A 43,794-nucleotide genomic window follows, 5' to 3' on the forward strand; every position below is an offset into this window, starting at 1 on the left:
GGCATCATCCGGTGCAGCCCGAAACCGACGTGCTCCGGGTCGCAGACGACGCTGCCCGGCAGCCGCCGCTGGATCTCGTGCGCGGTCTGTGTCTTGCCGCCGCCGAAGGGGCCGTTGATCCACAGAAGCATGCGCAGACCCTATGGGGCCGGGGTCATCCGTGTCCCCCGGCCCGGACAAGCCCGGTCTCGTACGCGAGGACGACGACCTGCACCCGGTCGCGCAGGCCCAGCTTGGTCAGGATGCGGCCCACGTGCGTCTTCACGGTGGCCTCGGACAGCACCAGACGCGCCGCGATCTCGCCGTTCGACAGTCCCTGGGCGATGAGCACCATCACCTCGCGCTCCCGCTCCGTCAGCCGCTCCAGCTCCTTGTGCTGGGGCTCCCTGCCGGTGGTGGGCAGCATCGGCGCGAAGCGGTCCAGCAGCCGCCGCGTCGTGGACGGCGCGACCACCGCGTCACCACTGTGCACGGACCGGATGGCGGTCAGCAGCTCACCGGGCGGCACGTCCTTGAGCATGAAGCCGGAGGCGCCCGCCTTCAGCCCCGAGAAGGCGTACTCGTCCAGGTCGAACGTGGTGAGGATCAGCACCTTCGGCGGGTTCGGGTCCGAACAGATGCGCCGGGTGGTCTCGACGCCGTCCAGCTTCGGCATGCGTACGTCCATCAGCACCACGTCGACGGCGGTCGCGCGCAGTGCCTGGAGCGCCTCCACGCCGTCGCCCGCCTCCGCCACGACCTCCATGTCCGGCTGCGCGGCGAGCACCATCCGGAAGCCGGTGCGCAGCAGCACCTGGTCGTCGACGAGCATCACACGGATCGGCGCCATGCGGGGGTTCCCTTCCGGGGTTCGGGGGTCGGGGTTCGGGGTTCGGGGTTCGGGGCCGAGTGCGGAACTCGGCGGCTTCGGGGGAGGGGCGGAGACGGTCGGGCGGGGTGGTGCAGGCGGTCGGGGGATCGGGGGTGGTCCGGGTCAGTGTGCTGGCTTCAGGGGCAGCAGCGCACTGATACGGAAGCCTCCGCCGGGCCGCGGCCCGGCGTCCAGGGTCCCGCCGACCATGCCGATGCGCTCGCGCATGCCGATCAGACCGTGCCCCTTCCCGTCGGCGCCGCCCTCCTCGTACAGCTCGTGCGGGGCGCCCTTGCCGTCGTCCTCGACCAGCAGGCCGAGCCCGTCGTCGAAGTAGACGAGCCGCACGCTCGCACCGGCGTTCGGCCCGCCGTGCTTGCGCGTGTTGGTGAGCGCCTCCTGCACGATGCGGTACGCCGTCAGCTCGACGCCGCTGGGCAGCGGGCGCGGTGTGCCCTCGACCTTGTAGTCGACGGTCAGCCCGGCGGTGCGGACCTGCTCGATGAGCTCGTCCAGCTGCTCGACGTCGGGCTGCGGCACGTACTCGCCGCCCTCCTCGGGCTCCCCGGTGCGCAGCACCCCGAGCAGCCGGCGCATCTCGGCGAGCGCCTGGCGGCCGGTGCCGGAGATGGTCTCCAGGGCCTTCTTCGCCTGGTCGGGGGCCGCGTCGAGGACGTAGGCGGCGCCGTCGGCCTGCACCACCATCACGGAGACGTTGTGCGCGACGACGTCGTGCAGCTCCCGGGCGATACGGGCCCGCTCGGCCGCCACGGCGACCTTGGCCTGTGCCTCGCGCTCCTTCTCCAGGCGGGCGGCTCGCTCCTCCAGCTGGGCGAAGTAGGCGCGCCGGGTCCGGATGGAGTCGCCGAGCACCCAGGCCAGCGCGAACGGCACGATCTGGAAGACGGTGACGAGCACCTTGCCGAAGCCGGTGATGTTCTCGGCGGGCCAGCGCAGCTCCGACAGGGGCGCCGCACACAGGCCGCCGACCAGCGCGAACCGCGACGCCCAGCGTGCCCCCTCGGCCGCGGCCGTGTAGACGATCACCAGCATCGCGAAGTCGGCCGGCATGACGCCGATGTCGAGGACCATCTGGGCCACGCCCATGACGGCGGCCAGGACGAGCATTTTCTCCGGCATACGGCGGCGCAGCGCGATGGTCAGGCACAGCACCGTCGCTATCGGGAAGGCGGCGACGAGCGGCCCGTACTGCTGCGGCGCGCCGTTGATGCTGGCCATGCTCACGCCGACGATCCCGAACAGGGCGACGGCCCAGAAGCTGTCGACCCACGTCGGGTGCCTGCGGAGGAAGTCATAGAGGCGCTGCACGTAACCCAGCGTAGGGAAGCGTGCAGGGTGCAGGGGTCAACCGGAGGTGCGATCCGGCGCGCCGCCTTGTACTCCCCAAGGTGGATGGCCCTCTCCCCTGTGCGTTTAGCCTGGCGCAGTGACGGACGACACGATTCAACGGCTGCCCGCACGTGGCTGGCGCGCGGCGGCCGAGCAGGCCCTGTACGGCCCGGGTGGCTTCTACCGCAGGCCGGAGGGGCCCGCGGGGCATTTCCGTACGTCCGTGCACGCATCACCGCTGTTCGCCTCGGCGGTGGCCCGGCTGCTGTGCCGGGTCGACGAGGCCCTGGGGCACCCCGCCGAGCTGGCGTTCGTCGACGTGGGCGCGGGTCGGGGCGAACTGGTGACCGCCGTCCTGGCGGCCCTCCCGCCGGAGGTGGCCTCCCGCGCGCGGGGGTACGCGGTGGAGCTCGCGGACCGGCCCGACGGCCTGGACCGCCGGATCGAGTGGCTCGACCGCCCCCCGGCGGGCGTGACGGGACTCGTCTTCGCCAACGAATGGCTCGACAACGTCCCCGTGGACGTCGTCGAGACGGATCCCGAGGGGGTTCCGCGCCTGGTGCTGGTGCGCGACGACGGTACGGAGGTCCTCGGCGAGCCGGCCGCCGGGCCCGACGCGCGGTGGCTGGAGCGCTGGTGGCCGCTGCCGCCGGAGCCCGGGCTGCGCGCGGAGATCGGGCACCCCAGGGACACCGCCTGGGCGTCCGCCGTGGGCACCCTCGCACGCGGCCTCGCCGTCGCCGTGGACTACGCGCACACGGCGGACGCACGGCCGCCCTTCGGGACGCTGACCGGGTTCCGGGAAGGCCGCGAGACGGCGCCCGTGCCGGACGGTTCCTGCGACATCACCGCACATGTGGCACTGGACGCATGCGCGCTGCCCGGCGGGCGGCTGCTCGCCCAGCGCACCGCCCTGCAGGCGCTGGGGGTGACCGGGGGGCGGCCCCCGCTGTCCCTCGCCTCGGAGGATCCGGCCGCCTACGTACGGGCCCTGACAGGGGCCGGCGAGGCCGCCGAGCTGACCGCGCGGGGCGGGCTCGGCGACTTCGGATGGCTGCTGCAGCCGGTCGGCATCGAGAACCCTCTGACGCAGGAGCCGATCTAGCGGCGGTGTTTCCCGGCGCCTCGGACGGCGACGGCGGACGCCCCGCCTGCCGGTGCCCTACTTGTCGATGTCGCCGACCACGAAGAACATCGACCCCAGGATCGCCACCATGTCGGCGACGAGCGTGCCGGGCAGCAGCTCGGTGAGCGCCTGGATGTTGTTGTACGACGCCGAGCGCAGCTTGAGCCGGTACGGGGTCTTCTCGCCCTTGGAGACCAGGTAGTAGCCGTTGATGCCGAGGGGGTTCTCGGTCCAGGCGTACGTGTGTCCCTCGGGGGCCTTGAGGACCTTCGGGAGGCGCTGGTTGATCGGGCCGGGCGGCAGCTCCGCGATGCGGTCCAGGCAGGCGTCGGCGAGCTCCAGTGCGTTGTGCGTCTGCTCCAGCAGGCACTCGAAACGCGCCAGGCAGTCGCCCTCCTGCCGGGTGACCACGTTCAGGACGTCACCGAGCTCGCCGTAGGCGAGGTACGGCTCGTCGCGGCGCAGGTCGAAGTCGACGCCGGAGGCGCGGGCGAGCGGGCCGCTCACGCCGTACGCGTGCACCGTCTCCGGGGTGAGCACGCCCACGCCGCGGGTACGCCCGCGGAAGATCTCGTTGCCGAGCACCAGGCGGTCGTAGACGTCCATCCGCGAGCGGACGTCGGCCACCGCCTGTCGCGCACGGCCCAGCCAGCCCGCGGGGAGGTCCTCCTTGAGGCCGCCCACGCGGTTGAACATGTAGTGCATACGACCGCCGGAGATCTCCTCCATGACGGTCTGGAGTTCCTCGCGCTCCCGGAAGGCGTAGAAGACCGGGGTGATACCGCCCAGTTCGAGGGGGTACGACCCGAGGAACATGAGGTGGTTCAGGACGCGGTTCAGCTCGGCGAGGAGCGTGCGCATCCATACCGCGCGCTCCGGCACCTCCATGCCGAGCATCCGCTCGACGGCGAGCACCACACCGAGCTCGTTGGAGAACGCGGAGAGCCAGTCGTGGCGGTTGGCCAGCATGACGATCTGCCGGTAGTCGCGCGCCTCGAACAGCTTCTCTGCACCGCGGTGCATATAGCCGATCACCGGCTCGGCGTGCTGGATCCGCTCGCCGTCGAGGACGAGCCGCAGGCGCAGCACGCCGTGCGTGGACGGGTGCTGAGGACCGATGTTCAGCACCATGTCGGTGCTCTCGGCAGCACCGCCGATGCCGACCGTGGTCTCCGTCGTGGGACTCATGGGAACAGTCTCTCGTACGTAGGCTTGCGCCACGGCACGGGGAGTGGGGAGTCCGGCGGGCGATGGGGAGCACGGGGATGACGAAGGAAGCGGGTGGCTCGGAACCGGCGTGGACCGGGCTGCCACCGGGGCTGTTGCGTATGAGGCGGCTGTTGCTGGTGGTGTGGCTGGTGCCGGCCGCCGTGGCCGTCGGCGTGCTACTCGGGGCACTGGCGGGACCGGCGTGGGCGGGCTTCGCGGCCCTTCCGCTGGCGCTGCTGGGCTGGGGCTGGCGGATGGTTGGCCGCAACTGGCGGTCCTGGCGGTACGCGGAACGGGCCGACGACCTGCTGATCAGCCGGGGCGTGCTGTGGCGCGAGGAGACGGTCGTGCCCTACGGCCGCATGCAGCTGGTCGAGGTGACCTCCGGACCGGTCGAGCGCCGCTTCGGGCTCGCGAGCGTGCAGCTGCACACCGCTGCCGCCGCGACGGACGCGGTCATCCCGGGCCTGCTCCCCGAGGAGGCCGAACGCCTCCGCGACCGGCTCACCGAGCTGGGCGAGGCCCGATCGGCGGGCCTGTGACGACGCCGGGGCCGGACGGGGAGCCGCGCGGCCGCGGGGCCGGCGCCGCCGAGGACGCCGGCGCGAGCGTTCCCGCGCAGGGCACCGGGAGGGACATGGCCGCCGGAGGCACCGGCGGCGTACCGGCACAGGGCACCGGGAAGGACATCGCCCCCGAAGGCACCGGCGGCGATGCACACCCACCGGGAGACGCCGGGGATGTGGCCGCGCGGGGCGTACCCGCGCAGAGCACCGGGAGGGACGCCGACACCGGCACAGGCGTGTCCGACCGGCACGGGGCGACGGACGGGTCCACGTCCGTCGCGGGCACCGCCGGAAGCACCGGCACCGTGGTGGAGCGGCGGCTGCACCCCTTCACGCCGTTCCGGCGGGCGTGGGCACCGGTCGCGGCACTGGCCGGCTGGGCGATGCACGACCCGAACCAGGCACAGCGGCAGCTGACCGAGCTCACCGCGACGACACTGACGATCGCGCTCGCGGTGATCGTGCCCGCCGCCGCACTCTACGGCTTTCTCAGCTGGTGGTTCACGCACTTCGCGGTGACCGACACCGAGCTGCGGATCCGCACCGGGCTGCTGTTCCGGCGCACCGCGCACATCCGGCTCGAACGGCTCCAGGCGGTCGACGTGACCCAGCCGCTGCTGGCGCGGATCGCCGGGGTCGCCAAGCTCAAGCTCGACGTCATCGGCACGGACGACAAGGACGAACTGGCCTATCTAGGCGAGGCGGAGGCCCGGGCGCTGCGTGCGGAGCTGCTGGCCCGCGCCGCCGGATTCGCGCCCGACACCGTGCACGAGGTCGGTGAGGCGCCGGTGCGGCAGCTGCTGCGGGTGCCCCCGCGGATGCTCGCGCTGTCGGTAGCGCTGAGCGGCGCGGCCTGGGGCTCGCTGGCCGCGGCACTGGCCCTGCCGCCGGTGGTCCTGTTCCTCACGCACAGCCTGTGGACGGCGATCGCGGTGGGGATCCCGCTCCTGGGGACGGCGGGGGCGAGGAGCTTCGGCCGGTTCGTCGCCGAGTACGACTGGACGGTGGGCGAATCACCCGACGGGCTCCGGATCGACCGCGGCCTCCTCGACCGCGCACACGAGACGGTGCCGCCGGGGCGGGTGCAGACCGTGCATCTGATCGAGCCGCTGCTGTGGCGGCACCGCGGCTGGGTACGGGTCGAGCTGGACGTCGCCGGGTCCTCCAACTCCGTACTGGTGCCCGTCGCGCCGCGCGAGATCGCGGAGGACGTGATCGCGCGGGTGCTGCCCGGGGTCGTGATGCCCCGGGAGTTCACGGGGGTGCCGCGGACGGCGCGGTGGTGTGCGCCGGTGTGGTGGCGCGGCTACGGACTGGCGGTCACGGACACCGTGTTCGCTGCACGGCGGGGGCTGCTGCGACGCCGCGTCGCGCTCGTGCCGCACGCGAAGGTGCAGAGCGTGCGCCTGGAACAGGGGCCGTGGGAACGCTTCTGCGGCGTTGCCGACCTCAGCGTGGACACGGGGGCGGACAAGACGGTCACCGCGAGGCTGCGCGGTGCCGCGGAGGCCGCCGGGCTGCTGGCGGCCCAGGCGGAGCGCTCCCGCACCGGCCGCCTGGCGGCGCGGCCCGACCGCTGGATGACATGACCTGACCGGCCGGCGAGCCCGGATCCGGGGACGGGCCCCGCGCCCGGGCCCCGGGCCGCCGGTCCCTGGCCCGGAAGCCCGGGCCGGCCGTCAGGCCTGGAGGGCCGTGCGGAGGTCGGCCACGTTGATCTGCTCCGTCTCGTCGTGCTCCGTGAGGTCGATGACCCGGCCGGCGGGCGGCTTGAACTCGGACTCGGACTCGGCCTTGTGCAGGGCGAGGACCTCCTCGCCGACCACATCGGCCAGGTCCTCGTTCTGAACGGCCTCCAGCGCGGCGGCACGCTTCGTCCCGAAGAAGTCGAACCCTCCCTGGACCGACGGGCGCCGCACCGGTGCGGGCGGCACCACGGCCGAGGCGGTGGGCACCGTGAAGTACCCGGAGCGCTTCGTGGCGGCCGCGCGCTCATGCCCGTCGGCCGCCGGGGACTTCCCCGCCGCGGGGTCCTCCCCGCCGGGCGTGGAGGCGTCGCCTTCCGGGGCCGCAGCGCGCTTCACCGCCGCATCGCCGTTCACCGCCGCGTCGCTCTTCACCGCCGCATCGCCCTTGGCCGCCAGGTCGCCCTTCGAGGCCACGTCGCCCTCGGGCGTACCTCCGGCCGCCGCGCGCGCCGCCAGCCGGTTCAGCGCCGCGCCGGCCTGTGCGTACAGCCCGGGCGTGGCCACGGAACCCGTACCGCCCTCCGGCGCCGCCGTGGCCGTCCCGGGTGCCGGATCCGGCGGCGGCAGTGCCCTCGTCGGGACCGCCGCCTCTATGGCGAGCAGCCGCCGCCCTTCGAGCGCGGAGGCCCGCTCGGTCTCGGCCGTCGCATACCGGCGCAGCAGCGCGGCGTGCTCGTTGCGCAGCGCCGCGAGCTCGGCACGCTTCGCCCGCAGCTTGCCCTCCATGCGGGCGCGCAGCTCGCGCGACTCCTCGAGGTCGCTCTCCAGCTCGGCCACTCGCTCCTCGTGGCGCCACTCGGCGCCCTTCAGCGAACGGCCAAGATCCGCGACCCGCTTGCCGGCCACCCGGTCCCAACGGCGCATGACGACCGCGCCCACGACGGCGGCCGCCGCGGCTCCCGCGGAGAGGCCGCGCAACAGCATGGGTTCCGTGAACAGCCACGCCCCTGCGGCACAGGCGACGGCGGCGCCTGCGACGGCCGAGGGGGGAAGCAGCCGGTGCAGCGGGGGGGAATGGCGGTGACGTCCACGTGGCATGGCCAGAAACTTACCGCGCGTAGGCGAATCATGGTGCCCCGCAGGGCAAAATCCCGCCGTCGGAGACGCGTTTGCCCAGTGCCCCCGCCGCCGGCACTCGGAAGGCGTTACTTCTTGATCAAACCCTTCGCCTCCAGATACGCCTTGGCGACATCCGCCTCCTTCTGCCGCTCGGCATCCACCTTGCGGTTGAGTTCCACAAGATCATCCGTCGTCAGCGTGTCGGTCAGCTTGCCGAGAGCGCCGGCTATCTCCTTGCTTCCGGCGCCCTTCGCGTTGACCACGGGAAGGATGTTGTCGGCGTTCTGGAGCTTCTTGTCGTCCTTGAGGAGGACGAGGCCGAAGCTCTTGAGCGTCGCGTCGGTGGTCGTGGTCAGCACCAGCTGGTCCGTGCCGTTCTTGACCGCCTGCTTGGCCTGGGTGGTGCCGACCCCCTTGGGGTCGATTCCGGAGACCCGGATTCCGTAACTCCGCTTGAGCCCCGGCGCGCAGAACGGCCGGGTCTCGCATTCGTCACCCGCCGCGATCCTGACCTTCCGGCCCGACTTCCCCAGATCGGAAAGGGTCGTCAGGTGGTGCTGCTTCGCGAATTCGGCGCTCACCGCGAACGCGTTCTGGTCGACCGCGCCCCCCGCCGGAAGCACCTTCAGACCCTGCGGTTCGGCGAGCTTCTTCAGGGCGGCGACGGTCGCGTCGACATCAGGGGACGCGACGGGCTTCGCGTGGGGGCCGTTCTTCTGGAGATTCAGGAATTCCGCGAGCGTCGCCGCGTATTCGGGGACGACGTCGATCGTGCCCTTCTTCAGCTCGGGCTCGTAGACCTCGCGGTTCTGCACGGTCTTCACCGTCGTGTCGTACCCGGCGTTGCGCAGCACCTGCGCGTACAGCTCGGCGAGCACCTTGGCCTCGGTGAACCGGGCTGCGCCGATCACCAGCGAGCCCTTCTTGCCGCCGGACGAGCCCCCGCCCTGGCCCTTGCTCTCCAGGCTGTCCCCGCCGCACGCGGTGAGTCCCGCCGTGAGCGCGCCGACCGCCACCGCCGCGACCGTCATCCGACGCGTTCTGCTGTTCATCGCCAACCACCCCATCATGAATTCGAACGTCCGCGGGCCGGGTCGAGGACCCGTCCCGCCACCACGAGCACCGCCTCGACGAGCAGGGCGAGCAGCGCCACCAGGACGGCGCCCGCGACCACCTGCGGCGTGTTCTGCAGGTTGAACCCGGCCGTGATGATCCGGCCGAGCCCGCCTTCGCCGGCCATGGCGGCGAGCGTCGCCGTGGCGACCACCTGCACCGCCGCCGACCTGATTCCGGTCATGATCATCGGGTAGGCGAGGGGCAGTTCGACCCGGGCGAACAGCTGCCGCCCGCTCATGCCCATCCCCCGTGCCGCCTCCACGACCGAGCGGTCCACCTCGCGCATCCCGATGTACGCGTTCGTCAGCAGCGGCGGCACCGCGAACAGCACCAGCGCGATGAGGGTCGGCAGATCCCCGTACCGTCCGAGCGGTGTGAGGGTCAGCAGCACCAGCACCGCGAGCGTCGGCACCGCGCGCCCCACGTTCGAGACGTTGACCGCGACGGCGCCGCCCCTTCCGATGTGGCCGAGCCACAGGGCGAGCGGCAGCGCAATGGCACAGGCGACGCCGAGGCAGACACCGCTGAAGTAGAGGTGCTCGGCGAGCCGGTGCCACACCCCCTTCTCGCCCTGCCAGTTGGCGTCCGTCGTCAGCCAGTCGTACGCCCCGGACATCGCGTTCATACCGCCTCCGCCCCCTTCGGCGCGCCGGCGCCGGCGCGCCCGCGTATGCGCGAGCCGCGCGGGGCGCGGGACGTCCGGGTCCAGGGGGTCAGCAGACGCTGGAGGCCGAGCAGCAACAGGTCGGCGACGAGCGCGAGGAGCACGCAGAGCACCGATGCGGTGAGCACCTGCGCCTTGAAGGTGGTGTCCAGGCCGTCGAGTATCAGCGTGCCCAGACCGCCGTAGTCGACGATCGCCCCCACGGTCGTCAGGGCCACCGTGGACACCGTGGCGATCCGCACGCCCGCCAGCAGGGCCGGCAGGGCCAGGGGCAGTTCGACCTCCCACAACAGCCGCAGCGGACCGTATCCCAGGCCGCGCGCCGCTTCCCGGGCCTCCTCCGGCACGGCCTGGAGGCCCGCCAGGATGTTCCGCACCAGGATCGTCAGCGAGTACAGCACGAGCCCCGTGACGACGAGCGACGCCGACAGGCCGAACAGCGGCAGCAGCAGCGAGAACATGGCGAGCGACGGGACCGTGTAGAGCACGGTCGTCAGGCCGAGGACCGGCCCGGCGAAGGCGCGCCGGCGCCGGGCGAGCAGCGCCAGCGGAAAGGCCACGGCCACGCCGATGACGACCGAGGCGGCCGTGATGCCGATGTGCTGGAGCGTCGCGTCGGTCAACTCCTGGCTGCGGGAGCGGAGGTACGCGGGGCAGATCCAGTCATTGGTCACCAGGCAGTTCCGAGCATTCACCCCGCTCCGCCTCCCCCGATCGTCGAACTCATGTCTGTGGTCCGGCCACATGGCCGAGACTGTCTGGTGACCCTAACCCCCGCCACCGACAATCGCCGAAGGCCGTCGTCCGGGCGCAACACGGCCTTCACAGAACCACCAGCACAATGGGCACCGCGCCGCCCGGCCACGCATCCGCCGGGCACCGCCCGCACAATGGGGAGCCATGATCCGGTTCGAGCACGTCACCAAGCGGTACGCCGACGGCACCACGGCCGTGGACGACCTGTCCTTCGAGGTCGCGGAGGGCGAGCTGGTCACGCTCGTGGGCCCGTCCGGCTGCGGCAAGACCACGACGATGAAGATGGTGAACCGGCTCATCGAGCCGTCGGCCGGACGGATCCTCCTCGACGGGGAGGACATCGCGGGCGTCGACCCCGTGCAGCTGCGCCGCCGCATCGGCTACGTCATCCAGCAGGTCGGGCTGTTCCCGCACCGGACGGTCCTCGACAACACGGCGACCGTGCCGCACCTGTTGGGCTGGAAGCGGACGAAGGCCCGCGAACGGGCCGCCGAACTCCTCGACCTGGTCGGCCTGGACCCGGCCGTCCACGGCGACCGCTACCCCGACCAGCTGTCCGGCGGCCAGCGCCAGCGCGTCGGGGTGGCCCGCGCGCTCGCCGCCGACCCGCCGGTGCTGCTGATGGACGAACCGTTCGGCGCGGTCGACCCGGTGGTGCGCGAACGCCTCCAGACGGAGTTCCTGCGGCTTCAGCAGGCGGTGCGCAAGACGGTCCTGTTCGTCACCCACGACATCGAGGAGGCCGTCCGGCTCGGCGACCGCATCGCCGTCTACGGACAGGGCCGCATCGAGCAGTTCGACACCCCGTCCACCGTGCTCGGCGCCCCCGCCACCGACTACGTGGCCGACTTCGTCGGCGCCGACCGCGGCCTGAAGCGGCTGTCGGTGACGCCCATAGAGAAGGGCGACCTCGAACAGCCGCCGGTCCTGCGCCTCGACGATCCGCTGCCGAGCGATCTGGCCGGCCGCTGGGCCGTGGTGCTCGACGCCGACGGCACTCTGCACGGCTGGATATCCGCGGAACACGCGCGCGGGAAGGGCACCGTGCGCGAGCACGCCCGCCGCATGGAGGCCCGGCTGCCCGTCGGGGCTTCCCTGAAGCAGGCGTTCGCCACGATGCTCCAGCACGACGCCGGGTGGATCGCCGTCACCGACGGGAACGACGGGGAGGGTGCAGGCCGCTTCCTCGGGGTGCTCACCCCTGCCCGGCTGCACGAGGCGCTGCGCCGCTCGACGGCGGCCGACGCCCACGACGTCCCACGCGCGGACGTGACCCTGGAGACGGTCAGCGGTCGCTGAGCCGCGCGCCGAGCCACGACAGCGCCGCCGGGATCTCCCGTCGCCAGGTGTTGAAGTTGTGCCCTCCGCTGTCGAGGACGATCGACGCGATCTGCGTCGTCCGCCTCGCCCGCACCTCGGCGATGAAGCGGAGCGTCTCCTTGTAGTTCGCCTCGCCGTGCCGGCTACTGCTCACCAGCAGCGCCGTCTTCGGGGCCTCCGGCATGTTGCGCATGTACCAGTGGAGGTCAGCCTTCTGCTGCAACAGGAGGTTCCCGTGGAACAGGTCGCCGGTCGTGGGGTCGTGCGGCGCCTTGTAGTACGGCGAGAGTCCCACCGCGGCGGCGTACGCCCCGGGGTGGTGCACGGCGAGCTTCAGCGCGCAGTAGCCGCCCGTGGAGTCGCCGATGACGCCCCAGCCGCCCGGCCGCTTCGCCGTCCTGTAGTGCGCGGACACGCTCTCCTGGAGGTCCTGCGCGAAGAAGGTCTCGGTCTTCGGGCCGCCCGGGACGTCCACGCACTCCGTGTCCCGGGGCGGCGCCACGGTGGGGCGCAGCATCACCAGGATCATCGGCTGCATCCTGCCGGCCTTGGCCTGCTCGTGCGCGGTCTGCGGATAGCGCAGGCCCTTGATGAGCGCCTCCGCCGTCCCCGGGTAGCCGGTGAGGACCGCGGCGGCCGGGAAGGTGCGCTTCTTGTACTGCGGCTGGAAGTACTCGGGCGGCAGATAGACGTACGCCTGGGTTGCGATGTGGGACCTGCGGCCGACGACGTCGACCTTCTGGATCTGTCCGCCGAGGGTCGGCCGGGCCCCGTCGGGCACGTTCACGGTCTGGGTGTCGACGACCTTCAGGGGCCCGCCCGCGCCACCGGCGACGCTGTGGTCCACGACCACGCCCTGTCCCTGCTCCAGTCCGAAGAGGTCCGCCCAGGAGGCGTAGAAACCGAAGGCCTGGTTGGCGGAGAGGCCGATCGAAGAGAAGATCGCGAGCTGGGTCGCGAACAGCAGTCCCACGCGCCCCGCGACGGCCCGCCAGTTGCGGTTCGCCAGTCGCGGCCAGAGCCAGACCGTGCCGAAGAACAGCAGCACGGCCAGCAGCACTGCCAGCGCCAGCACCTTGTTCGCCGTGAGACCCATGCCGTGTTTTCTCCGCCTGTACTCTGCGTCCGCCGCCTGATCGCACGACCAGGTCGTGACCGTTGCTTACCTTGTGCTTGCCGTACCTTTTCCGCCGGTTTTCCGAAGGGGAGTAAACCGGTCCCCCCGAAGCGCCGTCCTAGAGGGCGCAATGTCGCCGGATGCCCTTTTGGCAACGGCTCAACGTCTCTCGCAGAACTACGGAATGCGATGTCTGTCAGGATAGATGGGGAAATGTCCGCCGGGGTTCCGCGCGTCGCGAGGCGGACCGGGCACCTGCTGCACGGGCCCCGCCCGGAGGCGGTTCCTGCATTCGTCGCAGGTGCCTGCTCCCTCATAGGGCTGGTCGACGTCGCGGCTGGTGTGTTCCCGCGCTTCCGCCACAGCCGTATGCACGCGCTCGCCGAAGTGCTGCCCGGCTCGCTCGGCCCCTTCGCGGCGGCCCTGTCGTTGAGCGCCGGCGTTCTGCTGCTGCTCCTCGCGCACGGCCTGCGCCGCAACAAGCGGCGGGCGTGGCGTGCCGCCGTCGTGCTCCTTCCGGCGGGCGCCGTGGCCCAGTTCACCTACCGCCACTCGATCGTCGGCGCCGTGATCTCGCTCCTCCTGCTGGGGCTGCTGCTGCGCCACCGGGGCGAATTCGCCGCGCTGCCCGACCCGCGCAGCCGCTGGCGCGCACTGGCGAACTTCGTGCTGATGGGCGCCGGTTCGATCCTTCTGGGTCTGATCATCGTGAGCGCCCACCCGCACACGCTCGTGGGCGACCCGAGCCTCGCGGACCGGCTCACGCACGTGCTGTACGGGCTGTTCGGTCTGGAAGGACCCGTCGACTACACGGGAACCACCGGCTGGACGGTCGGCTTCTCGCTCGGCGCGCTCGGCATGCTCACCGCCGTCACCACCATCTACCTCGCCCTGCGCCCCGAGCACCCCGCCGCGCGGCTCACCGAGGACGACGAGCGGCAGCTGCGCGACCTGCTCACCAAGCACGGGGGCCGCGACTCGCTCGGCCACTTCGCGCTGCGCCGCGACAAGGGCGTCGTCTTCTCGCCGAGCGGCAAGGCCGCCGTCTGCTACCGCGTCGTCTCCGGCGTGATGCTCGCCAGCGGCGACCCCATCGGCGACGTCGAGGCCTGGCCCGGTGCCATAGAACGCTTCATGGACGAGGCCAAGGCACACTCGTGGACACCCGCCGTCGTGGGCTGCTCCGAGACGGGTGGCCAGGTGTGGACCCGTGAAACCGGCCTGGACGCCCTCGAACTGGGCGACGAGGCGGTGGTGGACGTCGCGGATTTCTCCCTGTCCGGGCGCGCGATGCGAAATGTGCGCCAGATGGTCAAGCGGATCGAACGCGCCGGTTACGAGACCCGGGTGCGGCGCGTGCGTGACCTCGCCCCGGCGGAGCTGGAGCGGATCCGGCTCGCCGCCGACAACTGGCGCGGCACCGACACCGAGCGCGGCTTCTCCATGGCGCTCGGCCGGGTCGGCGACGCCGACTGCCTGATCGCCACCGCCCACAAGCCGGACGCCCCCGGCACCTACGGCGATCTGAAGGCCGTGCTCCACTTCGTTCCCTGGGGCAGCGACGGCGCTTCGCTCGACCTGATGCGCCGTGACCGTTCCGCCGACCCCGGCATGAACGAGCTCCTCATCGTCGCCGCTCTCAAGGCGGCCCCCGGGCTCGGCATCAACCGGGTCTCCCTGAACTTCGCGATGTTCCGCGCGGCCCTCGCGCGCGGCGAGAAGATCGGCGCGGGTCCGGTGCTGCGCGCCTGGCGCGGTCTGCTGGTGTTCCTCTCGCGCTGGTTCCAGATCGAGTCGCTCTACAAGTTCAACGCGAAGTTCGGCCCGCGCTGGGAGCCGAGGTTCATGGTGTACCGCTCCACGAAGGACCTCCCCCGCATCGGCTTCGCCGTGATGCGCGCCGAGGGCTTCGTGAGCGTGGGGCTGCCGCGCGCGCTGCGCGGGCGGGGGCCGCGGCCGTGCGGCCACCAGGTGCCCGGCCAGGAGGCGGAGGCCCTGTAGACCGCGAGGGACCCGGGCTCCCGCCGGAGGCGGGGGGAGCGGTGTCTCCCCCCGGGCCTACGCTTGAGCCATGAGTACGTTGCGCCGCGGCCGGGTCACAGGGCTTCCGCAGTGGGACCGCTGCGCGGTCATGGGGGTCGTCAATGTGACGCCCGATTCCTTCTCCGACGGCGGCCGCTGGTTCGACACCACGGCCGCGGTCAAGCACGGCCTCGACCTGGTCGCGCAGGGTGCCGACCTGGTCGACGTCGGCGGCGAGTCGACCCGGCCGGGAGCCACCCGCGTCGACGAGGACGAGGAACTGAAGCGGGTCGTCCCGGTGGTGCGCGGCCTCGCGTCCGAGGGCGTCGTGGTCTCCGTCGACACCATGCGCGCCTCCGTCGCCGAGCGGGCGGTCGCGGCGGGCGCCTCCCTGGTCAACGACGTCAGCGGCGGCCTCGCCGACCCCGCCATGGTGCGGGTGGTCGCCGAGGCCGGCGCGCCGTTCGTGGTCATGCACTGGCGCGGCTTCCTGGAGGGCGGCAACATACGCGGCGCGTACGAGGACGTGGTCGCCGAGGTCGTCTCCGAGCTCCACGCGCGTGTGGAGGCCGTCATCGAGGGCGGCGTCGCCCCGGACCGCATCGTCGTCGACCCGGGCCTCGGCTTCTCCAAGGAGGCCGACCAGGACCTCACGCTGCTGGCCCGCCTGGACCGGCTGCGCGACCTCGGGCACCCCGTGCTCGTGGCCGCCTCCCGCAAGCGGTTCCTCGGCCGTGTCCTGGCCGGCCCCGACGGCGCCCCGCCGCCGGCACGGGAGCGTGACGCCGCCACCGCGGCGGTCTCCGCGATCGCCGCCCACCAGGGCGCCTGGGCCGTCCGTGTCCACGAGGTGCGGGCCACCGCCGACGCGGTCCGGGTGGCCCGGGCCGTGGAAGGCGCCCGGTGACCGCCTCGCGCACCGAGATCGAGCAGGTCGAACGGGCCAACACCGCCTTCTACGAGGCACTCGAACGCGGCGACTTCGAGGAGCTGTCCACGCTCTGGCTGGACGGCGACGTCCCGCCGGTCTCCTGCGTCCACCCGGGCTGGCCGGTGCTCACCGGACGGGGCGAGGTACTCCGCTCGTACGCCCTGATCATGGCGAACACGGACTACATCCAGTTCTTCCTCACCGATGTGCAGGTCTCCCTCAGCGGGCAGACGGCCCTGGTGACCTGCACCGAGAACATCCTCAGCGGGGGCCCCGCCCCCGAGGAGGGCGAGGAGCTGGGGCCGCTCGTGGGCCAGCTGGTCGTCGCGACGAATGTGTTCCGCCGCACACCCGACGGCTGGAAACTGTGGTCGCACCACGCGTCACCCGTGCTTGCCGAGAACGGGAACGACACGGACACCGATTCATCCCCCTGAGCGACGCGACACCCTCCCGAACAGCAGGAACACTCTTCCGAGCGAGCGGGCCACCCGGCCGGCGGCCTCCTGCCGGGTGGGGGAACGCCGAAGAGTGGTTGGAATCACTGACCCGTGGGTAGGGGCGGCTACCGACCCGTGTACCAGCGTGTTCCCCGGAGGAGACTCCGGCCGAATTCGTGGGATCCCGGGCCCCCATGGGCGAACGGTGTCAGTGCCCGCAGGTAGATTCGATGGTGGCTGGCGTGCCGACCGCACTCGGTGCGAGCCTGCCGATACCGACGATTGCAGGAGTGATTCGCGTGGATCGTGTCGCGCTGCGCGGCCTGAAGGCCCGCGGGCACCACGGTGTCTACCCGCGGGAGCGCGAAGAGGGCCAGACCTTCATCGTGGACCTGGTGCTGGGGCTGGACACCCGGGCGGCCGCGGCCGACGACGACCTGGCGAAGACCGTGCACTACGGCATCGTGGCCGAGGAGGTCGTCGCGGCCGTCGAGGGCGAGCCGGTCGACCTCATCGAGACGCTCGCCGAGCGCATCGCCCAGACGTGCCTGAAGCACGACGGGGTGCAGGAGGTCGAGGTGTGCGTCCACAAGCCGGATGCTCCGATCACCGTGCCCTTCGACGACGTGACGATCACGATCACCCGGAGCCGAGTATGACCTCATTCACCCAGGGGCAGAGCGACCCGACCGTACAGCCGGTGCCCGCGGCGGTGGTGGAACAGGTGGACGCGGCCGACACCACCCTCTCCAACCCGAAACGCGCCGTGATCTCCCTCGGCAGCAACCTCGGCAACCGCCTGGAGACGCTCCAGGGCGCCGTGGACGCGCTGGAGGACACTCCCGGGGTGCGCGTCAAGGCGGTCTCGCCGGTGTACGAGACGGAGCCCTGGGGCGTCGAGCCGGGCTCCCAGCCGTCGTACCTCAACGCCGTCGTGATGCTGAAGACGACCCTCCCGCCGTCGTCCCTGCTGGAGCGGGCCCACGCGATCGAGGAGGCGTTCAACCGCGTCCGGGACGAGCGCTGGGGCCCCCGCACGATCGACGTCGACATCGTGGCGTACGCCGAGGTCGTCTCCGACGACCCGGTGTTGACGCTCCCCCACCCGCGGGCCCACCAGCGCGCGTTCGTCCTCGCCCCCTGGCACGACGTCGACCCGCAGGCCCAGTTGCCCGGCCTGGGCGCCGTCGCCCAGCTGCTCGGCCATGTCACCCGCGAGGGTGTCGAGCCCCGCGGCGACCTGGAACTCCGTCTGCCCGAGTAGTCGTTAGGGTCTATCGGACGACATTTCCAGAGGGGCTTCCCACGCCTCCGGGGCCGCAGGGGCTTCCGGGGCCGACGCCCCGGAGGGCGAAGGGGCGACGTGAAACAGCTGCGCATCAGGACGCTGGCCGGTGTCTTCGTCGTGGCCGGAGTGCTGTCCTGGGCGGGCGCCCGGTTGTGGGACTCGCTGGGGACCCTGCCGCGCGTGCCGCTGGCGGCGCCCATCGTGCTGGCGGTGATCGCCGTCGTGCTGCTCGCCACGGCCCTGTCCCTGCGTGCCCGGCTCAAGGCGCAGCGCGAGCGGCGCCCCGGTGCCAAGGGCGTCGACCCGCTGATGGCCGCCCGCGCGGTCGTCTTCGGCCAGGCCAGCGCGCTCGTCGCCGCTCTCGTGGCAGGCCTGTACGGCGGCGTGGGCGTCTTCCTGCTCGAATCGCTCGACATCCCCACGCGCCGGGATCAGGCCGTCTACGCCGGTCTCTCGACGCTCGCCGGCATCGCCGTCATAGCGGCCGGCTTCTTCCTGGAGCGCGTCTGCAAGCTCCCGGAGGACGACGACCAGAACGAGGGAGCGGCCCGGACGGTGTGAGGACACCGTCGGGCCGCGCGTCCCGTCAGGCCATCGGCCGCCCGATCGTTCAGTCGGCCATGATCAGGCTCATCGCCTCGGCGCGGGTCGCCACATCGCGCAGCTGACCGCGCACCGCCGACGTGATCGTCTTCGCCCCCTGCTTCCGCACCCCGCGCATGGTCATGCACATGTGCTCGCACTCGATGACCACGATCACTCCGCGCGGCTCCAGGATCTCCATCAGGGAGTCGGCGATCTGTGTGGTGAGCCGCTCCTGGACCTGCGGACGGCGGGCGAAGACATCGACCAGGCGGGCCAGCTTCGACAGCCCCGTGATCTTTCCGTCGTGCGACGGGATGTAGCCGACGTGGGCGACTCCGACGAACGGCACCAGATGGTGCTCGCAGGACGAGAGCACCTCGATGTCCTTCACCAGCACCATCTCGTCGTGGCCCAGGTCGAACGTCGTCGTGAGGACGTCCTGGGGCGTCTGCCACAGGCCCGCGAATATCTCCTTGTAGGCCCGCGCCACCCGTGCCGGGGTCTCCTTCAGGCCCTCGCGGTCCGGGTCCTCGCCGACCGCGATGAGCAGCTCGCGTACGGCGTTCTCGGCGCGCTTCTCGTCGAACTCGCCGATCGTTCCCTCGCCGTCCAGCGTCACGGGGTCGGTCATCTGTGCCTCGTTCCTGATTCCTGTGCTGGGGTCTGGAGTACGGACCCCGGACAAGCGTAAGCGGGCATGCAGAAATGCCACGCCCCCCAGGCTAACCAGGGGGGCGTGGCATTCATTCCGGGGCCCGCCGGAGCGGCGCTCCGGCGGACGGGGCCGGTCAGACCTCGGGTCGGTCCTCGGGAGCCGCGGACTTGCCGAGCTCCACGGCCTCCGCCGAGGCGGTCACCGCGGGCGTCGAGCCGTTGGCACCGTTCGTCAGTGACAGCTCCTTCGGGGAGAGCACCGGCGGGCGGGTCGACGGCGTACGCCGCGAGGAACCGGTCCACGCCGGACGAGCCGGGCGCTTCACGATCGGGGCGAAGATCTCGGCGATCTCCTCCTTGCCCAGGGTCTCCTTCTCGAGGAGGGCCAGGACGAGGTTGTCGAGGACGTCGCGGTTCTCGACCAGGATCTCCCAGGCCTCGTTGTGCGCGTTCTCGATGAGCTTCTTGACTTCCTCGTCGACGAGCGCGGCGACCTCTTCCGAGTAGTCGCGCTGATGCGCCATCTCCCGGCCCAGGAAGGGCTCGGTGTTGTCGCCGCCGAACTTGATCGCGCCGAGCCGCTCGGTCATGCCGTACTGCGTGACCATCGCGCGGGCCGTGGCCGTGGCCTTCTCGATGTCGTTCGCGGCGCCGGTCGTCGGGTCGTGGAAGACCAGTTCCTCGGCCGCGCGGCCGCCCAGCATGTACGCGAGCTGGTCGAGCATCTCGTTGCGCGTGGTCGAGTACTTGTCCTCGTCCGGCAGGACCATCGTGTAGCCCAGGGCACGGCCGCGGGACAGGATGGTGATCTTATGGACGGGGTCGGAGTTCGGCGAAGCCGCCGCGACCAGGGCGTGACCGCCCTCGTGGTACGCGGTGATCTTCTTCTCCTTGTCCGACATGATCCGGGTCCGCTTCTGCGGGCCCGCCACGACGCGGTCGATGGCCTCGTCGAGCATGTGGTTGTCGATGAGCTTCTTGTCGCTGCGCGCGGTGAGCAGCGCGGCCTCGTTGAGGACGTTGCTCAGGTCGGCGCCCGTGAAGCCCGGCGTACGACGCGCGACGGCCGCGAGATCGACGTCCGGGGCGACCGGCTTGCCCTTCTGATGGACCTTGAGGATCTCCAGACGGCCCTGCATGTCCGGGCGGTCGACGGCGATCTGCCGGTCGAAGCGGCCGGGACGCAGCAGCGCCGGGTCCAGGATGTCCGGACGGTTCGTGGCGGCGATCAGGATGACGCCGCCCTTCACATCGAAGCCGTCCATCTCGACGAGCAGCTGGTTCAGCGTCTGCTCGCGCTCGTCGTGGCCACCGCCGAGACCCGCACCGCGGTGCCGGCCGACGGCGTCGATCTCGTCGACGAAGACGATCGCCGGTGCGTTCGCCTTGGCCTGCTCGAAGAGGTCGCGGACCCGGGAGGCACCGACACCGACGAACATCTCGACGAAGTCGGAACCGGAGATCGAGTAGAACGGCACGCCGGCCTCGCCCGCGACGGCGCGCGCGAGGAGCGTCTTGCCCGTACCGGGCGGGCCGTACAGCAGCACGCCCTTGGGGATCTTGGCGCCGACGGCCTGGAACTTCGCCGGCTCCTGCAGGAACTCCTTGATCTCCTGGAGCTCCTCGACCGCCTCGTCCGACCCTGCGACGTCCGAGAAGGTCGTCTTGGGGGTGTCCTTGGTGATCAGCTTCGCCTTCGACTTCCCGAAGTTCATGACCCGGGAGCCGCCGCCCTGCATCTGATTCATCAGGAACAGGAACACGACGACGATGAGGACGAAGGGGAGCAGGGAGAGCAGGATCCCGACGAACGGGTTCTGCTTCGACGGCGTGACGGTGTAACCGTCGGGGATCTGCTTGTCCTCGAACTTGGCCTGCAGCGTCTTGGCGAGGTCGACGCCCTGGTCGCCGATGTAGCTCGCCTGGATCTTGCTGCTGCCCTGGACCTTCTGGCCGTTCTTGAGCTCGACCTTGATGGTCTGCTCGTCACCTGTGGTGAGCTTGGCCGACTGCGCCTGGTTGTCGCTGATGGCCTGGACCACCTGGCCGGTGTCCACCGTCTTGTAGCCGCCGGACGAGCCGACGACCTGCATCAACACGACCACGGCGAGGACGGCCAGCACGATCCACATGACCGGCCCACGGAAGTATCGCTTCACGTCCATCCATACGGAGCGTGGCGCCCCGTCCCTCCTGCCATAGTGAGTTGGTTGAAGTCCGCCTCAACGATCTGAGGGCTGTTCTTCAAGTCTGTTCTTCGGACGGTACCCCAGCATTGTCACCCGACGCCGCGTGGACGACCGGCAAACCCGTCCTCGCATGCTCCAACGGCGGGAGGGGCGATTCGGTTCCCGGAATTCCGCGGCGACGGGCCCGGAACGGGCCCGCCGTGCGTTATGTCGGATTCCTCCGGGCCCGGGAGGGCCCTGCGGACCCGGTGTCAGCCGCCGTAGACGTGGGGCGCCAGAGTGCCGACGAACGGAAGGTTCCGGTACTTCTCGGCGTAGTCCAGGCCATAGCCCACGACGAACTCGTTGGGGATGTCGAAGCCGACCCACTCGACGTCGATCGCGACCTTGGCCGCCTCGGGCTTGCGCAGCAGCGTGACCACCTTGAGGGAGGCGGGCTCGCGCGAGCCGAGGTTGGAGATCAGCCAGGACAGGGTCAGGCCGGAGTCGATGATGTCCTCGACGATCAGGACGTGCCGGCCCTTGATGTCGGTGTCGAGGTCCTTGAGGATCCGCACGACACCGGAGGACTGGGTGCCCGCGCCGTACGAGGACACGGCCATCCAGTCCATGGTGACGGGGGTGGACAGCGCCCGGGCGAGATCCGCCATGACCATCACGGCGCCCTTGAGGACACCCACGATCAGCAGGTCCTTGCCCGCGTATTCCGCGTCGATCTTCGCGGCCAGCTCGGCCAGCTTCGCGTCGATCTCTTCCTTGGTGATGAGCACCGACTTGAGGTCGGCACCCATGTCTTTCGCGTCCACCCGCATCACTTTCGGTCGTCCCACCGGCTGCCCGGGACCTCCGCGGCCTCTGCGGAAGGGGTCCCTCGTTCAGCCTTGCCGAATCACCAGTCTGCCACCCTGTCGCTGGGCGACGACCTTGCCGGGGAGATTGATGGCCCCCTGGCCGCGCCAGCCGGTGATCAACCGGTCGATCTCCTCGATGTGCCGGGCGAACAGCGAACCCGCAGGTGAGCCCGCTTCGATGGCGGCGCGGCGCAGGATCCGACGGCGCACGGCGGGCGGCAGCGCGTACAGCTTGGAGCACTCGAGCAGCCCTGTGGCGTCGCGCACAGTGGACTCGGCCTGGGCAGCCCAGGTGTCCAGGGCGTCGGCGTCGTCGCGGGAGAGCTGGGCCGTTCGGGCGAGCGCCTCGACGACGCCCTTGCCCAGGGCCTTCTCCAGGGCGGGCAGGCCCTCGTGGCGCAGCCGGGAGCGCGTGTACGCGGGGTCGGCGTTGTGCGGGTCGTCCCAGACGGGCAGGTGCTGGACCAGGCACGCCTTGCGGGCGGTCTGCCGGTCCAGGTGCAGGAACGGGCGGCGGTAGCGGCCCGCGGCCCCCGAGACCGCGGCCATACCGGACAGGGAGCGGATGCCGGAGCCGCGGGCGAGGCCCAGCAGGACGGTTTCCGCTTGGTCGTCACGGGTGTGGCCGAGCAGGATCGCGGCGGCGCCGTGGCGCTCTGCGGCGGCGTCCAGCGCGGCGTACCTGGCATCGCGGGCCGCGGCCTCGGGGCCGCCCGCACGGCCGACGGCGACCGCGACGGATTCGACCGGGTCGAGACGCAGGGCGGAGAGCCGCGCGACGACTTCTGCGGCGCGGAGGTCGGAGCCGGTCTGCAGACCGTGGTCGACGGTGATACCGCCGGCGCGGATGCCGAGTTTGGGGGCCTCGAAGGCGAGGGCGGAGGCGAGGGCCATGGAGTCGGCGCCGCCGGAGCACGCCACGAGGACGAGCGGGCCGGGTGCGCGGCCCGTCGCACGTACCGCGGTGCGCCGGGTGAGGTGGTGGTGTTCGTCGAGTACGTCGTGCAGGACGCGGCGGACCGCCAGGCGTATCGCCGCGACCGCAGGATGGGGACCCATGTCCGGTTCCCTTCATGAAGTTTTTCGGGGGGTGAGCCCGATTCCGGTCACTCAGAGTGTGTCGATGGTGACAGAACCGAGCCGTTCCCCGAGCATTGCACGCCTACCCACGACTCACGGTCCCTCGGACGGGTGATTGCGAGGGCGTTCTTCTGCCGTCGGCCGTATGGCGGTCATGAGTCTGCCTTACGGTGCACCCTCGCGACCCACTCCGCGGGTTTGGCGATCTCCGACTTCGTCGGCAGGGTGTTCGGCGAGGTCCAGACGCGGTTGAAGCCGTCCATGCCGACCTGGTCGACGACGGCGCGTACGAAGCGTTCGCCGTCGCGGTACTGACGCAGCTTCGCGTCCAGGCCGAGCAGCTTGCGCAGGGCCGTGTCGAGGCGGGACGCGCCGCGGGCCCGGCGCTGCTGGAACTTCTCGCGGATCTCGCCGACGGACGGCACGACGGCGGGGCCGACACCGTCCATGACGTGGTCGGCGTGGCCCTCGAGCAGTGACATCACGGCGGTCAGCCTGCCCAGGATCTCCCGCTGGGCCGGGGTCTGCACGAGCTCGACGAAGGAGCGGCCCGCGTCGTCCTCCTCGGTGTCCGGGCGGCTTCCCACGAAGCTCTGGGCCGCCTCCCTGATGCGCTCCAGGACGGTCGCGGGATCGACGTCGGTCTCGGCGAGGAAGGCCTGGATCTCGGCCTCCAGGTGGTCGCGCAGCCACGGCACGGCGGAGAACTGGGTCCGGTGGGTCTCCTCGTGCAGGCACACCCAGAGCCGGAAGTCGTGCGGCTCCACGTCCAGCTCGCGCTCGACGTGGACGATGTTGGGGGCCACGAGGAGCAGGCGGCCGCCGCCGTTCTCGCCTGCCGGGAGGTCGCGGCTGGCCGGGGCGAAGGTCTCGTACTGGCCGAGCACGCGGGAGCTCAGGAACGACAGCAGCATGCCGAGTTCGACTCCGGTGACCTTGCCGCCGACCGCGCCGAGGACGGCGCCGCCCGGCGAGCCGCCGCGCCGCTCCTGCATCTTCTCCAGCAGCGGCTTGAGGATTTCCCTGAAGCCCGCGACGTTCGCCCGGACCCAGCCGGGGCGGTCCACGACCAGCACCGGGGTGTCATGGGTGAGGTCGCCTCCCATGCGGGTGAACGCCCGGACGTGTTCCTCCGAGGCCTTCGCGTGGCGGCGCAGCTCCGCGACGACGGCGCGTGCCTCGTCGCGGCTCACCTCGGGACCCGGCCGCACGAGCCGCGTCGCGGTCGCCACCGCGAGATTCCAGTCGACCATCTCGGCACCACCGATGCTCGTCATGCGTCAACGGTACGTGCTGATTCCCTCCGGGGGAGGGGCTCGACAAGCACCTGGGGCGCCCGGTGCGCCGGGAGCGGACCGGATCGGTCGCGGGGCCGTGCCCACCCGTTCCCGCCCCGGCGGGACGAGCGCCCTCGGCGGCAGGCGTCCACGGGCCGTCCGGGGCGGGGCCGCGGGTCAGTGGCAGCCGCAGGTGGTGAGGGTGGTGGAGAGGTGGTCCAGGGTCGCCTGCGTGGTCGCGGGGGTCGTCGAGCCCGCGGTGAGGAAGGCGAACAGGAGCTGGCGGCCGTCGGCGTCCACCAGAGTGCCGGCCAGGGTGTTCACGCCGGTCAGGGTGCCCGTCTTGGCGCGGACCAGCCCCGTGCCGGCGGCGTCCCCCTTGCTGGCGTAACGATTCGCCAGAGTGCCGGTGAACCCGGCCACGGGCAGGCCGGTGAGGACGGGACGGAGCTCCGGGTGCGCCGGGTCCGCGGCGCGGGCGAGCAGCGAGGTGAGGAGGTTCGCCGTCAGCCGGTCGTCACGGTTCAGTCCGCTGCCGTCCGCGAACGCCGCCCCCGCCAAGGGGAGCTTCAGCGCCTTGAGTTGTCCGCGCACGGCCCGTCCTCCGCCCTCGAAGCTCGCCTGCTCCTTCGAGGCCAGCGCCACCTGCCGGGCCAGCGCCTCCGCGATGTCGTTGTCGCTGTGCGTGAGCATGCGCTCGACCAGGTCGGCCAGCGGCGGAGAGGAGACCGAGGCCAGAGGGGCGGCCGAACCCGGCGCCCTGCCCGGCGCGACCGTGGTGCCGGCCTCGACACCGCGCTCCTTCAGCAGGCCCGCGAACGTGCGTGCCGCGTCCCCGGCCGGGTCCGCGCTCCTCGGCGCGGGACCGCTCGAGGAGGTGTTCAGCCGGCCCTCGTCGGTCTCCAGCGCGCTGACCGGCGCGAGGTTCTCGTTGGGGCCGATGGGGTGCAGGAGCGGCCCCGCGTACAGCGAGGCGTCGTAGGAGACGGTGACCTTGCCGGCGTGCCGTGCCTTGAGCTCGCTCGCCGTCCGGTCCGCCAGCACCCGCAGGCTCGCGTTCCCCTGTGCGTCCTTGTGCGCGGTGAGCGTCGGGTCGCCCCCGCCGACCAGGACGACCTTGCCGGGGTCGGCGAGGACGGTGCGGGTGGTGAGCCGGTGGTCCGGGCCGAGCGCGGACAGGGCCGCCGCGGCCGTGGCCAGCTTGGTCGTCGACGCGGGTGTCAGCGCCGTGTCCGCGTCCTTGCCGTAGATCTGCTCCCCGGTCGCCGCGTCGACGACCGCCGCGCTGCGCTGCGAGCCGAGCGAGGGGTCCTTCAGGAGCGGATCGAGCAGGGCGGCGAGCCCGGAACCGGTCGGCACCGCGCCGGAAGGGGTCGGCGCCCCCAGCGCGACGAGCACGGCAGGGGCGCTCGACGTGGTGTCGGGCGCCTCCCGGGACGTACCGCCGGACCGGCCGTGGGCCGCGTCCCCCGCGTGATCTGCGCCACCTCCGAGGCCGCTCCCGGCCTCCTGGCCGGCCGCCCAGTCGCGCTCGGCCTTCCGCTGCCCCGAGGCGTCCCAGGGGCCCGCCAGGGCTGCCGCGGCGGCCGCCACGACCAGCCCGACCACCGCCGCCCCGGCCGTGACCTGCCGCGTTCCGAGATTCGTCAGCCGTACCGCGGGCCGTTTGACCAGCTGCCGGGCGCGGGGCCCGGTCAGCTGCTCGACGAGCCCGCGAAGCCGCGCACCCGGCTCAGGCTCGGGCAGCTCTGCCACGACCACCAGCCCCTTTCGCGATCACACACCTGCGTGAGGGACACTTAATCACTGCGTCTTGCCGTGGCACGGCACCCCGGTGGGTCCGGTCGGATGATCCGTCCGGAATCCAAGATTCCGGAGTCCGAGGTTCCGGCATCCGGATCCGGGGCCACACCCGGGACCGGTCGACGGCAGACGCAGCCTGTGGCCGCCCCTCGGGAGGACGCAGCGTTACCCGAATCATGTGATGATCATGGAGGAGCCACCGGTGGAGTTCGACGTCACGATCGAGATCCCCAAGGGGTCGCGGAACAAGTACGAGGTGGACCACGAGACCGGTCGTATCCGCCTGGACCGTCGGCTCTTCACGTCCACCAGCTACCCGGCCGACTACGGCTTCGTCGAGAACACCCTCGGCGAGGACGGCGACCCGCTGGACGCGCTGGTGATCCTGGACGAGCCGACCTTCCCCGGTTGCCTCATCCAGTGCCGCGCCATCGGCATGTTCCGCATGACGGACGAGGCCGGCGGCGACGACAAGCTGCTGTGCGTCCCGGCGCACGACCCGCGCGTGGAGCACCTGCGCGACATCCACCACGTGTCGGAGTTCGACCGCCTGGAGATCCAGCACTTCTTCGAGGTCTACAAGGACCTGGAGCCCGGCAAGTCCGTCGAGGGCGCCAACTGGGTCGGCCGCACCGAGGCCGAGGTCGAGATCGAGCGTTCCTACAAGCGCTTCAAGGAGCAGGGCGGTCACTGACCTCCCCGCGCCACCCGGGACCTCGCGGTCCCACGGAAACGGGCCGTGCTCCCCTGGCCAGGGGTGGCGCGGCCCGTCGGCGTATCCCTGCGCATACTGGGCGTACCGAGGGTGCGTGCGGGTAGATCGAGCCGTACGAGCCGGTCGAGTCGTACGAGGAGTGAGGCGGGGATAGAGCCGTGGGTGAGCCGGAGGCGGAGGACCGCAAGCCGCAGTCGGACGAGGCACGCAGCGCCTTCACCCAGCCGTCGGGCGTGGAGGTGCCACAGCCCGCCGGGCCCGAGGACGAGTCGCAGACGACGTCCGAGTTCACGCTCCCCCAGGGCGTGCCGGTGCCCCAGGGCGTCCCCCAGGAACCGGAGGGCTCGGCGTTCAGCCCCCCGAAGACGTACCGGAGCAGTGAGTCGCCGCCCGCGTTCACGCCGCCGTCGGGCATCCCGACGGTACGGTTCGCCGAGGAGGCTCCCTGGCAGGACCGGATGCGCACGATGCTGCGCATGCCGGTGGCCGAGCGCCCGGCGCCGGAGCCCCTGCAGAAGCACGAGGACGAGGGCCCGGCGATCCCGCGCGTGCTGGACCTGACGCTCCGTATCGGCGAGCTGCTGCTCGCGGGCGGCGAGGGCGCCGAGGACGTCGAGGCCGCCATGTTCGCGGTGTGCCGCAGCTACGGCCTCGACCGCTGCGAGCCGACCGTCACCTTCACGCTGCTGTCGATCTCGCACCAGCCGTCGCTGGTGGACGACCCGGTGACCGCGTCACGGACGGTGCGCCGCCGGGCCACCGACTACACGCGGCTCGCGGCCGTGTACCGGCTGGTGGACGACATCAGCTCCCCGGACGTCCAGGTCTCCCTGGAGGAGGCGTACCGGCGCCTGGCGGAGATCCGACGGAACCGGCACCCGTACTCGACATGGACGCTGACCGCCGCCACCGGTCTGCTCGCGGGCGCGGCCTCGGTGCTCGTCGGCGGTGACTGGCTGGTGTTCATCGCGGCGGCCGTCGGCGCCATCCTCGGCGACCGGCTGGCCTGGCTGTGCGCGGGGCGCGGGCTGCCGGAGTTCTACCAGTTCACGGTGGCCGCGATGCCGCCGGCTGCGATGGGCATCGCGCTGACGCTCGCGGAGGTCGACGTACGGGCGTCCGCGGTGATCACCGGTGGGCTCTTCGCGCTGCTGCCGGGGCGGGCGCTGGTGGCGGGCGTGCAGGACGGCCTGACCGGCTTCTACATCACCGCGTCGGCGCGTCTGCTGGAGGTCATGTACTTCTTCGTCGGCATCGTCACGGGCGTCCTGCTGATCCTGTACTTCGGGGTGAAACTGCACGCCCCGCTGAACCCCGACGCGGCCCTGCACACCGTGCAGCGGCCAGGGGTGCAGATCCTGGCGTCGATGGCCCTGTCGCTGTGCTTCGCGATCATGCTCCAGCAGGAGCGCTCGACGGTGCTGTGGGTGACGCTGAACGGCGGGATCGCCTGGTCGGTGTACGGCGCGATGCACTACGTGGGCGGACTGTCCCCGGTCGCGTCGACGGCCGTCGCGGCCGGCCTGGTGGGCCTGTTCGGGCAGCTGCTGTCCCGCTACCGGTTCGCGTCCGCACTGCCCTATGTGACGGCGGCGATCGGGCCGCTGCTGCCCGGTTCGGCGACGTACTTCGGGCTGCTGTCGATCGCGCAGAACAACGTGGACAAGGGCCTGGTGTCGCTCAGCCAGGCCGCCGCGCTGGCGATGGCCATCGCGATCGGCGTGAACCTGGGGTCGGAGATCTCGCGGCTGACCCTGAGGGTGCCGGGCGCGGCGGGGCGCCGCGCGGCCAAGCGGACGCGCGGCTTCTGATCTGCGGGGTACGGCGCGGAGCGGCGCCGAGACCCGGGGGCCGGCCGGGGGGGGGAGGACGGGCGGCCGACGGTGCCCGGGACGGGGACGGGCGGTCGATGGCGCCCGGGACGGGCGGTCGATGGCGCCCGGGACCGGCGCGAGGGACGCGCGGCCGACAGCGAGCGGGACGAGCGCGCGGTCAGCGCTTGGCGTGCCGTCCGCGGCCCGCGGGGGCGGCCGGCGCGGAGCCCTCCTCCACGGCGGCCTCCTTCCTGGCCTTGCCCCGTGCCCGCAGGAACTCGATCGCGATCGGGACCACCGACACGAGGACGATCAGGATCAGGATCAGCTCGATGTTCTTGTGGACGAACTCGACGTTGCCGAGCCAGGAGCCGAGCAGGGTCACGCCCGCGCCCCACAGGACGCCGCCGATGATGTTGAAGGTGATGAACGAGCGGTACCGCATGCCGCTGACGCCCGCGATGATCGGCGTGAAGGTACGCACGATGGGCACGAAGCGCGCCAGGACCAGGGACTTCGGGCCGTACTTCTCGAAGAACTCGTGCGCCTTGACCACGTTCTCCTGCTTGAAGAGGCGGGAGTCGGGACGGCTGAAGAGCGAGGGGCCCACCTTCTTGCCGAAGAGGTACCCCGCCTGGTCGCCGAGGATCGCGGCGAGGCAGATCAGGGCGATGGCCGCCCACAGCGGGAAGTCCATGGTGCCCGCGGTGATCAGCAGACCACAGGTGAACAGCAGCGAGTCGCCCGGCAGGAAGAAACCGATGAGCAGGCCAGACTCCGCGAAGACGATCAGGAGCAGGCCCCAGATGCCGAACGTGTCCAGGAGGTGGTTCGGGTCCAGCCAGCTCGGTCCGAGGGCAAGCGTCGTCACGGTTCCGGGCTCCTGAGGGATATGGGTGGGGCGATACGGCGTCCAGTCGGCCAAACGTATCAACGCCAGGAGACAGCTCCGGGTTCCAGGGCGAGGCTGGGGCGTGGGTTCTCCGGCGGGCAGACCTCGGGAGGTGGCTGCGCATGGGCATCGACGACTACGGCGGCGGTACGGGTCCGCAGGCCGACGTGCTGGTCGTGACGACGAACGACGTCCCCGGATACCGGGTCGACCAGGTCATCGGGGAGGTGTTCGGGCTCACAGTCCGTTCCCGGCATCTGGGCAGCCAGATCGGCGCCGGTCTGAAGTCGATGATCGGCGGCGAGCTGAAGGGGCTCACCAAGACGCTCGTGCAGACCCGCAACCAGGCCATGGAACGGCTCGTGGAGCAGGCTCGCGCGAGGGGCGCCAACGCGGTCCTGATGTTCCGCTTCGACGTGTCCGAAGCCGCGGACGTCGGCACCGAGGTGTGCGCCTACGGCACGGCAGTCGTGATCAGCAGGGCGTGACCCCCCGCGGCGGCTTCGCGACGCGCCGGTGTGACACCACCCGTGTCACACCGGCGCCGCATCGTCGGCAGCGGCCCCGGCACACCGAGCGTCGCGTCCGGCACGGGCACCGCTTCCCCGACAGGCCGAGCACCGTGTCCTCGGCACGGCCGCCCCGGCACACCGGCACCGCTCTCCCGGGTACGTCCCCCGTGCTGACGCCCCACGTCGCGTGAGCTGCGGGTGCGGCTTACGGTGGGGCCTGTCCGCGTCGCCTCCGGTGCGCCCGGCACCGGGGCCGTGCCCATCACGGTCGGAGGCTGCTTCCCATGCCGCTCCACAAAGGTTCCGCCACTACAGACGAACGTCCCGCTACCGTCAACCCGTTCTTCGGGGAGGCGGATCCGACCGTCGAGATGACACAGGCTCCGCCCAAGACCCGGCTGCCGGACGGGGCGCTGCCGCCCTCCACGGCGTATCAGCTGGTGCACGACGAGCTGATGCTGGACGGCAACTCCCGCCTCAACCTAGCCACGTTCGTCACCACGTGGATGGAACCCGAGGCCACCCTGCTGATGGGTGAGTGCCGCGACAAGAACATGATCGACAAGGACGAGTACCCGCGCACCGCCGAGCTGGAACGGCGCTGTGTGGCGATGCTCGCGGACCTGTGGAACGCCCCGGACCCGTCGGCCGCCGTGGGCTGTTCGACGACCGGGTCGAGCGAGGCCTGCATGCTCGCCGGCATGGCGCTCAAGCGCCGCTGGATGCAGCGGAACGCCGACCGCTATCCGTCCCGCGACGCCCGCCCCAATCTGGTCATGGGCGTCAACGTCCAGGTGTGCTGGGACAAGTTCTGCAACTTCTGGGAGGTGGAGGCCCGGCAGGTGCCGATGGAGGGGGACCGCTTCCACCTCGATCCGCAGGCGGCGGCCGACCTCTGCGACGAGAACACGATCGGTGTGGTCACCGTCCTCGGCTCGACGTTCGACGGGTCGTACGAGCCGGTGGCGGAGGTCTGCGCTGCGCTGGACGACCTCCAGCAGCGCACCGGGCTGGACATCCCGGTGCATGTGGACGGCGCGTCCGGTGCGATGGTGGCGCCGTTCGTGGACGAGGACCTCGTATGGGACTTCCGGCTGCCGCGGGTGTCGTCGATCAACACGTCGGGGCACAAGTACGGCCTGGTCTACCCGGGTGTCGGCTGGGCCCTGTGGCGGTCCACGGCCGAACTGCCGGAGGAGCTGGTGTTCCGGGTGAACTACCTCGGCGGCGACATGCCGACGTTCGCACTGAACTTCTCGCGGCCGGGCGCCCAGGTGGTCGGCCAGTACTACACGTTCCTGCGACTGGGCCGGGAGGGCTTCCGGGCGGTCCAGCAGACCACCCGGGACGTGGCGACGGGGCTCGCCAAACGCGTCGAGGCGCTCGGGGACTTCCGGTTGCTGACGCACGGCGACGAGCTGCCGGTGTTCGCCTTCACGACGACGCCCGACATCACCTCGTACGACGTGTTCGACGTGTCCCGGCGGCTGCGCGAGAGCGGCTGGCTGGTGCCCGCGTACACCTTCCCCGCCAACCGCGAGGACCTGTCCGTGGTGCGGGTGGTCTGTCGCAACGGCTTCTCGTCGGACCTGGCGGACCTGCTGCTCGAGGACATGACCCGGCTGCTGCCCGAACTGCGCCGCCAGTCGCATCCGCTGACCCGCGACAAGGAGGCGGCGACCGGGTTCCACCACTGAGCCCGGCCGGCCGCCGAGCGGCGGCGGGCGCGCGCTCCCCGGGCCTGTCCCCCGACCCGGACCGCAGGCCGGGTCGGGGACAGGCCCTCCGGGCGCCGGGCCCCCGGCCGTCCGTCAGCCCCGGGCCTCCTCGTCGACCAGCTCGAAGGCCGTCCTGCCGTCCAGTGACTCGCGGATGATGTCGGCATGCCCGGCGTGCCGGGCGGTCTCCTCGACGAGATGGAGCATCAGCCATCGCATGGACACGGCCCCGTCCTTGGGGAACCAGGGGGCCGGGGGCAGCGGGAAGGTGTCGTCCAGGCTGGGCACCGACCGGATGAACTCCTCGGTCTCCTTGACCACCTGGTCCCAGAAGGCCAGCACCCCGGCCAGGGTCTCCCCCTCGACGATGCGGAAGCTGTCGTTCCAGGTCTCTTCGGTGCGCGCCTTCTCGTTGGGCCGCTGCTGGGCCATCCGCAGCCAGTTCAGCTCCACCTCGGCGACGTGCTTCACCAGACCGCCCAGCGAGAGCTCGCTCGCGCTGGGCTTCTGCGCCGCCTGGGCGTCGGTCAGCCCGAGCACGGACCGCCTGAGGCCGCCGCGCTGCGCCTCGACGAAGGCCAGCAGAGCGCCGCGCTCGTCTCCGTGCGCCTCGGCAGGAACGTGGGTAACCATGGGGGCCGCCTTTCGCTGTCGCCGTTTCGGTACCCACAACGCTACGGGCCATTGCGGTCAGATCCTGTCCGCAAGGGAAGGGTGGCCGGAGAGCCCGGTCAGAGGGCGAACCGGCTCCGCCCGTGCTGCACCGAGATCCACTTCTGGGTGGTGAAGGCGTCCACGGACGCCTCGCCGTTCAGCCGCCCCAGGCCGGACAGCTTCTCGCCGCCGAAGGGCACCAGCGGATCGTCGTGCACGGTGCCGTCGTTGACGTGCATCATCCCGGTCTCGACGCGCCGTGCGAACATCACGCCGCGCTCGGCGTCGGCGGTGTGGACGGCGCCGCTCAGCCCGTACGGGGTGTCGTTCGCGATGCGTACGGCCTCCTCCTCGCCGTCGAAGGGCACGAGCAGCGCGACCGGGCCGAAGATCTCCTGACGGAGCAGGGGCGAGTCGGCCGGGAGGCCGGTGAGGACGGAGGGCTCGACGAGGTTGCCGACGGTCCGGCCGCGTACCAGGGCGGTGGCGCCCTCGGCGATGGCCTGGTCGACGAGGGCGGTGAGCGCGTCCGCCTGGGAGGCGTTGATGACGGGACCGATCTGGGTACCGGGATCACGCGGGTCGCCGGTCCTCAGGGCCCGCACCCGGGCGGTGAACTTCTCCGTGAACTCCTGCTCCACGGCACGGTCCACGAGGATGCGGTTGGCGGCCACGCAGACCTGGCCCTGGAAGGCGAACCGGCTGAACACGGCGGCGTCGACCGCGTAGTCCACATCCGCGTCGTCGAGGACGACCAGCGCGCTGTTGCCGCTGAGCTCCAGGACCGCCCGCTTGAAGTGGCTCGCCGACACGGCGGCCACATGACGGCCGACCCGGTCGGAGCCGGCGAAGGAGATCACCTTCGGCACGGGGTGCTCCAGAAGCGCGTCGCCGATCTCCGCGATGTCGGTGACCAGGACGTTCAGCAGCCCGGCGGGCAGGCCCGCGTCCTCGAAGATCTTGGCGATCAGACCGCCGCCGACGACGGGTGAGTTCTGGTTGGGCTTCACGACCACGGCGTTGCCGAGCGCGAGCGCCGGGGCCACGGACTTGAGGGTCACCAGGAAGGGGAAGTTGAAGGGGCTGATGACGGCGACGACGCCGACCGGCAGCCGGTAGACGCGGCTCTCCCTGGCGTCGGACGGCGAGGGCACGATCTGCCCGTCGGGACGCATCGCCAGCTGCATCGCCTCGCGCAGGAACTCCTTGGCGAGCCGCACCTCGTACCGCGCCTTGACGTAGGTACCGCCGAGTTCGTCGACGATCGCCTCGACTATCTCGTCCTCGCGCTGCTCGGTGATGCGGAGCGCACGCTCGACGACGGCCCGTCTGGTGTAGGCGCCGGCGGCGGCCCACGGCTTCTGGGCGCGCTCGGCCGCGCGGTAGGCGGCGTCGACCTCGGCCCTGGTCGCGACGGTCAGCGCCGCGAGCTTCTCGCCGTTGTACGGGTTGAAGTCGATGATGTCCCAGGAGCCGCTGCCGGTCCGCCACTCGCCGTCGATGTACTGGTGGGCCAGGTCGGTGAAGAAGGACATTCGATCCCCTATTGCAGAGGGCAAGCCGAGCGCGGAGCCTGATGAGACGTCATCGTACTTCTGTTTCAAGCCAGTTGGGGCGGCCTTCAAGCATCGTCCGGGACCGGCCGTCACGGGGCGGTCAGGACAGCTGCAGCAGGCCGCGCAACAGGTCACGGGTCTGTTCCGGCCCCGGGCTGTCCTCCTGGAGGCGCTCCATGACCGTTGCGTACTGCGCCACTTCCTCGCGTTTGTCGACGTAGAGGGCGCTGGTGAGCTGTTCCAGATAGACGACGTCCGAGAGGTCGGACTCGGGGAAGCTGAGCATCGTGAAGGCCCCGCTCTCGCCCGCGTGCCCGCCGAAGCTGAACGGCATCACCTGGAGCCTCACGTTCGACCGCTCGGACACGTCGATCAGATGCTGGAGCTGACCGCGCATCACCTGCCGGTCGCCGTACGGGCGGCGCAGCGCGGCCTCGTCCAGCACGACGTGGAAGGCCGGGGCGCGCTCGGAGACCAGTATCTTCTGCCGCTCCAGGCGCAGCGCCACGCGCCGGTCGATGTCGGCCCGGCTCGCACCGCGCATGCCCCGCGAGACCACCGCATGGGCGTACGCCTCGGTCTGCAGCAGTCCGTGCACGAACTGCACCTCGTACACGCGGATCAGCGAGGCCGCGCCCTCCAGGCCTACGTAGGTCTGGAACCAGCCCGGCAGCACGTCCGAGTAGCTGTGCCACCAGCCCGCGACGTTCGCCTCCTTGGCAAGGGCGAGCAGTGCGCCGCGTTCGGCCTCGTCCGTGACGCCGTACAGGGTCAGCAGATCCTCGACGTCCCTCGCCTTGAAGCTCACCCGTCCCAACTCCATGCGGCTGATCTTGGATTCGGAGGCGCGGATGGAGTACCCGGCCGCCTCACGGGTGATGCCTCGCGTTTCGCGCAGTCGCCTGAGCTGTGAGCCCAGCAGGATGCGCCGCACCACCGAGCCGCCCCCAGAGTTGAGCATCTGGGGGGAACCCCACGACTCCCCTGCGGTCACTTCCTCATTCCTCCCCAACGCGTCTCCAGGGGCCGAAGTCTGCCATTAAAACGCTCCGGCCCGTACTCGTTCGGTTACAGAAACGGAGATACTTCGGAACGATCTCGCAAGCTCCCCACAAGAAGTCCCGGGAAGAAATCGGCAATAAGCGCCACGGGTTCGTCCATTCCCGGCACGTGCACGTGCATCTGCCCTTGCATCTGCTGTGGCCATTCGGAACCATGGTCCGCGCACCACCGCAGCACCGCAGGATCGCTACGGCCGCGAATCACGGGAGTGCCTCGCATGGGGACGAATGGATCGACCATGCTCGAGCCGTTACGGCAGGGGCTTCCGCCACTCGACCCCGAGGCCGTCACCAGTGCCGCGTCGTGCGCTCTGCCCGCCCGTTACGAAGCGGTGCGCGAGGCACGGCAGTTCACCAGATCGACGCTCCGCGACTGGCACCAGGACGCACACTTCGACGACGTCTGCCTGGTCGTCTCCGAACTCGTCACCAACGCGCTGCGCCATGCGCTGCCCGCGGAGGCCGGGCACGCGGGCGGACAGCAGGAGGCACCGGTCCGGCTGCACCTCATGCACTGGACCTCGCGACTGGTGTGCGCCGTGCGCGATCCCAGCGACGACAGTCCGGTGGCCGGCGAGTCCGACGACTTCGCGGCGGAGTCGGGCCGCGGACTGTTCCTGGTGGACTCGTTCAGCGACAGCTGGGGCTGGCACCCTCTCGCGGGCCGGCCGCACGGCAAGGTCGTGTGGGCCCTGTTCCGCCTCCAGGACGACTGAAGGCGGAACACGCCCTCACGCATGTCGGATGTCTACGCGCGTTGTTACGCGTAGACATCGGAGGACTACGTTCAGCCACCCGCGATCAGGTGGTCGAACTCTCCGTCCTTGATCCCGAGGAGCATCGCCTCGATCTCGGCCCGCGTGTAGACGAGCGCGGGCCCGTCGGGAAAGCGCGAGTTGCGCACGGCCACGTCTCCGCCGGGCAGCTTCGCGAACTCCACGCAGGACCCCTGCGAATTACTGTGCCGGCTCTTCTGCCAGGCCACTTCGTGCAGCTCCGTGAGCTCCGTGGCCGCCATGCCGTTGTACACGTCATGCACTGGTCGCTCCCCGGTGATGCAGTCGCTGATGTGGCCTTTGTGCCGCACTGGTCAACGCGAGTGGTCAGGTCAATGCAGTGGTCAACTGTCCGGGATCATAGCTGTGTTCACATGCCGGTGCATGAACAGATGCACCCGCAGATGCACGTGCACGCGCAGTGCTCCTACGACTACAGGGTCCATCGATCCCCCGTCACCTGCCCCGGAGCGCGCATGACATGCGAACGCCACCCCCCCGTCCATGGTCCGCGGGCCATCGGCTGCGCCGGTTCGCCGGACCGAATCCCCCGTGCACCAGAGAGAGACGCGTCGCACGCCCGTGGTGTTCCAGGGTCCGCTTAATGAACGGGCGCGCCGGACGCGCCGGGCGCACCGCCCGGACCCGAGGCGGGCCTCCCGCAGCACCGTCGGACGATGCGCGAGGCCGGGGGCGTCGCGCCGCGACGTGGCCGGCGAGCCCGCGAGCGGGGTGGTCGACGGCTCCTGAGCGGGGCGGTCGGCGGACTCCTGAGCGCGGCGGTCGGCGGGCAGCCGAGCGGGCCGGGATCCCGTCGGCGCAGCGGTCGCGGCGCTCCCCCGAGTCCGCGTGGGGTGCGCAACCACCTCAAAACCTGACACTCTCCCTCGTATCCTTGCCGCGTGAGCTGGCTCCGGGCGTTGAAGGAGACCGCGCGATCGGGGCTGTCCGTCGAGCGGAAGCGTCTCGAACCCCTCATCGCGCTGCGCGCCACCGCGGGTCTGGCGCTGGTGATCGCGGTGACCCTGTGGGCGTTCGGGCCCGCCGTCGCGGCGAGTTCGGCGTTCGGTGCCTTCCAGGCCGCCATCGCCACCTTCCAGCGCAGCTGGCGCCCCCGCCCGGAACTCGCACTGGCCTCCGGCGCGAGCCTCGCCGTCTCCACGTTCGTCGGCTATCTCACCGTCTCGCACCTGATCCTCTTCCTCGCCCTGCTCGCCCTGTGGACCTTCGTGTCCGGGCTGAGCTGGGCCGTGGGCCCCACGGCCGGCATCATCGTGTCCTCGAACGTCGCGATGATGCTGGTCACGGTCACTTTGCCGACCTCGGTCGGCCAGGCCGCGGGCCACGCCGCGATGATGATCGTCGGCGGCCTGGTGCAGGCCGCGCTGGTGGTGCTCTTCCCGGTACGCCGCTGGGGCGCGCACCGCGACGCGCTGGCCGACGCCCTGGCCGCCGAGGCGGACTACGCGCGCCGGCTGCGCCACGACCCGGTCGCGCCCTTCGACCCGGCACCCTTGATGGAGGCACGCGACGCGGCCACGGTCACCGCGCGCCAGGCCCGCAGCCGGCCCGCCGAACTCCACGGTGCGCGCGGCGTCGCGGAACGCATCCGGCCCGTACTCGCCTCGCTCGCCGACCCGGCGGTCGGGGTCCCGGAGGAGGGCCCGGAACGCACCCGGGTCCACGAGCTCCTGGCCGCCGCCGGCACCATCCTCGATGCGGCGGCCCGCGCGATCCGGCACGGAGAACCGATTCGTCTGCCCTCGGCGGCGATCGCCACCTTCCGGACCCCGGACACCGGCTCCATCCTCACGGGACCCGCGTACCGCGCCGCCGCACGTCTCGGGGCGCTGCTGACGGACGTCCTGGAGACGGCGGATCCCTCGGCCCACGGCGCCACCGGTCTCGGCGGCCGCGGCGCGGTCACCGCCGATGCGACGGTCATCACCGCTGCCACGCCCACCGGCCGCGCCACGGACGGCGAGCCCGGCGCGGGTGCCGGTCATGCCACGGGTACCGGCATCGACGCGAGTGCCGGTCATGCCGCGGACACCGACGCCGACGCAAGCGCCGCCCCCGACGTGGGTGCGGGTCTCGGCGCGAGTGCCGTCCCCGACGCGGGTACCGCCGTTGCCGCATCCGGGCGCGATCGTTCCGCCCGCGGGCCGGGCGGGCTCACCGCGCTCCCCGCAGCGGGCGGGCGCCTCGCCGCCGACGCCGCCGTGGACGCCTCACCTCTCCGCCAGGGCACCGAGATCACACCGGACGCCCCCGGCCGATGGCCGACCGGCCTGCTCCTGCGCGTCCGGCTGCTCGGGCGGGCGGGACCACGGGCGGCCGCACGGCTCACGGCCCCCGGTGACCCGGGCCCCGAGGGCGGCGGCCCGGGCCTGAGGCTCCGCCCGAGCCTCTGGCACCTCGCTCCGGTGGCCGCCCGGAGCATCCGCAAGGAGCTGCACCACGACTCCCCGGTGCTGCGCCACGCCTACCGCGTGACGGCGGTCGCGACCACCGGCTATCTCCTGGGCACCCTGCTCCCCCTCGGCCACGCCTACTGGGCGCCCCTCGCCTCGGTGATGATCATGCGCCCGGACTTCTCCCAGACGTACTCACGCGCCGTGGCCCGATTCGCCGGCACCCTCGTCGGAGTCACCGTGGCCACCGGAATCGTCCGGCTGGCCTCGCCGACCACCGACCTCTCGGCGGTCCTGGCCGTCCTCTCCGCGGGAACGATGTACCTGCTCATGCGCACCGGCCAGATCGCGGCCCAGGCCGCCATCGCCGCGTACGTCGTCTTCCTGCTCGGGATGGCCGGTGAGCAGTGGACGCAGACCGTTCCCGAACGCGTCCTGCTCACCCTCATCGGCGGCCTGCTCGCGATGCTCTCGTACGCGGTCTACCCCGCGTGGGAGACCCCGCGGCTGCGCACGCGGCTCGCCGATTCCCTGATCGCGGTGGGCCGTTACGCCGCCACGGTCGTCGAGCACTACGCCGAACCGGTCGGCAAGGACGCGCCGGACGTGCGCGAGGCGCTGCTCGCCGGGCGTACCGCCCGTGCCGCCTGGCACGCGGCTGTCGCGAGGGCCCGGGACGAACCCGTACGGCACCGCGGCCTGTCACGCGCCGCCGCCGAGGACGCCGGGGACGCGCTCGGCCAGGTGGGCCGGGCCGCGATGCTGCTGGAGGCGCATCTGCCGGAGCGCGGCGCCCCGCCCGTGCCCGGGGCGGCGCGGCTCGCTGCCGCCCTGCGCGCGGCGACGGAGCAGGGCGCCAAGGCGGTGCGGGAACGCCGCGTGCCGCGCTGGGACCCGCTGCGGGACGTCGTCGACGACTGGGACCGGCTTCCCCCGGGCGCGCCGGACGGGGTCGTGGGCAAGGGGGCGCGCATGCTGCTGGACGCACTGGACGCACTGTCCGACGCACTGGACGTGACGTCGGAGCCGATGACGGTGGACGGCACCGAAAGCCGCGTGCGGCACGCCTGATGGCACCCCTCGGATCGGACCCGGGTCAGCCCCGGCCCGGGCCGGATCGGTCCTGGCCCGAGCCGGTTCGGTGCCGGCCGGATCGGCCCCGGCCGGGGAAGGACACCCCGCTCGGCCCAGGCCCGGGAAGGGCGCCTCGCTCAGCCCCGGCCCGGGAAGGGCGCCCGCGATCGGCCCTGCCCCGGGAAGGGCGCCCCATTGTTCTCAGGACTGCGGGAGCCCCGCGGTCGGCAGACCCTCCGGGAGCTTGCCGTCCTTCGTCTTCCGGTAGGTCTCGTCGCCGAAGCCCTCCCAGGACACCTTCAGGGTCGTGGCGTCGACGGACGTGACCTTGCCCATGCCGCGGCCGCCGTTGTCGAGCTTGCCGTCCTTGGTGCACTTGAGGTCGATCATCCGCATGCCCATCTCGTCGCCGGCCGTGCCGCTGCACACGGTGCCGCCGCTCTCGAACAGGCCGGCCTTCTTCCCGGTGACGACCAGGGCGACGGCCTTGCCGTGGGTCGTGGCGACCCAGCTGCCCTCCAGGGTGTCGCCCTTGGCGCCCTCGCCCGGCGTGGCGGACGGGCTCTTCGCGCCACCGGCGCCGGCCGAGGAGCCGCTGTCGGCGCCCTTGTCCTTGCCGCTGTCACTGCTGCAGCCGGTGAGCGCGAGCGCGGCGGCAAGTCCCACGGCCGCGACGGCCAGCCGGGCCCTCTTGGGCGTGGACGGAACAGAAGTCACTGAGGTCACCGAAGTCCCCCTACGGTCCTGGTGTTGCTGACGGCCCGCAGCAAGCTACCAGCACGCCCCGCCGATGCCGGAGACCGATCGTCCGTACATCGGTCTCCGTGCGCGCTTCCACCACGGGACTTTCACGCATCGGGCACGAGTCACGCGCCCCTCTTGAAAATGGGATTCGTTTTCGTTATGGTGTCGCCATGGCTCGCAACGAACTCCGTCCCGTCATCAAGCTCCGGTCCACCGCCGGGACCGGCTACACGTACGTGACCCGCAAGAACCGGCGGAACGACCCCGACCGCCTCACACTCCGCAAGTTCGACCCGGCCGCCGGGCGCCACGTCGCGTTCCGCGAGGAGCGCTGACACCGGCGGCGGAGCACCGGCACCACAGCGGGGCGCCGGCACCGAGGCAGGCACCCCGGCAGGACAGCAGCCGACAAGGAAGGCACCGACATGAAGTCCGGAATCCACCCCGCGTACGGCCCCGTCGTCTTCCGCGACAAGGCCGCCGACTACGCCTTCCTCACACGGTCGACCGCCACCGGCGACAGGACGGTCGAGTGGGAGGACGGCAACACCTATCCCGTCATCGACGTGGAGATCTCCGCCGCGAGCCACCCCTTCTACACGGGAACCGCCCGCGTTCTGGACACCGCCGGCCGGGTGGAGCGCTTCGAGCAGCGCTACGGCCGCAGGAAGAACCGCTGATCAGCGCGCACGCCGCCGCGGCGGCACCTCCGGGGTGCCGCCCGGGGCGGGCCTCAGGGTCGCGCGGTCGGCGGCCGACGTGCCGTCGGTCCAGCCGGCCGCGTCGGTCACCCCGCGCAGGCGGGTCGTGACCGTCTCGGGGAACATCCGCTCGGCGTGGTCGGCGACGGCCACGTCCCGGGCGGCGAGCACCGGCAGCAGGTCACGCTCCGCCTCCGCGGCACCGGCCTCGGTCACGCTCTCTACGACCGCCGCCAGCCGGTCGCCCACGCGATGCGCGTACGCGGCCAGGAAGGACTGCCGGAAGGTCTTCGTGCGCTTGCGGCCGCCCGCCCGCTGCGCGGCCTCCGCGCGGGTCATGGCGTGCGTGCCCTGCACCAGCAGCGAGGTGTAGAGCAGTTCGACGGCCTCCAGGTCGGCCTCGAAGCCGACCACCGTCGAGAAGCCGAACGCGCTGTTCCACACCGCACGGCACCGGTTCACCGACGCCACCGCGTCCAGGAGCACCGCCTTGGCCTGCTCGTAGGGGGCGTCGATGCCGATCCGGCAGGCGCCGGGCCGGTCCGTGGCATGCGTCCGTGCGGCGAGCAGCGCCTCGTCGACGGTGTGCCGCGCCATCAGCTCCTGTGCCTTGGCGCTCAGCGCCTCGGCCTCCTCGGGGAAGGTCGTCGCCTCCGCCTTCGCCAGCAGCGCCCTGATCCGGGCCAGCATGCGCGGCTCGCCCGCCACGGGCGGCGGCAGCGCATCGCCGGGCGCGGGACCGACCGGCTCGACCGACGGCAGCCGCGCCAGCAGCCGGTACAGCTCCAGCACCGCCGTCGCGTGCGTGAAACGGTCCGTGCGCGGCACCTCTCCGTCGAGCTCGGCGAGCTGCGCGTCCCAGCGCGGTGGCAGCCTGTCGTACCGCGCCGTCTCGTCCCGTATCGCCCGGGCCGCGAGGCGTACGTGCGTCTCGTCCAGGTCGCGGCGCACCAGCCGTACGACATCGGCGGGCTGCCAGCCCCGCTGCCACGCCGCGCGGACGAACTCGGCGCCCCGCAGGGCCAGCTCGGCGTCCGCACCCGGATCGGCGGCGAGCAGGGACGCACCCGTGTCGAGCCCCGTGCTGTCGCCCGGGCCGCCGTACAGGGCGGCGGCGAACGCCCACTGAACCGTCGTCCCGTCGTCCCCGCTCATGCCTAGACCATAGACGCCGCACCCCACGGCGCCGCAGGGCAGCCTTCCGCCCCTCCCCCGCGGCACCTCCCGCCCCGGACGACCCGTGCGGGGGGCGCGGCGCCGTGCGCGGAACACCCTGCTCACCGGCCGGCGGGCGTTGTCGGTGCCGGCTGCCAGACTCGTTTCCGTGACCGAACGGTGGGCGCTGACGCCGACCGAGGGTGGCGGGGCCCGGCTCGTCGCCCTCGGGGACGGCGGGCTGCCCCGGGGGGAGGTCCACGAGGAGCCGAGCCTGGTGGAGGCGGTGCGTTCCCGGCCCCATGTCACCCGCTGGGTGTGGCGCTCGACCGCCGAGATCTACCCCCAACTGCTCGCGGCAGGGGTGCGGGTCGACCGGTGCTACGACATCGAGGACGCCGAAACCCTGCTGCTCGGCCATGAGGGACGGCTCGGCGAGCCGCACTCCGCGGCCGCCGCCCTCGCCCGCCTCCGCGGCACCGCCGTGCCCCCCGACCCGCCGCAGCGCGCGGCCACGCCCGGCGCGCAGTCGCCGCTCTTCGAACCGCGCCCCGCGGAGGTACCCCTCGAATCGCTCGTCGAGGTGTACGCCGAGCAGCAGCGACGGCACGACGCGACCGCCCGTCCCGGCCGGATGCGGCTGCTGACCGCGGCCGAGTCGGCCGGGATGCTGATCGCCGCCGAGATGAACGCGACCGGGCTGCCCTGGAGCGCCGAAGTGCACCGCGCGGTGCTCCACGAGCTGCTCGGCGAGCGCTACGCGGGCGGGGGCGAGCCGCGGCGCCTGGCCGAGCTGGCTGACGAGGTGTCCCGGGCCTTCGGGCGCCGGGTGCGGCCCGAGCTGCCGGCGGACGTGGTGAAGGCGTTCGCGCAGGCCGGGATCAAGGTGAGCTCGACCCGCAAGTGGGAGATCGAGTCGGTCGACCACCCGGCCGTGACACCGCTGCTCGAGTACAAGAGGCTCTACCGCATCTGGGTGGCGCACGGCTGGTCGTGGCTCGGCGACTGGGTCAGGGACGGCCGGTTCCGGCCCGAGTACCTGCCGGGCGGCACCGTCACCGGGCGGTGGGTGACCAACGGCGGCGGTGCGCTGCAGATCCCGAAGGTCATCCGCCGTGCCGTCGTCGCCGACCCCGGCTGGCGGCTCGTCGTGGCGGACGCCGACCAGATGGAGCCGCGCGTCCTCGCCGCGATCTCCCGCGACCCGGGCCTGATGGAGGTCGCGGGCCGGGAGACGGACCTGTACCAGTCGGTGTCGGACCGGGCGTTCGCCGGCGACCGGGCGCAGGCGAAGCTCGCCGTGCTCGGGGCGATCTACGGACAGACGTCGGGCGACGGCCTGAAGAACCTCGCCCTGCTGCGCCGCCGCTTCCCGCGGGCCGTCGCCTACGTCGACGACGCGGCGCGGGCCGGCGAGGAGGGCCGGCTCGTGCGGACCTGGCTGGGGCGCACCTGTCCCCCGGCGGCGGCCGCCGGCGGCTCCTCCGGGGACGAGGCGGGGCTCCCGCAGGAGGAGCGGCCGGCGGCCGCGGAGGACGGGGACGGCGGCTGGGTGCCGGGCTACGCGTCGAGCAACTCCCGCGCACGAGGCCGCTTCGCGCGCAACTTCGTCGTCCAGGGCAGCGCCGCCGACTGGGCGCTGCTCATGCTGGCCGCGCTGCGCCGCACCTGCACCGAGCAGCGGCTCGCCGCCGAACCGGTGTTCTTCCAGCACGACGAGGTCATCGTGCACTGCCCCGAGGAGGAAGCCGGGACGGTCGCCGCCGCGATACGCGAGGCGGCGGACCTCGCGGGCCGCCTCACCTTCGGCGAGACCCCGGTCCGCTTTCCGTTCACGACGGCGGTGGTGGAGTGCTACGCCGACGCGAAGTAGCCGAGCGGCGGACGGCGGCTCGGCGGTCCGTGGCCGGCCCGGCGGTCGGCGGTCGGCGGTCGGCGGTCGGCGGTCGGCGGTCGGCGGTCGGCGGTCGGCGGTCGGCGGTCGGCGGTCGGCGGTCGGCGGTCGGC

At 71.9% G+C, this 43,794-nt stretch carries 40 protein-coding genes and 1 pseudogene (1 of these 41 cut by a window edge); 19 read left to right on the forward strand and 22 right to left on the reverse strand.

Translation table 11 applies throughout. From position 1 onward, the window contains the following. The 3 genes from ACWCP6_RS17545 to ACWCP6_RS17555 all read right to left on the reverse strand — a co-directional run. Positions 1-131, reverse strand: partial view of an AAA family ATPase gene (locus ACWCP6_RS17545; RefSeq protein ID WP_450933340.1) — the start only. 502 nt of this gene lie to the left of the window's left edge; only the first 131 of its 633 coding nucleotides appear in the window; it begins with the start codon at positions 129-131; its stop codon lies beyond the left edge, outside the window. A gap of 23 nt (positions 132-154) precedes the next feature. Beyond that, complete coding sequence (locus ACWCP6_RS17550; protein ID WP_450933341.1) at positions 155-829, reverse strand: response regulator; 675 nt, start codon at positions 827-829, stop codon at positions 155-157. Between the two features lie 144 nt (positions 830-973). Next, a complete protein-coding gene (locus ACWCP6_RS17555; RefSeq protein ID WP_450933342.1) occupies positions 974-2,179 on the reverse strand; it encodes a sensor histidine kinase in 1,206 nt (401 codons plus the stop codon). 118 nt (positions 2,180-2,297) lie between these two features. Here ACWCP6_RS17555 and ACWCP6_RS17560 point away from each other — a divergent pair, with 118 nt between their 5' ends. Then, the gene (locus tag ACWCP6_RS17560) at positions 2,298-3,305 is read left to right on the forward strand and encodes an SAM-dependent methyltransferase (RefSeq protein WP_450933343.1); all 1,008 of its coding nucleotides are present in this window, start codon (positions 2,298-2,300) and stop codon (positions 3,303-3,305) included. Positions 3,306-3,362: 57 nt separating this feature from the next. Here the strand turns inward: ACWCP6_RS17560 and ACWCP6_RS17565 are convergent, their stop codons facing one another. After that, complete coding sequence (locus ACWCP6_RS17565) at positions 3,363-4,514, reverse strand: NADH-quinone oxidoreductase subunit D (protein ID WP_450933344.1); 1,152 nt, start codon at positions 4,512-4,514, stop codon at positions 3,363-3,365. A gap of 77 nt (positions 4,515-4,591) precedes the next feature. Between ACWCP6_RS17565 and ACWCP6_RS17570 the strand changes: the two genes are divergently transcribed. Continuing rightward, positions 4,592-5,077, forward strand: a complete 486-nt coding sequence (locus tag ACWCP6_RS17570; protein WP_450933345.1) for a PH domain-containing protein — start codon at positions 4,592-4,594, stop codon at positions 5,075-5,077. Between the two features lie 95 nt (positions 5,078-5,172). Next, positions 5,173-6,690 (forward strand): PH domain-containing protein, encoded by a 1,518-nt coding sequence (locus tag ACWCP6_RS17575; RefSeq protein ID WP_450933501.1) that lies wholly within the window; start codon positions 5,173-5,175, stop codon positions 6,688-6,690. A gap of 90 nt (positions 6,691-6,780) precedes the next feature. Here the strand turns inward: ACWCP6_RS17575 and ACWCP6_RS17580 are convergent, their stop codons facing one another. The 4 genes from ACWCP6_RS17580 to ACWCP6_RS17595 all read right to left on the reverse strand — a co-directional run bounded on the left by ACWCP6_RS17580 (position 6,781) and on the right by ACWCP6_RS17595 (position 10,383). Beyond that, on the reverse strand, positions 6,781-7,887 hold the full coding sequence (locus ACWCP6_RS17580) for a hypothetical protein (protein ID WP_450933346.1): 1,107 nt from the start codon (positions 7,885-7,887) through the stop codon (positions 6,781-6,783). 107 nt (positions 7,888-7,994) lie between these two features. Further along, entirely contained in the window at positions 7,995-8,960 is a 966-nt protein-coding gene (locus tag ACWCP6_RS17585; RefSeq protein WP_450933347.1) for an ABC transporter substrate-binding protein, read from the reverse strand. Positions 8,961-8,974: 14 nt separating this feature from the next. Next, positions 8,975-9,649 carry an ABC transporter permease gene (locus ACWCP6_RS17590; RefSeq protein ID WP_450933348.1) on the reverse strand — a complete coding sequence of 225 codons (675 nt, stop codon included), beginning with the start codon at positions 9,647-9,649 and terminating at the stop codon, positions 8,975-8,977. Beyond that, the gene (locus tag ACWCP6_RS17595; RefSeq protein WP_450933349.1) at positions 9,646-10,383 is read right to left on the reverse strand and encodes an ABC transporter permease; all 738 of its coding nucleotides are present in this window, start codon (positions 10,381-10,383) and stop codon (positions 9,646-9,648) included. Before ACWCP6_RS17595 ends, ACWCP6_RS17590 begins: the two co-directional genes overlap by 4 nt. Before the next feature lie 205 nt (positions 10,384-10,588). On the opposite strand from ACWCP6_RS17595, the gene ACWCP6_RS17600 reads away from it, so the two are divergent. Beyond that, positions 10,589-11,743 carry an ABC transporter ATP-binding protein gene (locus ACWCP6_RS17600; protein ID WP_450933350.1) on the forward strand — a complete coding sequence of 385 codons (1,155 nt, stop codon included), beginning with the start codon at positions 10,589-10,591 and terminating at the stop codon, positions 11,741-11,743. Here ACWCP6_RS17600 and ACWCP6_RS17605 read toward each other — a convergent pair. After that, positions 11,730-12,860 carry an alpha/beta hydrolase gene (locus tag ACWCP6_RS17605; RefSeq protein WP_450933351.1) on the reverse strand — a complete coding sequence of 377 codons (1,131 nt, stop codon included), beginning with the start codon at positions 12,858-12,860 and terminating at the stop codon, positions 11,730-11,732. The two genes, ACWCP6_RS17600 and ACWCP6_RS17605, sit on opposite strands and share 14 nt — an antisense overlap. A 234-nt stretch (positions 12,861-13,094) precedes the next feature. On the opposite strand from ACWCP6_RS17605, the gene ACWCP6_RS17610 reads away from it, so the two are divergent. From ACWCP6_RS17610 to ACWCP6_RS17635, 6 genes are all read left to right on the forward strand, one after another. Continuing rightward, complete coding sequence (locus ACWCP6_RS17610) at positions 13,095-14,882, forward strand: phosphatidylglycerol lysyltransferase domain-containing protein (protein ID WP_450933352.1); 1,788 nt, start codon at positions 13,095-13,097, stop codon at positions 14,880-14,882. Between the two features lie 70 nt (positions 14,883-14,952). Continuing rightward, the gene (gene folP, locus ACWCP6_RS17615) at positions 14,953-15,810 is read left to right on the forward strand and encodes a dihydropteroate synthase (RefSeq protein ID WP_450933353.1); all 858 of its coding nucleotides are present in this window, start codon (positions 14,953-14,955) and stop codon (positions 15,808-15,810) included. Then, entirely contained in the window at positions 15,807-16,271 is a 465-nt protein-coding gene (locus ACWCP6_RS17620; protein WP_450933354.1) for a nuclear transport factor 2 family protein, read from the forward strand. Before folP ends, ACWCP6_RS17620 begins: the two co-directional genes overlap by 4 nt. 302 nt (positions 16,272-16,573) lie before the next feature. Further along, a complete protein-coding gene (gene folB, locus ACWCP6_RS17625; protein ID WP_450933355.1) occupies positions 16,574-16,933 on the forward strand; it encodes a dihydroneopterin aldolase in 360 nt (119 codons plus the stop codon). Continuing rightward, positions 16,930-17,538, forward strand: coding sequence for a 2-amino-4-hydroxy-6-hydroxymethyldihydropteridine diphosphokinase (gene folK, locus ACWCP6_RS17630; RefSeq protein WP_450933356.1), 609 nt, complete (start codon positions 16,930-16,932; stop codon positions 17,536-17,538). Before folB ends, folK begins: the two co-directional genes overlap by 4 nt. A 99-nt stretch (positions 17,539-17,637) precedes the next feature. After that, positions 17,638-18,123: a DUF3180 domain-containing protein gene (locus tag ACWCP6_RS17635; protein WP_450933357.1), complete on the forward strand. Its 486-nt coding sequence runs from the start codon at positions 17,638-17,640 to the stop codon at positions 18,121-18,123. A gap of 49 nt (positions 18,124-18,172) precedes the next feature. On the opposite strand, the gene folE is transcribed toward ACWCP6_RS17635, so the two are convergent. From folE to dacB, 6 genes are all read right to left on the reverse strand, one after another. Beyond that, positions 18,173-18,778, reverse strand: coding sequence for a GTP cyclohydrolase I FolE (folE, locus tag ACWCP6_RS17640; RefSeq protein WP_450933358.1), 606 nt, complete (start codon positions 18,776-18,778; stop codon positions 18,173-18,175). A 157-nt stretch (positions 18,779-18,935) separates the two neighbouring features. Next, positions 18,936-20,966, reverse strand: a complete 2,031-nt coding sequence (ftsH, locus tag ACWCP6_RS17645) for an ATP-dependent zinc metalloprotease FtsH (RefSeq protein WP_450933359.1) — start codon at positions 20,964-20,966, stop codon at positions 18,936-18,938. A 275-nt stretch (positions 20,967-21,241) separates the two neighbouring features. Continuing rightward, a complete protein-coding gene (gene hpt, locus ACWCP6_RS17650) occupies positions 21,242-21,802 on the reverse strand; it encodes a hypoxanthine phosphoribosyltransferase (RefSeq protein ID WP_450933502.1) in 561 nt (186 codons plus the stop codon). Between the two features lie 63 nt (positions 21,803-21,865). After that, positions 21,866-22,900, reverse strand: coding sequence for a tRNA lysidine(34) synthetase TilS (tilS, locus tag ACWCP6_RS17655; protein ID WP_450933360.1), 1,035 nt, complete (start codon positions 22,898-22,900; stop codon positions 21,866-21,868). A 173-nt stretch (positions 22,901-23,073) separates the two neighbouring features. After that, on the reverse strand, positions 23,074-24,198 hold the full coding sequence (locus ACWCP6_RS17660) for a zinc-dependent metalloprotease (RefSeq protein ID WP_450933361.1): 1,125 nt from the start codon (positions 24,196-24,198) through the stop codon (positions 23,074-23,076). 177 nt (positions 24,199-24,375) lie between these two features. Then, positions 24,376-25,944 (reverse strand): D-alanyl-D-alanine carboxypeptidase/D-alanyl-D-alanine endopeptidase, encoded by a 1,569-nt coding sequence (gene dacB / locus ACWCP6_RS17665; protein ID WP_450933503.1) that lies wholly within the window; start codon positions 25,942-25,944, stop codon positions 24,376-24,378. A 259-nt stretch (positions 25,945-26,203) separates the two neighbouring features. Between dacB and ACWCP6_RS17670 the strand changes: the two genes are divergently transcribed. Both ACWCP6_RS17670 and ACWCP6_RS17675 read left to right on the forward strand, forming a co-directional pair. Next, complete coding sequence (locus tag ACWCP6_RS17670; RefSeq protein WP_450933504.1) at positions 26,204-26,695, forward strand: inorganic diphosphatase; 492 nt, start codon at positions 26,204-26,206, stop codon at positions 26,693-26,695. A 179-nt stretch (positions 26,696-26,874) separates the two neighbouring features. Next, positions 26,875-28,527: a threonine/serine exporter family protein gene (locus ACWCP6_RS17675; RefSeq protein ID WP_450933362.1), complete on the forward strand. Its 1,653-nt coding sequence runs from the start codon at positions 26,875-26,877 to the stop codon at positions 28,525-28,527. Positions 28,528-28,729: 202 nt separating this feature from the next. Here the strand turns inward: ACWCP6_RS17675 and ACWCP6_RS17680 are convergent. After that, positions 28,730-29,401 (reverse strand): annotated as a pseudogene (locus tag ACWCP6_RS17680) (DedA family protein); the annotation flags it as partial. A gap of 143 nt (positions 29,402-29,544) precedes the next feature. Here ACWCP6_RS17680 and ACWCP6_RS17685 point away from each other — a divergent pair. Both ACWCP6_RS17685 and ACWCP6_RS17690 read left to right on the forward strand, forming a co-directional pair. Beyond that, the gene (locus ACWCP6_RS17685) at positions 29,545-29,910 is read left to right on the forward strand and encodes a YbjQ family protein (protein ID WP_450933363.1); all 366 of its coding nucleotides are present in this window, start codon (positions 29,545-29,547) and stop codon (positions 29,908-29,910) included. A 308-nt stretch (positions 29,911-30,218) separates the two neighbouring features. Then, positions 30,219-31,631 (forward strand): glutamate decarboxylase, encoded by a 1,413-nt coding sequence (locus tag ACWCP6_RS17690; protein WP_450933364.1) that lies wholly within the window; start codon positions 30,219-30,221, stop codon positions 31,629-31,631. A 114-nt stretch (positions 31,632-31,745) separates the two neighbouring features. On the opposite strand, the gene ACWCP6_RS17695 is transcribed toward ACWCP6_RS17690, so the two are convergent. From ACWCP6_RS17695 to ACWCP6_RS17705, 3 genes are all read right to left on the reverse strand, one after another. Then, positions 31,746-32,285 carry a DinB family protein gene (locus ACWCP6_RS17695; RefSeq protein WP_450933365.1) on the reverse strand — a complete coding sequence of 180 codons (540 nt, stop codon included), beginning with the start codon at positions 32,283-32,285 and terminating at the stop codon, positions 31,746-31,748. Between the two features lie 98 nt (positions 32,286-32,383). Beyond that, entirely contained in the window at positions 32,384-33,841 is a 1,458-nt protein-coding gene (locus tag ACWCP6_RS17700; RefSeq protein WP_450933366.1) for an aldehyde dehydrogenase family protein, read from the reverse strand. Between the two features lie 121 nt (positions 33,842-33,962). Then, a complete protein-coding gene (locus ACWCP6_RS17705) occupies positions 33,963-34,856 on the reverse strand; it encodes a helix-turn-helix domain-containing protein (RefSeq protein ID WP_450933367.1) in 894 nt (297 codons plus the stop codon). A gap of 306 nt (positions 34,857-35,162) precedes the next feature. On the opposite strand from ACWCP6_RS17705, the gene ACWCP6_RS17710 reads away from it, so the two are divergent. Further along, positions 35,163-35,639, forward strand: a complete 477-nt coding sequence (locus ACWCP6_RS17710) for an ATP-binding protein (protein WP_450933368.1) — start codon at positions 35,163-35,165, stop codon at positions 35,637-35,639. Between the two features lie 71 nt (positions 35,640-35,710). Here ACWCP6_RS17710 and ACWCP6_RS17715 read toward each other — a convergent pair whose 3' ends face one another. Continuing rightward, the gene (locus ACWCP6_RS17715) at positions 35,711-35,962 is read right to left on the reverse strand and encodes a DUF397 domain-containing protein (RefSeq protein ID WP_450933369.1); all 252 of its coding nucleotides are present in this window, start codon (positions 35,960-35,962) and stop codon (positions 35,711-35,713) included. Positions 35,963-36,601: 639 nt separating this feature from the next. Between ACWCP6_RS17715 and ACWCP6_RS17720 the strand changes: the two genes are divergently transcribed. Further along, positions 36,602-39,184, forward strand: a complete 2,583-nt coding sequence (locus ACWCP6_RS17720; RefSeq protein WP_450933370.1) for an FUSC family protein — start codon at positions 36,602-36,604, stop codon at positions 39,182-39,184. Between the two features lie 204 nt (positions 39,185-39,388). Here the strand turns inward: ACWCP6_RS17720 and ACWCP6_RS17725 are convergent, their stop codons facing one another. Beyond that, positions 39,389-39,904 carry a hypothetical protein gene (locus ACWCP6_RS17725; RefSeq protein ID WP_450933371.1) on the reverse strand — a complete coding sequence of 172 codons (516 nt, stop codon included), beginning with the start codon at positions 39,902-39,904 and terminating at the stop codon, positions 39,389-39,391. Between the two features lie 197 nt (positions 39,905-40,101). Between ACWCP6_RS17725 and rpmG the strand changes: the two genes are divergently transcribed. Beyond that, positions 40,102-40,266, forward strand: a complete 165-nt coding sequence (gene rpmG / locus ACWCP6_RS17730; protein WP_450933372.1) for a 50S ribosomal protein L33 — start codon at positions 40,102-40,104, stop codon at positions 40,264-40,266. A 90-nt stretch (positions 40,267-40,356) separates the two neighbouring features. Continuing rightward, positions 40,357-40,611, forward strand: coding sequence for a type B 50S ribosomal protein L31 (locus ACWCP6_RS17735; RefSeq protein WP_450933373.1), 255 nt, complete (start codon positions 40,357-40,359; stop codon positions 40,609-40,611). On the opposite strand, the gene ACWCP6_RS17740 is transcribed toward ACWCP6_RS17735, so the two are convergent. Then, a complete protein-coding gene (locus ACWCP6_RS17740) occupies positions 40,612-41,787 on the reverse strand; it encodes a DUF2786 domain-containing protein (protein WP_450933374.1) in 1,176 nt (391 codons plus the stop codon). Positions 41,788-41,956: 169 nt separating this feature from the next. Here ACWCP6_RS17740 and ACWCP6_RS17745 point away from each other — a divergent pair, with 169 nt between their 5' ends. Next, complete coding sequence (locus tag ACWCP6_RS17745; protein ID WP_450933375.1) at positions 41,957-43,660, forward strand: bifunctional 3'-5' exonuclease/DNA polymerase; 1,704 nt, start codon at positions 41,957-41,959, stop codon at positions 43,658-43,660. Positions 43,661-43,794: the final 134 nt, after the last annotated feature.

This window comes from Streptomyces sp. NPDC002004 (assembly GCF_053593975.1).

Excerpts from the sequence above, each read along its gene's own strand:
- ACWCP6_RS17550 (WP_450933341.1), bottom strand. The coding sequence starts at position 829 with ATGGCGCCGATCCGTGTGATGCTCGTCGACGACCAGGTGCTGCTGCGC.
- ACWCP6_RS17565 (WP_450933344.1), bottom strand. The coding sequence starts at position 4,514 with ATGAGTCCCACGACGGAGACCACGGTCGGCATCGGCGGTGCTGCCGAG.
- ACWCP6_RS17570 (WP_450933345.1), top strand. The coding sequence starts at position 4,592 with ATGACGAAGGAAGCGGGTGGCTCGGAACCGGCGTGGACCGGGCTGCCA.
- ACWCP6_RS17575 (WP_450933501.1), top strand. The coding sequence starts at position 5,173 with ATGGCCGCCGGAGGCACCGGCGGCGTACCGGCACAGGGCACCGGGAAG.
- ACWCP6_RS17580 (WP_450933346.1), bottom strand. The coding sequence starts at position 7,887 with ATGCCACGTGGACGTCACCGCCATTCCCCCCCGCTGCACCGGCTGCTT.
- ACWCP6_RS17585 (WP_450933347.1), bottom strand. The coding sequence starts at position 8,960 with ATGAACAGCAGAACGCGTCGGATGACGGTCGCGGCGGTGGCGGTCGGC.
- ACWCP6_RS17590 (WP_450933348.1), bottom strand. The coding sequence starts at position 9,649 with ATGAACGCGATGTCCGGGGCGTACGACTGGCTGACGACGGACGCCAAC.
- ACWCP6_RS17600 (WP_450933350.1), top strand. The coding sequence starts at position 10,589 with ATGATCCGGTTCGAGCACGTCACCAAGCGGTACGCCGACGGCACCACG.
- ACWCP6_RS17605 (WP_450933351.1), bottom strand. The coding sequence starts at position 12,860 with ATGGGTCTCACGGCGAACAAGGTGCTGGCGCTGGCAGTGCTGCTGGCC.
- ACWCP6_RS17610 (WP_450933352.1), top strand. The coding sequence starts at position 13,095 with ATGTCCGCCGGGGTTCCGCGCGTCGCGAGGCGGACCGGGCACCTGCTG.
- folP (WP_450933353.1), top strand. The coding sequence starts at position 14,953 with ATGAGTACGTTGCGCCGCGGCCGGGTCACAGGGCTTCCGCAGTGGGAC.
- folK (WP_450933356.1), top strand. The coding sequence starts at position 16,930 with ATGACCTCATTCACCCAGGGGCAGAGCGACCCGACCGTACAGCCGGTG.
- folE (WP_450933358.1), bottom strand. The coding sequence starts at position 18,778 with ATGACCGACCCCGTGACGCTGGACGGCGAGGGAACGATCGGCGAGTTC.
- ftsH (WP_450933359.1), bottom strand. The coding sequence starts at position 20,966 with ATGGACGTGAAGCGATACTTCCGTGGGCCGGTCATGTGGATCGTGCTG.
- hpt (WP_450933502.1), bottom strand. The coding sequence starts at position 21,802 with ATGCGGGTGGACGCGAAAGACATGGGTGCCGACCTCAAGTCGGTGCTC.
- tilS (WP_450933360.1), bottom strand. The coding sequence starts at position 22,900 with ATGGGTCCCCATCCTGCGGTCGCGGCGATACGCCTGGCGGTCCGCCGC.
- ACWCP6_RS17660 (WP_450933361.1), bottom strand. The coding sequence starts at position 24,198 with ATGACGAGCATCGGTGGTGCCGAGATGGTCGACTGGAATCTCGCGGTG.
- ACWCP6_RS17685 (WP_450933363.1), top strand. The coding sequence starts at position 29,545 with ATGGGCATCGACGACTACGGCGGCGGTACGGGTCCGCAGGCCGACGTG.
- ACWCP6_RS17690 (WP_450933364.1), top strand. The coding sequence starts at position 30,219 with ATGCCGCTCCACAAAGGTTCCGCCACTACAGACGAACGTCCCGCTACC.
- ACWCP6_RS17695 (WP_450933365.1), bottom strand. The coding sequence starts at position 32,285 with ATGGTTACCCACGTTCCTGCCGAGGCGCACGGAGACGAGCGCGGCGCT.
- ACWCP6_RS17700 (WP_450933366.1), bottom strand. The coding sequence starts at position 33,841 with ATGTCCTTCTTCACCGACCTGGCCCACCAGTACATCGACGGCGAGTGG.
- ACWCP6_RS17710 (WP_450933368.1), top strand. The coding sequence starts at position 35,163 with ATGCTCGAGCCGTTACGGCAGGGGCTTCCGCCACTCGACCCCGAGGCC.
- rpmG (WP_450933372.1), top strand. The coding sequence starts at position 40,102 with ATGGCTCGCAACGAACTCCGTCCCGTCATCAAGCTCCGGTCCACCGCC.
- ACWCP6_RS17735 (WP_450933373.1), top strand. The coding sequence starts at position 40,357 with ATGAAGTCCGGAATCCACCCCGCGTACGGCCCCGTCGTCTTCCGCGAC.
- ACWCP6_RS17740 (WP_450933374.1), bottom strand. The coding sequence starts at position 41,787 with ATGAGCGGGGACGACGGGACGACGGTTCAGTGGGCGTTCGCCGCCGCC.